Source organism: Undibacterium sp. RTI2.2 (genome assembly GCF_035018705.1).
GTDB lineage: Bacteria > Pseudomonadota > Gammaproteobacteria > Burkholderiales > Burkholderiaceae_D > Undibacterium.
The window spans coordinates 1-57671 of sequence record NZ_JASJXN010000018.1; the positions used below are offsets into that span (position 1 = coordinate 1).

A 57671-nucleotide genomic window follows, 5' to 3' on the forward strand; every position below is an offset into this window, starting at 1 on the left:
AAACAAGAAAACCAATCGCAACAGTGGCCACACCCATGCTCGACTTTACTGGTTTGGGTATTTTGCAAGAAGCTCTACTGTAAAAATAAAATGGAATAAGACCTAGAACTGCTACAAGTAAATAACTATTTGGAAATTTAAATTGAGGAAGAAGTAAACTAAATGTTGGCTCTATTTCTGTACTGTGAATAGTCTTTCGAGTAATCGTAATAGCAACTAAATTTTGAATTGACCAAACCACATCGTTTAATTCGATGATCTTGTCAGTGATCCTAAGTTTTGATTGTGGCCTAGATACAAAATGAGCTCTCGCCATATATTAGTCCTTATAAAATAATTGAAATCGGAACGCACGGATTAGAAATCCATTACAGAAGCGTTAATGATTACTACTAATCATAAAGTTACCTGCATATTTTTTCCGCGCACTTTTTGCTTAAATATGCTGACGATTTTCATCTTATGTTCAGACTGATTTTGATAGCCTAGGGCACGGAAAATAACTTTATTATCTTGGCATCAATTACCGTTCGATCGCCAGCGCAACGCCCATACCACCACCGATACACAAACTGGCAAGCCCTTTCTTGGCGTCGCGCCGTATCATTTCATGGATCAGGCTGACCAAAATACGGCAACCGGATGCGCCTATGGGATGGCCAATCGCAATCGCGCCGCCATTGACGTTGATTTTGCTGGTATCCCAGCCCATTTCTTTATTGACGCCAATCGCTTGTGCGGCGAAGGCTTCGTTGATTTCCATCAAATCCAGATCTTGATGATTCCAACCTGCTTTACGCAAACATAATTGGGCGGCGGGTACTGGTCCCATGCCCATGATGCTTGGGTCAATACCGGCAGAGGAATAGGCTTTAATGCGCGCCAATACCGGCAAACCCAGTTCTTCGGCCTTACGTGCCGACATCATGATGACGGCTGCTGCGCCGTCGTTCAGACCAGAGGCATTACCGGCGGTCACTGTGCCATCTTTGGCAAAAGCCGGGCGTAAGCTGGAGAGCGATTCCAGCGTAGTACCGTGCTTGATGAACTCATCGCTATCAAATACGGTCGTGCCTTTTTTGCTGTCGATTTCAAAGGGCAGAATCTCGTCCACAAACTTACCGGCTTTTTGTGCCGCTTCTGCTTTGTTTTGCGAAGCCAGTGCAAACTCATCTTGCTCCAGACGCGTTACACCGAATTTTTTAGCCACGTTTTCAGCAGTGATACCCATGTGATATTGGTTGTACACGTCCCACAAACCATCAACGATCATGGTGTCGACTAATTTGGCATCACCCATACGAAAACCGTCGCGCGAACCGTTGAGAACATGGGGCGAAGCACTCATGTTCTCTTGACCGCCAGCGATGATGATATCGGCATCCCCAGCTTTGATCGATTGCGCGGCAAGATGCGTCGCCTTGAGACCGCTACCGCAGACTTTGTTGATCGTAAATGCCGGTACCATATTTGGCAAACCCGCTTTGATCACTGCCTGACGCGCCGCATTTTGGCCTACGCCTGCGGTCAATACCTGACCTAAAATAACCTCATTGATCAGTTCCGCACTCAAACCAGTTTTGGCCAACAAACCTCGGATGACATGTGCACCAAGATCAGAAGCGGCAATTTTTGCTAATGAACCACCAAATTTACCTACTGCGGTGCGACCGGCAGCAACGATGACGACGTCTTGCATGTGAATCTCCTCGGTGAATGCTCATAGGTGAGCTTGGAATGATGGGCATTTTTTAAATCCCCTTGTTATTTTCCATTTTAATCCTTACCAATCAGGATCGCCTAATATCGTTTGATGCAGAAGCGGTATTAGCAAGCAGATAAAAACTGGGCGAAAAAAATGGGCTCATCGTTCCCGAGAGCCCATTTTTAAAACCGTGTTACCTGATGCGTTACAGCTGATGTTTCAGCTAAGCGCTGCAAGTACTCTCAAGTATTATTTCTTGCTTTTAGTCGTTTTTTCAGCAGCTTGTGTAAATTGCTGTGTGGCATTTGCCAGGTTTTCTTCCAAAGTCTGAACAGCTTGCTTGCTAGTTTTAGACAATTGCTCGTAACCTGCATTGATATTGCCGATGACGGATTTCAATGCTGTTACTGCTTGTTCGGAACCTGCTGGTGCATTTTTAGTGACTTCGTCGATCAACGCAACGACTTTAGTATTTGTTTCAGCGATATGCGCTTCTACTGCTTTAGTAAATTCAGCTTGAGTAGCAGAAGTGATGGATGCCAGATGACGGCCATATGCCAATGCTTTTTCTGCACTAGGTTGTGCTTGAGCAGCTGCCAGAGCCATAAATTCTTTTGGATCTTTCGTACCAACTAATTGCTTAGCCGTTGCTGTGCCTTCTTCCAAAGTCGCTTTAGCAGCGCTGACGTTCAAAGCAAAAATTTGCTCTAAGCCTTCAAATGCTTTTTTGTTCAAAGCGGTCAAAGAAGCGAATTGTGCTTCCATTGAAGTTTTAGTAGCAGCGATAAATTGTTCTGGTGTTGTAAACATAATGATCTCCTAGATAGTAAAAATGACGGTAATGCGGAATTTCACAGCGCCTTCCATCCTATTTATCCAAATGGTGCACCGCAACAATTCCTATTGTACCTACTTATTTTCGACGGTCAAGCATATTTTGTGCGTTGCAACAAAATATTTGTAAGGATGTGTTTCTTGCCAGTATAGGAGATAAGCAAAATTCTTCTAGCAGGGTTTTGTAGAATGGATCATTATTTTGCAAAACTATGCGCGACATTGATTGCGTAAAACCAACTTAGTGCATATCCTTAGTCATCTGTTTTGATGGCTTTATGTGTTGCGGTATGCCGATCTGCGTTTCCATTTCGATGGAATCTCAGTTTCAGTCTTAGTCATATTTTTAAAATAAGTCCGACAAATATTATTGCGTCAAAGTACTCGATAATTTGATCACCATTTCTCTAAGGTTTGTCCTGTCAACGAAAGAAATGTTATGGCTATCCAGCGGCGTCTCCTGTTGATCATTAGTTTTTTTGCAGTCGCTGTTAGTGCCTGCAATGATGCATCTAAGCAATCATCCTCTGCCATCAGCGCATCGGCCGATGCTCAAAAACTCCCGGCATCAAACAAAACAAAAAAAATCGCGCTGGTCTTAAAAACACTGACTAATCCTTACTTTATTGAAATGGAAACTGGTGCACGTGATGCTGCAAAAAATCTAGGTGTTGATTTAGTCGTCAAAATGGCATCGCAAGAGACTGCGGTAGAACAACAAATCCAGTTAGTAGATGAGTTAATTCAAACCAAAATCGATGCCTTAGTAATTGCGCCTAGTGATTCACAGCGCCTAGTGCCAATTCTGAAAAAAGCTCAGCTTGCAGGCATCCTCGTTATTAATATTGATAACCAACTTGATGCAGCGACGATGAAAAGTCAAAAAATGAGTCCAGTGACGTTTATTAGTGTTGACAATCAAACCTCAAGTTATCAATCCGCAAAATTTATTGCTGATCAAATAAAAGCGCCAGGCAAAGCAGCGATCATTGAGGGTATACGCACCTCAGAAAATGCCCGCATGAGGACGGTAGGAGCAGAACGTGCTTTTGCCGAAAATCACAATCTCAAACTGGTGGCAAAAGAGACTGGTAACTGGAAAATCGATGAGGCTTATCAAGTCACTAAAAAAATATTTACGGCTTATCCTGATATCACTGTTTTATTCTGCGCCAACGACATGATGGCCTTGGGGGCTATTAAGTATTTAAGCGAATCCAACAAAAAAATATTGATCGCCTCCTACGACGCTTTGGCTGACGCAAAAATCGCTGTAAAAGCAGGTTCACTGGCAGTGACCGTAGATCAGCAAGCGAAGAAGCAAGGCTACGAAGGCATCGCACTCGCGGTACGTGGTCTGAATGGAGAAAAGTTACCCGATGTGATGTTGGTTGATACCGCTTTAGTTACGGCCCAAACTCTACAATGAGGCGCGCCCATTTTGTCCGTCAAACATAATATTTCGGTCAAACTGATTGGCTACCTGTTCTTTGTCAGTGTATTGCCGTTGCTGTTATTTGCAATCATCTCCTACGGCACGACGCAAAAAACGATTTTTGATTTAGCCAGAAGTTATAGTACCCAACTACTCTTTAACCAGCGCGATTATCTGGAACTAGAAGCAGAACAAGTAGAAAGTCTGGCTTTTAACCTCGCGGGCGTTGAAGAGATCAGCAATGTGGTGGTGAAAGCTGACCAGGCGGCTACCTTAAGTCGCAATTCATACGATGATTTATTTACTCAGGCAGAAATTCGGCAACGACTTAATGCCAATAGCAGCCTCAAGGGTGTGATATCGATAGACTTGTTCACCACCAAAGGTCATAGGTTTTATGTAGGCGATACTTTAAACGTCGCGCCTGTTAACGACATGATCAGACAAACTATTTTTGATACGGGTATCGCCTCAGAAAAATCGATACTATGGCTGGGCGTAGAAAACAATTTAAACCCTGCGTCACCCAACCGCAAGGTACTTACTGCACTCAAAATTATTCGACATTTTTCTCCTGAAAGTATGTCCTCCACGCCAGTGGGAATGATTCTAATTAATTATTCTACCGATTATTTATATCAACATTTTAGTCACATCGACATGGGTGAGGGTGCCTATCTAATGGCCGTTGATAGCTATGATCGTATGATCTATCATCCCGATAAAGAAAAAATTGGCAAGGTCATTTCATCAGAATTTAACGCCGCTGCAATCCGCAAAACCGGTATCCATAACTTGCGCTTAAACGGGCAGGAATTGATGCTCAATTCCACTTGCCTAGCCAAATTAAACTGGTGCATCGTCGCGGTGATTCCAGAAAAAACTTTTATGCTGCCGATGGAAAGACAATCACAAACCGCTGCGTTTTTGATCCTACTTTGTCTCGGTCTGATTGCCTTTGGTGCGCGTCAATTTAATCGCGCGATGCTCATACCGATTAAGAATATTTCTGATGGATTCCGGAAAATTGAAGAGCAACCCTACGCGCAATTGCAACCCTTGAACATCCCCGATAGAAAGGATGAGATCAGCGAACTCGTCGGCTGGTTTAATGCCTTCCTAGAATCGCTTGAAGCACGTAAAAAATCAGATGAAGAATTGCGTGAGAACCAAGAAAAATTTTCAAATATTTTTCAAAAATCGCCACTACCGTTAAGTTTGGCAAATGCCAGCAGTGGTCGCTTCATCGATGTGAATGATGCCTGGTTAAATCAATTTGGATTTTCGCGTGAAGAAGTAATCGGGCGCTCGGCAATCGGTTTAGGTCTATGGGCTGATGACACAGAAAAAACACGTTTGTTAGCGCAGCTTAACGAAAAAATAACGATCAACCAGTTTGAGGTGCGTTACCGCTGCAAAGACGGGCGCGATATTATCTGCCTCTTGTCCGGTCGCGTGGTGGAACTGCACGGAGAGCAATTTTATATTTTCTCGCCAACAGACATTACCCGACAGCGAGAAATAGAAAGAGAAATCCAGGAGATTAACCAGGAGTTAGAGTCCCGGGTTCAGCGTCGCACACTCAATCTGGAGCAGACCAATACGGAGCTGGCCAATGCGATGGAGACTCTTAAACTGACCAAAGATGAGCTGGTGCGTTCAGAAAAAATGGCGGCACTGGGTTCTCTGGTTGCCGGTGTTGCGCATGAGTTAAATACACCGATCGGTAACAGCGTTACAGTCGCCAGCACCTTGCAGCACAAAACCCAAGAGTTAGCTCGGGAAATCAGTAGCGGCAAGATTCGCCGCAGCACGCTGGATGCTTATCTCGATAGTTCGTTCATGGGCACGGAATTATTAATGCGTAATCTTGCTTTGGCACGCGATCTGGTGATCAGTTTTAAACAGGTTGCGGTAGATCAGGCCAGCAACCAACGTCGCCGCTTTGATCTTAAAAATACGCTAGCTGATGTGGTCGTGATGCTTGACCCTATGTACAAAAACACGCCATTTGTCTTAGAAGTTGCCTTGCAAGACGGCATACAGATGGACAGTTATCCGGGTCCGCTAGGGCAATTGATTACCAACTTTGTGACAAACGCGTTAGCTCACGCATTTGAGGGCAGAAACCATGGCACGATGCGGTTGACCACCAAATTGCAACAGGAAGATATGGTCGAAATTACCTTTTCCGATAACGGTGTTGGCATACCGGCTGAACATCAGCCACGGGTCTTCGACCCCTTCTTTACCACCAAGCTAGGTCAGGGCGGTTCTGGCCTTGGTTTAAACATCGTATTTAACATCGTGACCAGCTTACTCGGCGGAAAAATAGAACTCCAGTCCTATGCCGGTGTTGGCACTAGCCTCATCATCACGCTGCCACTAAAAGCGCCGGATGTTGCAGATAAAAAAGTTCGTAATTAAGCTAATAATTAAGCTCATGGCTAAGTTAGCGAATGCCTTGTTGCATGCATTGCTTATTTATAAAAGAGGCCACGGGATGCAATAGGTTCTACAATTCGAAAACATTATATGAAAGTGACCGTTTTCGCACTATTACTTTCTTTTAAAATTTGCCCAATACGCATACTCATACACAGTATATGTAAGCTCTCCATATAATCATTGGACGATACGGCATATTTTGAAAAAATTATGGGGAGTATATTCTACGTGTCGTCAATATGCTGCCGACTTATACATTGCTACGCAGCCATATGCCTTGCTTGACGTTGTGGCAAAGATTTAGTTTCTGGCTTCTTCTCCACCGGATTATCCTGCGAATGATTCTGTAGTTTTGCCAGCTTTGCCGCCGATTTATCGCTGACGTTTTTACGATTAGCTTGCCCGGCGTAATCACTACCCAAAATCTCTGTGACCAGAGCGTCGTCCATCTGGCGTTCTGTGCGCAACCACTCGCCGACTAAGGCCGCTAAACGTTCCAGCGCAATCCTGTGGGTCGCATCGGTTTTTGCATACAGCCAATCTGATAACGCCATAAAGTTTTCAAACGGTGTCTCTGCCAGCAGGTGCGGCAGAGTATGACTAAACCGCCCGGAGTTGGCGACCAAATCCCAGTAACGAGCAAAGCGCACCAGGCGCTGCATGGTAGAAAAATCGATCGTACTATTGGCAAGAATGGTGTAAGGCGGATACGGATCAAACACCATGCTCCACTCTTCGGTATGCCGGATAATCGGCGTACCGCGCAGACGCTTTAAGATGCCAAACTGGATTTCGTGCGGCTGCAATGCGTACAACTTATTAAAACCTGCAGCAAAGCTCTCTACCGTTTCGCCCGGCAATCCAGCAATCAGATCAACGTGCAAATGAGCATGTGAGTTCTCACATAACCAGCGAATATTGTCGGCGGCTTTCTGGTTGTCTTGTTTGCGGCTGATACGTGCTTGTACTTCGGGGTTAAAACTTTGAATCCCGAGTTCAAACTGCAAAGTGCCTGGCGGGAATTTCTTGATACCTTCTTTGAGCGCGTCAGGCAAATGATCTGGCACTACTTCAAAATGGGCAAATACGGGATCATCAGGATTGGCCTCCAACTTATCCAGAAAGAATTGCATGATCTTCAGGCTGGTCTTAATGTTGAGGTTAAAGGTGCGGTCAACAAATTTAAACAGGCGCGCGCCGCGCGCATGCAGACTTTCCATCTCGGCTAAAAAGCGGTCGATCTCAAACGGCCACGCCGTCTTATCTAAGGCAGATAAACAGAATTCACACTTAAACGGACAACCGCGTGAGGCTTCGACATATAAAGTGCGATGTTTGATGTCTTCATCGCTGTACAAATCGTAGGGCAAGCTGATGTCAGCCATCGCTGCTTGCACACCGGCATGGATTTTCATTAGCGGCTTAGGGCCTTGCAAGACTTGGCGACACAGATCAGGGAAAGTGACATCGCCCCAACCCGTGATGACGTAATCCGATAATTTGACAATCTCTTGCTCGGAGGTTTCATACGATACTTCTGGCCCACCCAAGATTATGATCACTTCTGGAGCGACCCGTTTTAATAAGGCGACGACTTTGGTGATTTCTTCAATATTCCAGATATAGACGCCAAACCCGACGATCAATTTTTCTCCGGCGATCTTGTGCGACAGTAATTTTTCTACTATCTCGGTGGTTTTTGCACCCGTCACAAATTCTTGCAACTGAGTTTGTGCTTGCAGCGGCCCCATGTTGGCGAGCAGGTAGCGCAAACCCAGAGAAGCGTGGGCGTAACGGGCATTGAGGGTAGAGAGCAGAATGGTCATGGGGTGTATAGACGGCAAAGACAGCGAAAATAAAACAACAATAGAGCCGTATTGTACGACGCCACGCAGCAAGCTCTATTGGAACAGCGCTACAACACAACTAGGGCGAAGTTGAAACGAGCGGGATTACTCTGCCCATCAAGCTATTAGCAGCACCTTATAGTTACTAAAAGTGAGCATCAAGACATCGAAACCAAAACACTTTGGCGCTGGTTTAATGACGTTCATCCTCGCGTTTTTGCGTTTCATCGCATCCCGCTCGCGGTCGACAAATGCATGGCCTACAGTGCATACATCAACAAAGCAAAACGACTTGCAAGTTGAAACGAACCGAACTAAAACTTAACTAGCAAAAAGAGGAAAATCAAATGAAAACATCATTCAAAACACCAGCAATTTTCAGTGCTGCATTGATCGCTGGCGTGTTCGCAGTCGGTGCTGCATTCCAACCCGTTTCCAGCAACGCTAACGTGAATACACAAGTTGCCCAAGCCCAAATACAAACTGTCACTATCGTCGCAAAACGCATGAGCGCTGATGAAAAACTGGCCTTCGATACACAAGCTAATGGCATCCAGACTGTCGTCATCAGCGCAAAACGTTTAAGCCCAGAACAAAAATTGATTATGGCGCAAGAAGACCAAGCCTTGCAACATGGCGTTGCGATCAAAGCAGTTCGTTTAGCTCAGAACAATGGTTGATTTATGATAGATACTGGTAAGGAGTACAAGCTAAATTACGCTTTTTGTCCAGGTTTTAATTGGACGATTAAAAATACTCCCCTTATTTCTAACCTTCGTATCCAAATCAAAAGCATTTAATTCCACATCGTAGATGCCTTTGACTTGGACATGAGAATGTCCACCAAGTTTAATCCCGCTCAGGCGGGATTAGTCGCCACCGCTGCGTCATATAACTGCACATAATTCAGATTTTCAAAACAACTTGCTGCTTGTGGCGTTAAGCCCAGCAGCATTTTTTCGTCGTTCGACCGTAGTTGCGCATGGTTGACCATAACCCGCATTTTAGCGAGCAGATCAGCGGTGTGCAGCAAGTGCCCAAGTGGCGTCCAGACCGGCGCTTTACTGCCGCTGGCTTGTTGCTGCAAGGCCTGGATAACCGCTTGCGGAAACTCCCAGCGTTGTGCAATCCGGTAAGACAAGGTGACGGCGACTGAACTAAACGCATGATAAAAACTGGTGGAATATTTAAACTTGGTCTGATCCGCAATCTGGTCAATCAGACGGAACGCGATAATCAAACCCACGTTTTTCATCAAGCCCGTGAGGAAAGCCTGAAACGGGTCAATCGCGCTATCAACACTGCTGGCTAACTGGTGGCAAGCGACCGCGCATTTCTCTGATTGTGTCCAGATATGCGGTGCAGCGCGACGTGTGTAATTGCCTGCGTTGAGATTAATAATCGGACGGAACGCGACTTTGGCAATCAACAGGCGCAAACCGTCTTCACCCAAGATCATCACGGCTTTCTCCAGACTGTTAATCCGGTCGGCTGGGTTATACAGTGCGCTGTTGACTGCATTAATTACCTCGCCGACCAGCACTACGTCTTTAACGATGTGACGCGACAACTCACCTGCCGATACGGTTTTATTGCGCAAACTACCCAACAGTTGTGGAATCACGGTCGGCACCCGCGGCACGACCACGGCGTCGGTCAAATCCGAGGCGAGCAAAGCATAAAGCGCTTGCAACACTTTTTGCTCGGTTTCCATACTGATGCCTTCGCCGGGATGCCCCATCAACCAGTCAAAATACAAAGCATCAACCGGAATTTGCGGTCGCCATGCGGTAAAAGTGGGCGGCAACGGTGGCGCCTCTGCCGGCTGCGATGTTTGCTCAATTTTCGCCATGGATACATCCACTGGTGTAGCTGTAACAGGTGTAACAGTGCTGAGCGGCGTTGATGGTGTTACCGGGCTTTCAGGTAGGATGGTAGGGGGAGTGGCTTTTGGTATTGCCGCTACTACCGGTGTTTGCTGAGGAGATGCGGGGCGCTTGATTGCTGCTTGAATTGGCTTTTCATTCGTACCAAATAGCCGCTTCAGAAAGCTGGAGAGAGGATTCTGCACAATGTCCCTTTCGGTGTCGTTATCTGTATCGTTATTCTTAGCAATCTTGGTGTTGAAAACCTGCACAATGTGGTCAAACACAGTGTAGCCTTATTACCGCCAGCACCCGATACCGGACAAAGTAAAAATGTAAGAAAGCCTCAATTCATCAAGAAAATGTAGTTTTTTGAAAGGACATCGTATGATCGCTTTATTCAGAAACCGTACTATGGCTCAATGGCTGCTCGTCGTCATGGTGGGCAGCATCGCCAGCTTGCTATGCCAAACCAGCCCTGCAGGTACGCTGCGGGATAAATTAATTGAGCGGCGCATGCAACAGTCAGAGCTGGATCAGGACGATCCCAGCACGCTTAACCAGAATGGTTTACCCAAAGGCAACCGCATCATCAAAGATGTCGCCTACGGCAGCGACGCCAAGCAAAAGTTTGATGTCTATATCCCCGCAACCACGCCGGACAGCGCCAGCAATCCCAGCAGCCACGACAACAAAGCCATGCCCGTGATCTTTATGGTACACGGCGGTGCATGGGCGAATGGTGGCAAGGCAATGGGACGCGTGGTCGAAAACAAAGTCGCACGTTGGCTGCCTAAAGGTTTTATTTTTATCTCTACCGATTACCGCATGCTGCCAACCTTGCAAGCGCGTGAGCAGGCGGAAGACGTCGCCTTGGCGCTGGCAGTCGCGCAATCCAAAGCCAAAGAATGGGGCGGCGATCCCAGCCAGTTTATCGTCATGGGACATTCTGCCGGCGCGCATTTAGTTGCTTTGCTTGCGGCCTCGCCCGACGTGACATTGCAGTTTGGCGTGCGCCCCTGGCTGGGAACCATTGCCCTAGACAGCGCAGCCTACGATCTGAGCGCCATTATGTCCACCAAACACTATGGCTTTTACGACAAAGCCTTTGGCAAAGATCCCGGCTACTGGCGCGCCAGTTCACCATTGCATAAATTAGAAGTACCAGGCGTACCGTTTTTGGCAGTCTGCTCCAGCAAGCGACCTGACCACCCTTGCGATCAAGCCAGCAGCTTTGTGCAAAAAGCCAATGGCATGGGGATGCGGGCGAGTTTATTACCGCAAGCAAAAAGTCACGGCGAGATTAATTTCCAGCTAGGTTTAGATGGCGACTACACCATTGCAGTCGAAAAATTTATGGCGTCTTTATCACCGGTGGTGCAAGCGCATTTGCGTGGGGCAGAATAGCTTGATTGGCGATTGAACTTACTCTGTTAGCTAGTTTGTCAGCAGCCAGATTTGCCAACTTTGCTAAGCTTGGAATGGCGAGCCTGAACCGGATAATGTACACCGCCCATCAAATCTAGCTTAGCAGCGTTACATCCCTGATCGTGATTCAGACTGCGGTCTAATGTTTTCAGCAAACTACCCTGCTCATCATCTTGTGCCAGATGCCAGAACATCGCACCTGCTAAACCTTGCTGTTTGATGTAGGCAGTTTTGTAGGACAAGGATTGCTGGTCGTCATAGCTGACAAAAATATGCTGTTCTGGTTGCCATAACCAAGGTACTTTGGTCTGATCACTGAAGTAGCGGACATAGCCAAAATTCCCAACAAGCATGGCTTGAATTTCTGCATAACTTGCCATGCGTGGTTCTTTGCGCTGGGTGCAGGTATCGCAACCGATCAGCAGAGCAGGATCACCCTGATATATTTCTGCCGACTCCGTCACAAAGGCTTGATATAAGCCGTGATTTTTTGGCTCCACATTAAAAAATGCACGCCCATAAAAAGGTACACCCAATACCATTTTATTCGCCGGAATGCCTGCTTGCAGATGCAACTGAACCGCAGCATCTACGGTATTGGCAAGTGGCGACGGAAATCTCTCCGCCAGTTTTGCAGGCGATAAATCCGTTACAAATTTCTGTTCACGCAGTGGATTGGCCATCATCGGCTCACTGGTATCACCAAACAAATGCGCATTATGATTGGTCTGTTTTTGCCAAACGCCATTTAAATCATAAGTCATTAAATTGATGTAATCGAGCTGCGCGACAATGGCGGGGAGCTGTACATAATAGCGCGTCAAATTGCCAGCATCGCCAGCACCGGCAATAGTGAGTTGCGCTTTTTTTTGCACACGGGTTTTATTCTCTAGCGTTAGTTGATGACGGATTTCTGCTAGCAAGGCGGCGAAATTTTCAGCGTCTTGCTGCCGAGGATATTCCCAGTCAATATCAATACCATCAAAGTCATAGCGCTTCATTAAGGCGATACAAGAACGGGCTAGTTGTTGCCGACGTTCCGCAGTGGCAGCCGCATCACGATAGCGCCCGACGGTCGGACTGCTGTCATTGCTATACGCCCACCCGCCTAAAGAAAACAAGACGCGCAAATTGTGATTGTGACGCTTTAATGCCATGAGGTCGGCAAATACCTGAGCCGCTTTATCTCGGTCTATGCCCTCCCCCAGATCACATTCGCCTGTCGGATTAATATTCATGAAAGAGAAATTAATATGCGTCAGCATCGCCGCTTTTTGTGCTGTGATGCGCGACACCGGGAATTCCGCCGCCTCAGGGTAATGATTAATCTCCGTATTTTCCAGGAAATAGTAGCCGATCACCACATGTTTGCCGGAGGCCGCAAAAGCGAGATTCTGACTAAAGAATAGGCTAAAAAACCCGCTAAGTACTAGAGCAGAGAATCGAAATAGCATCATGGCGTTTAATAACATTGAGTAAGAGGCAAACTAGAAAGTATCGAAAGAGAATGCGGCGATTGAGTACGACGGTCAACAGATTTTTAGTCCCCATCAGGAGCGTCAATACCACTAAACCAGCGAGCTACGGATCTTTATCGGTAACGACCATACCAGTCCCTTCAATCGGAGCGCTGGTATGGAAAATTCAGAGCAGTCTGCTTTTATCTATATACTCGCAATTTTGAAACACCCCAGGAAACACCATGGACATGCAAGCAATAGAAAACCGTCTGGAAGACTTAGAAATCAAAATATCGCGTCAGGAAGATGTGGTCGATACGCTGAATCAACTGGTGTATCAGCAGCAAAAAAAGATTTCAGAACTGGAAAGCTTTTGCAATGCCTTGGTCGGACGCATCAAAGAAATGGCTGCAAATGCCAGTGAACAACGCATTGTTGATGAGCGTCCACCGCATTATTGATGTCAAGACTTAACCAAAAACCAAAATCTCTCACCACAGATACCCTGAGACACCGAGACACAGAGACACAGAGGAACATAGGAACAACAAATCAAGAGCAAGGCAGGTTTTCGCTGTTCTCCTGATGTTCTCTCTGCCTACGGGCTGAGAGGACTTTTGGATGCCCAATGATTCTGCGGCTTACAGACCAATATCATGCCAGCAGCCACAGAATCATTGGACATTCTGATCGGGAGCTCCCATTTAGAAGTTCCCGTTTTAAACAACGACTTAATCCGCCTCACCTTCCCAATATTCCATCGTCGCACCTTTGTTGTACGACTCGCCCGTGAGGCGCACGCCGACGCGGTTGGTGTCTGGGTACACAATCACGTCATGCGGACTGCGGTCACCAATCAATAAATACCGACAGACCGACTCTGTATGATTAAAAATGCTGTGGCCCTGCTTTTGTCCTGCGGGAAAAACTACATAACTGCCCGCCGACATTACGTAAGTTTTATCACCCAAACGTAAAGTCAGGCTACCTTCCAGCAGCATCAATTGTTCTTCTTCCAGATGATGATAATGATGAGGACAAGCTTGCTTGCCTGGTGCCAGTTCTTCGATACAAACCCCAATCCGCTGGCAACCACCATGCTCTGCAAGCTGCTGATAACGCGTGCCAAAACGGCTACCATGTGAGTATTCGTCCCACACCACATCTTTGATCAAAAACGGCTCGGTTACTCCGTCTGCATTGATTGCCTTGGCTTTGGTCTGATCCATTTTCTCTAACCTGTCTTTTTTAAACTACGTTTCGCGTCAATGCGGTTGATTACAAATTAAAAATAGTGGCCGGCCAAGCAAAGCGAAATAAAAGCTACTACCATCAGCTCGTTTTTTGGCTAATGCGTTGGCTTATTTGTTGGCTTATTAGTTCGCTACTCGTTAGCTTATTCGTTAAGTCATTGGCCGTCTGGTGACGTGGCATGGTGCTTGCTGCCAGGTTGACTTAATTCAAATGCAATGCAGAACAAGAACAAAGGAACAAGCATGTCCATGATTTCAGACGAACTGACCCAGCAAGCCTTGTGGCGCGACAAGTTAATGTTGATGCTGGAATCCACCGGTGACGGTATGTTTGGGATTGACCTGGCGGGTTGCTGTACCTTTATCAATCGCGCCGGGGCTGCCATGTTAGGCCGTTCTGTGAATGAGGTACTAGGACAAAATATGCATGGTCTGGTACATCATTCCCACAAAGATGGTCGTCATTATCCAGAAGAAGTTTGTCCGATTTTTTTAGCGTTCCGCACCGGACAACCATGCCGCAATGATCAGGAAGTGTTTTGGCGTAGTGATGGCAGTCCATTTGCCGTGGAATATTCGTCTCACCAAGTGATAGATCAAGGTCAGGTGCGCGGTGCAGTAATTACGTTTAGCGATATTTCTAAACGTCGTTATGCAGAAGAACAATTGCAACATGCCAAGCAAGAATTAGAAGTACGTGTGGCAGAGCGTACTGCCGAATTGTCTGCCGCACTAAACCAATTGCGGCAGCTATCGGCACATGCACATTCTGTCAGGGAAGAAGAACGCAAGCGTATCGCACGCGAAATTCATGACGAATTGGGTAGCTTATTGGTCGCGCTAAAGTTTGATGTGAACTGGATGGCAAGACGTGTGGCTGATCGAGAAGAGGTCTCGCGCAAATGCAGTGTAATGAATCGCCTGATCGAATCCGCAGTTGAGAATGTAGGTCGCATTATTACCGATCTGCGCCCCAGTATTTTAGATCACCAGGGTTTGATTGCAGCTCTGGAATGGCAAGTACAAGAATTTGCCGAGGCGACCGAGATGCAGTGTGATTCCAGTATCGAAGCCACGCCAGATGCAGCCACGCCAGAGCCAAATCTGGCAACAGCCGTGTTTAGAATTTTTCAGGAAATGTTGAGTAACATCGCGCGACACGCGCAAGCAAGCGCTGTCCATATCCGCATTCGCTTACGGCAAGATGCCTTGCTGATGGAAGTGGCTGATAACGGCGTCGGCGCGCAACAGGCAGCGCTATACCGTGCTGATTCTTACGGCGTCATGGGAATGCGTGAGCGGGCGCTGCATTTCGGTGGCGATCTGCAAATCAGTAGTCAGCATGGAGAAGGGACATTGGTGCGATTGACTGTGCCCGTGCCAAACGCTGCTCCCAACATAGTAGAACAAGCACTGCAACAAATCTCAGGTACACCATGATACGAATTTTATTATGTGATGATCATCGCATCGTGCGCGAAGGGGTAAAACAAATTCTGGCGGATGCGGGCGACATCGAAGTCGCCGGAGAATGCGCCGATGGACCAGAGGTGATAAAACAAGCCAGTATTTTAGCGATTGATCTGGTTTTGCTGGACATCGCATTACCAGTACAGGACGGCTTGGAAGTGCTGCGCCAGCTTAAGCAGCAAATGCCTCGGCTACCTGTCTTAATGCTTTCTACCTATCCAGAAAAACAATATGCCACCCGTTGTTACCGGCTAGGGGCATCTGGCTACTTGAATAAAAGTGCTGATACTGATCAACTTGTTTTAGCGATCCGCAAAGTCGCCGATGGTGGCTTGTATATCAATAGCAGCATGGCAGAAGCCTTGGCGGCAGACATGGGACGTCATATAGCACGCTTGCCGCACGAGACTTTGTCACATCGTGAATACCAAGTGTTCCAGGCAATTGCCAGTGGCATGAGTGTGAAAGAAATTGCCGACAAGCTTGATCTTAGTCCCAACACGATCAGTACCTACCGTACCCGCATCATGGAAAAGACCGGCACGACCAATGACGTCGGCATCGCCATGTACGCCGTAAAGCATCAGCTGATTACGGTATAGATTCCCATTCGCTCATAAGATTTTGTGTTTGTGTTTGTGGCTTACGCAAAAACCAAAACCTCTCACCACAGAGACACGGAGACACAGAGGAGCAACAAAAGAAGAGAAAGACATGTTTTCGCCCTTCTCCAGATTTTCTCGCTATTGAACCCAGATTTTCCATTAGACCGCTACCACTTCGCAGAAACGCAGACGGCATGCGGTCATCTGACGGATAGCACCACCGCGATTTGAGTGGGAACGCTACAGCGACAATTGCATCTTTGGCGAACTGCCTGGCGTTGTTGCTACTCCTAGCAAGATGCAGCTTGCGTCGTCGTCGCGTCTAGCCAGTCAGTTCGCCAAAGGCACACTTGTCGCTGTTCCAATGGAAAATCTGGGTTGATTCTTCCTCTTTGCCTCTGTGGTCTGTGGTGAAGGGTCTGGTCTTTTTGGTTTTTCGGTAAGTCCTATTTGTAGTTGTAGCACTACAAAGCATCGTCGCGACACGACATGATTTGGGATGATGGCAAGCTGCTTGCAAGCACTTCTGGCGTTCTTCAATTTTTTACTAACCCGCCAAGGAGTAGTCCATGTCCATCTTCCGTCCATACGATTCAGACCATAGCGCCGCTGGCTGTTCCTGCGGTCGTCATAGCGACGAAACCGAACACAATGCAGAGCAAGAACGTGCTCTGGCAGCACGCGCCACGAACGTAGAACACCTGACCAACGATGTAGTGGAGGAAGCCGTACTACGCGCAATGTTCCCGCAAGACCATCTGCGCCGGCACTTTTTGCGTGCAGTCGGTGCCAATACAGTGCGGGCTGCGATTGCTAGTGTGCTTCCTTTGGGTGCATTGCAAGCGATGGCACAAGAAAAGACCGGACCGATTGAAAAGAAAGATTTAAAAATTGGCTTCATCGCCATTACTTGCGCCGCACCGCTGATCATGGCTGACCCCTTAGGCTTTTACCGCAAACAGGGGCTGAATGTCACACTGAATAAAACTGCTGGCTGGGCGCTGATCCGCGACAAGATGGTCAACAAGGAGCACGACGCTTCCCATTTCCTGTCACCAATGCCACTGGCAATGTCGATGGGGCTTGGCTCCAACCCTTTACCAATGCGGGTAGCGACGATCCAAAACATCAATGGTCAGGCGATTACCTTGCATGTCAAACATAAAGACAAGCGCGACCCAAAACAATGGAAAGGCTTCAAGCTGGCGATTCCGTTTGAATACTCGATGCACAACTATTTGCTGCGTTATTACCTTGCGGAACACGGCTTAGACCCTGATCGTGACGTACAACTGCGCGTTACCCCACCACCAGAAATGGTTGCCAACCTTAGGGCTGGAAATATCGACGGTTTCCTTGGACCTGACCCGTTTAATCAGCGGGCGGTGTATGACGAGGTCGGTTTCATTCATATTTTGTCGAAAGAAATTTGGGATGGTCACCCTTGCTGCGCATTCGGAACCTCTGAAGAATTTATCAAACAAAATCCGAATACCTTCGCCGCTTTGTTCCGGTCGGTATTAACAGCGGCAGCGATGGCGCGTGATCCGGCGAACCGTGCGCTGGTCGCCAAAGTCATTTCACCAGCGGCCTATTTAAACCAGCCAGAAACCGTTGTACAACAAGTCTTAAGCGGCAAATTTGCCGATGGTCTTGGTAACGTCCGTAACGTACCGACACGTGCCGATTTTGATCCTGTTCCTTGGGATTCGATGGGCGTCTGGATTTTAAGTCAGATGAAGCGTTGGGGTTATATCAAAGGGGATGTCGACTATAAAGCCATTACTGAAAAAGTATTTTTGCTGACCGACGCTAAAAAATACATGGCGGAATTAGGACAAACCGTGCCTGTCGGTGCGTATAAAAAATACAAAATCATGGGCAAAGAATTTGATCCAGCTACGCCAGACGCCTATGTCAACAGCTTTGCTATCAAGCGATAACCAAGATGAACAGTTCAACCTCTGGAAAAAATCTCAGCATGCGTGCGGCAGTCGTGTCCTTGCTGATACTGCTGGTTTTTTTGTTGAGTTGGCATCTGGCAACCGCACCGACAACACATGCTACGCCAACCGCTGCAATGACCGCAGAGCAGGAGGAATATGCCAAGTTGATGGGCGGTGCCGGAACAAGCGCAGCCGCAGATGCCGCGCCGGCAAAGACGACCGGCTTCCCCACGCCAGCACAAATGGGACGGACTATCGTCAGACAATTGTCGCACCCATTTTATGACAACGGTCCCAATGATAAAGGCATTGGTATTCAGCTTGGCTATTCCTTAGGCCGGGTCGCCTTAGGATTTATCATCGCGGCAGTGGTGGCAATACCGGTAGGTTTTATGCTGGGCATGTCACCGCTGATGCAAAAAGCTTTGAATCCGTTTATTCAGATTCTTAAGCCTATCTCACCATTAGCCTGGATGCCGCTGGCATTGTATACGATTAAAGACTCCTCAGTCTCTGGCATCTTTGTGATTTTTATCTGCTCGGTCTGGCCCATGCTAATGAACACCGCATTCGGTGTGGCATCTGTAAGACGCGATTGGCTGAATGTCGCCAGAACCTTAGAAGTAAAACCGCTGCGCAAAGCGTTTCTGGTCATCCTACCCGCTGCTGCACCAACGATCTTGACCGGCATGCGAATCTCGATGGGGATTGCCTGGCTGGTCATCGTCGCGGCAGAAATGTTGGTGGGTGGCACGGGTATCGGCTATTTCGTCTGGAACGAGTGGAACAATTTATCGCTCACCAGCGTGATGTTTGCCATCTTGATCATCGGCGTGACCGGCATGCTGCTCGACTTGCTGTTTGCACGCTTACAAAAATATGTCACTTACGTGGAATGATCATGACAGCCAATTCTGCAACTAATTCTGCAACTAATTTTGCGACTAAGGTAGTAGCTAAGCTACTAGCTGATCATGTGGCAGACAGCAAACCGTTTCTTAGCGTAAAGGGCTTAAGCAAGTCCTATAACCCAAATAGCGCCCCCGTGTTTGACGAGGTATCGTTTGACATTACCCGCGGAGAGTTTGTCTGCATCATCGGTCACTCCGGCTGTGGCAAAACCACGATTCTGAATGTGTTAGCGGGTTTAGAAATAGCGACTTCTGGCTTAGTGCTAATGGATAACCGTGAGGTCGCAGGCCCCAGCCTGGATCGTGGTGTTGTCTTCCAAAGTCATGCGCTAATGCCGTGGTTCTCTGTCTTGGCGAATGTGAGCTTTGCGGTGCAATCCCGTCACCCCGAATGGCCACGTGCTCAGGCCGAGCAGCATGCTGCCAAGTTTATTGATATGGTGGGATTAAAGGGTTCAGAACACAAGAAACCATCCGAATTATCCGGCGGAATGAAACAACGGGTAGGGATCGCCAGAGCGTTCTCCATCGAGCCAAAAATGTTGCTTCTGGACGAGCCATTTGGTGCTTTAGACGCCCTGACAAGGGGGGTAGTGCAAGATGAGTTACTCAAGATTTGTGCAGCCACCAACCAAACCGTTTTTATGATTACGCATGACGTCGACGAGGCGATTTTGTTGTCCGACAAAATCATGCTGATGTCTAACGGCCCACGCGCTTGTCTGGCAGAAATCGTTGTTAACACCATGCCAAAAAACCGTACCCGAGAAACTATGCACCATGACCCACAGTTCTACAAAATCCGTAATCATCTAGTGGATTTTTTAGTTCACCGGTCTAAACAGATGCAAGCCGATGGTAATGCAAAAATCCATTCCACTGGTTCAACCAGTAATGTCCGCAAGGTGCCCATGGTGACGCCAGGTTTAGTCAATTCGGAAATAGATATACCTTGAATTACCACTTTAACTACCACTCAAATGTTAGCAACATCAATTTCCTCTTTTATTCCCTCAGGAGAATCACATGGACCGCAATGACGTCACAAAAAAAATCATCTCAGCCAAAGTCAAAAACAAAATGACTTGGGCCGATATCGCCAGCAAAATCGGTTGCAGTAAAGAATGGACAACCGCTGCCATGCTAGGGCAAATGACGCTCAATCTGACGCAAGCAACTATCGCCAAAGACTTGTTTGAATTGACCGATGAAGAAACTGCATGGCTGCAAATTGTTCCGTATAAAGGTTCATTACCAACCCCAGTTCCAACCGATCCACTGATCTACCGCTGGTACGAAATTGTCAGCGTCTATGGCACCACGATTAAAGAACTAATCCATGAAGAATTCGGTGACGGCATCATGAGCGCGATCGATTTTTCAATGGATATCCAGCGTGAGGCTGATCCTAAAGGTGATCGGGTGAATGTAGTTTTAAGCGGTAAATTTTTACCGTATAAATCGTATTGAAATTGATTAAAAACTAAAATTCTCGAAACTAGACGTCCAATGATTCTGCGGCTTACAGAGCAATATCATGCCAGAAGCCACAGAATCATTGGACATTCTTTCTTAGAAAATTAAGTAACAGCCCTCAAACGAAACAAGAATTTAATTACGGACTTCAAGTTGTTTAGTAAGAGCATAGCGAGCGCCGCCGGGTGGAAAATCCGCAAGCTGACTGAAAATTACATATCCAAGCTTTTCGTAAAACGGTAGCGCCTGAAAGCTAAGTGTCTCTAAGAATACACGTGGACATCCACGGCGGATTGCTTCGTCTTCTACCTCTTGCATGAGTTTCGTACCAAGACCAAGACCGCGCAGATCATCAGAAACCCACACCGCTTGCACTTGCATCCAACCAAGATAGGTGGCAGCAACGACGCCTCCCTCAATGCTTCCATCTTCACTACGCACACTGATAAAGAGATAATTTGGCGTCTCTCCGTTGGCTTTCGATGCGTTATAAGCGGTAAGTCCTTTGATGACTAAACCCATCTCAGCTGGTTTGGGTTCGGATTCAATGGTTATCTGGTAATGCCGTGACATTGATGCTCCATATTTGTAATTTGAACCGCATGTGATCGCCATAACGAACAAAAGCGAATAATATAAAAGTAAGGCCAGATAAAAATTAGTCGCTAAAAATAGCTCGCTGTTTAAAATTCACCCCAAGAAGGCAATTTGTACTTACGTTTACCATAGGCGTAATACCCACTCATGACCAAGCCAAAAAATAAACCTGCGCAAGCAGCTAGGAGTAATGCCTTTGCGGGTGACATTGTTTGGTGTGACCAAATAAACACCCACATAAAGAATCCCCATGTCGCTGCGAAAAATGTTCCCATGAGTATCGTGTTAACAAAAAAGTTAGCAAAATGTGGTGGACGCAGATCAAGTCCTAAACTCCAGAGCATCCGGAAAATCGGCGGGGCGTAGTTACTAGGCCACATGCCAGTGGATTTAAGGAGTTTTAATGCTGCTTCTCTTTTTGGATTGACACTCATTACTTATTCCTAAAGCCGGATTAAACATAGCAAAAATTTGATTCATCCTGCCATATAAAAATTGACTAAGCAATATCGTATAAAAATCTCTTTTACTGCATTGATGCTACTTCCTGTTAATTATTGAATGACGAAAAAAATGGACTGATTTCTCAGTCCATTTTCTAGCCATCTCCAGTTAACAAATGATTAGCCCAAGGCTAGTTAATTTTTCAAGCTAAGCCTTCTGCTTTTAGTGCAGCATGAACTGCCGGGCGGCTGACAACGCGACCGCGTAGGGCGGCGATATTCTCTAAGTGCGAAATATCCAGTTTGACGAACTTAGCCCAGTTCGTGACGGTAAATAAATAGCCATCGGCGACGCAAAATTGATCACCCAGCAAAAACTGTTTTCCTGCCAGCTGATCGTCGGCCCATTTCAGGTTAGTTAAGATGCGTGCTCTTGATGCGGCTTTCACTTCTTCAGCAGCGTCCGGGTTAAATAATGGTGCGAAATTTTTGTGTACTTCGGATGTGATAAAGCTTAACCATGATTGCATTTGATAGCGCGGTAAGCTGCCATTGGCGGGTGCTAAATTTTTCTCTGGTGCGAGATCCGCAATGTATTGGACGATTGCGGCGCCCTCTGTCAGACGTGTGCCGTCATCTAATTCTAGCAAGGGCACGTAGCCAAGAGGATTGATGGTGTAGTAGTCGGTGCCATCTTTTAGCTTGTGCGTTTTAGTGCTGGCAAATACAGGCTCGAAGTCGATTTCTGCTTCGCGCAAGGCTATGTGAGCAGACAGAGAGCAGGTGCCGGGAGAATAATATAGCTTCATGTTTTTCCTATCAAAAGTAGGTTGATATTTTTACTGAAACAACAGGTAGTAAATGGTGATGGTGGTGACGACGCTGAACTAAAAAAGTCGTACGCTGCTTTTCTGATGCTTTCGTCTTGCTCTAGCATTGTTAGTGACCACCCGACATTTAGTTTACTCATTTTTAAATGAATTTACTTGCCGTCTAAGATGGCTGACACGCTATTTTGAGCAAAGCAAATGCAACACTGCCGGCATAAGCCGGCAGTATTAATCACATAAATGCAAAATTAAATAGTCGCGTAAATCCTAGCGAACTTAGGTTTAGCGTATGGGTAGGCTAGTTGTATTTTTGACTTCTTCCATCACCGCGTAGGTGTGAGTTTCGCGCACACCGTTTAATTGCAGCAGGGATTTACCTAAAAAATCGCGATAGGCGTTCATGTCTTTGACACGGGCTTTGACCAGATAATCAAAACCGCCGGCGACCATGTGGCATTCCAACACTTCCGGGATTGCTTGTACACCGCGCTTAAAGGCGTCAAACACATCGGGTGTGGTTCTATCCAGCACGACTTCAATGAAGACCAGCAGGGCAACATCAAGCAAATGCGGATTCAGTTGTGCTGTGTATCCCAGGATGTAGCCGGACTCTTGTAACTTGCGTACGCGTTCCAGACAAGCGGCGGGGGATAGGTTGACTCTCGTCGCTAACTCTACATTACTGATACGGCCATCGTTTTGTAATTCGGCCAGAATTCTTTTACTGATTTTGTCGAGCATAAGAAGTCAAAGTGAAGTTAATAAAATTCGGTGTAATTTTCTCATAAAATAGAAAATTCCGATATAGATGCATATTTCCAGAATTAATCATCTGGCTTCATCTATACAATCAAATCAAATTCGCTTTACACCTCTTCCAATGCAAATCTGATAAAAACTATATGAACCCGACGCCTTTTTCCATGCCTTTTCTTCAACTTCAAGCCGAAATTGTCCCTCAACAAACCGCTTTAAGAACTGCGATTACAGAAGTATATCGTCGTGATGAAGCTGACGCTGTGCAATGGCTGCTCGCCAATATTAATCCACATTCTGGTTCGGAGCAGACTGTACATCAATTAGCCCATCAATTGGTGAGTTCTGTGCGTCAGCAGCGTACCCGTGCATCCGGTGTTGATGCGCTGATGCATGAGTTCTCTTTATCGTCGGAAGAAGGAGTCGCTTTAATGTGTCTGGCCGAGGCTTTGCTGCGCATTCCAGATCACCAGACCGCAGATCGCCTGATCGCTGACAAAATCAGTAAAGGTGACTGGGCAAAACATCTGGGCGAGTCACCATCACTGTTTGTCAATGCGGCGACCTGGGGCTTGCTGGTAACGGGTAAATTAGTGTCGACTAACAGCGAACAAGGTTTAGGTTCTGCGTTAACCCGATTAATTGCCAAAGGTGGTGAGCCTTTGATACGCAAAGGTGTGGATCTGGCGATGCGTATGTTGGGTAACCAGTTTGTTACTGGACAAACCATACAAGAGGCGATTAAAAATAGTCAGGATAATGAGAAGCGCGGCTATCGTTATTCCTACGATATGTTAGGTGAAGCGGCGCTGACTGCGCATGACGCTGCTTATTATTTGAAGTCTTATGAAACTGCGATCCACGCCATAGGCAAAGCATCTAACGGACGTGGTATCAAAGATGGACCAGGTATTTCAGTCAAATTATCGGCATTGCATCCACGCTATTCGCGTGCACAAAAAACCCGCACGATGACTGAGTTGCTACCAATTCTAAAAAATCTGCTGGTACTGGCAAAGCAATACAACATCGGTTTGAATATTGATGCAGAAGAGACTGATCGTTTAGAACTGTCTTTAGATTTGATGGAAGCATTAGCATTTGATCCTGACCTGGCAGGTTTTGATGGCCTGGGTTTTGTAGTACAAGCCTATCAAAAACGCTGCCCGTTTGTGATTGATTATCTGATTGATCTGGCGCGCCGCAGCGGCCGCAAGTTTATGGTTCGTCTGGTCAAAGGTGCGTATTGGGACGCAGAAATCAAGCGTGCGCAAGTCGATGGTATGAGCGGCTTTCCGGTCTATACACGCAAGGTATATACCGATGTCTCTTATCTGTTTTGTGCACAAAAATTGTTGTTGGCGACCGATGTAATTTATCCGCAATTTGCTACTCATAATGCGCTGACCTTGTCGGCTATTTATACCTGGGCGCAAAAAGCCAATATCACGGATTATGAGTTTCAATGTCTGCACGGTATGGGCGAAACTTTGTACGATCAAGTGGTCGGCAAAGATAAATTGAATAAACCTTGCCGCATCTATGCGCCAGTAGGTTCACATCAAACTTTGCTAGCTTACCTGGTGCGCCGTCTGTTGGAAAATGGCGCTAATTCTTCTTTCGTTAATCAGATTGTTGATGAAGCTGTATCGATTGAATCCTTGATTGCTGATCCAGTTAAGGTCGCAACAGAACTGGCTGGCACGCCACATCCGGGTATTGCCTTGCCTAAGGATTTATTTGGAACGGAGAGAAAAAATTCTGCTGGTCTGGATTTTAGTAATGAGATTGAGCTGCAAAAAATCAGTCAGTATTTTGCAGAAATCAGCCAGCAAGAATTAATAGCTCAACCCATTTTGCATGGTCAAGTTTCTGCCACTTTGGCAAAACCAATTAATAATCCTGCGGATCATAGCGATATAGTAGGTAAGGTGATTGAAGCGAATCAGCAAGATGTGCAAACAGCTTTGGAACAAGCAGAAGCCTATGCACTTGACTGGCAAACAGTAGCACCGTCAGAGCGCGCCGGCATACTGAAAAAAGCAGCCGATTTGTTAGAAGCACAAACTTTAGATTTTATGGCTCTGGCGATTCGTGAAGCAGGAAAATCTTTACCAAACGCCTTGGCTGAAGTGCGTGAAGCAGTGGATTTTTTACGTTACTACGCAGCGCAAGTTGAGTTTTTACCGAATACGCTGGCGCTTGGTCCCGTAGTTTGCATCAGTCCATGGAATTTCCCTCTCGCGATTTTTATTGGTGAATTCAGTGCTGCTTTAGCCGTAGGTAATGTGGTCCTGGCTAAGCCTGCAGAACAAACTCCTATCATCGCTTATCGTGCGATTCAGTTATTGCATGAGGCTGGTGTGCCACGCGCTGCCTTACAATTTTTACCTGGTACCGGTGAAATCGTTGGCGCGCAACTGGTTGCTGATCACCGTGTCAAAGGCGTGATTTTTACCGGTTCTACAGAGGTAGCGCAAATCATTAATCGTACTTTGACTCAGCGTGCGATTACAGAAAATATCGATCTTCCTTTAATTGCAGAAACCGGCGGTCAAAATGCCATGATTGTTGACAGCAGCGCCTTGCCGGAACAGGTTGTGAATGATGTGTTGTCGTCAGCTTTTGACAGTGCAGGTCAGCGTTGTTCTGCTTTACGCGTTTTATGCCTGCAAGAAGATATCGCTGACAAAACAATAGAGATGTTAAAAGGAGCCATGCAAGAATTGCGTATAGGCAAACCCGATCAGCTGGCGATTGATATTGGTCCTGTGATTGATGCGGATGCGCAAAAAGCTTTACAGACGCATATTGACCAGATCAAACAAAAGGCGACTACCAGTTATTCATTAGCCTTAAGTGAATCGTGCAAAAACGGTACCTTTATTGCACCTACTGTGATTGAAATCAAATCACTCTCAGAACTGACGAAAGAAGTCTTTGGTCCTGTCCTGCATATTTTGCGTTATCAACGCGATCAGCTAGCAAGCATTATCGATAATATCAATGCGTCTGGTTTTGGTTTAACCTTGGGCATCCACTCCCGGATTGATGAAACCATTGATTTCATTACCAGTCGTGCTCACGTCGGCAATATTTATGTCAATCGCAACATCGTTGGCGCAGTCGTTGGAGTGCAACCATTTGGTGGCGAAGGTAAATCTGGCACGGGTCCCAAAGCTGGCGGTCCTTTGTACTTAAAACGTCTACAGAAAAATCCTTCCAGTAGTTTGGGCGGACATACCGTGTATGAGCGCCAGTCGCCAGAAGCACTAGAAGCTTTACTGGTGTGGGCAAAAACACATGGTCATGAAAAAATTGCCGAACTGGCAGATCGTTACGCTCACAACAGTCCTTACAAAATGACTTTGGTATTGCCAGGCCCGACTGGTGAACGGAATACTTTGTCATTTGCGCCACGCGGTAAAGTATTTTGCGCAGCAAGCACCGTTAATTGTCTGTTAAATCAAATCGCAGCTTTGCTTGCAACAGGTAATACACCGGTTATGCCAGCACAAACAATTGCTTTATTGCCATCTGGCTTACCTGCGATCGTACAGGATTTGATTAAACCGTCAGAGGCGGGTCAGGATGAGCTTCAGTTCGCTTTGGTTGAAGGTAACCAGCTAGCTCACTACAAGTCTGTTTTTGCAGCTCTGGACGGTGCTATCGTCTCGGTAATCGAGATGCATGAAGAGACCGAGGCACCTTTATGGCGTTTGGTGGCTGAGCGTGCCTTATGTGTGAATACGACGGCAGCGGGTGGCAATGCCAGTTTGATGACTTTGCAAAGCTAAGTTGGTAAGTAAAAATTAGGTGTAAAAAAAGCGGCTAAGTGTTTTAGCCGCTTTTTTTATAGCTTTTTTTAAGTTTATTTTTTAGTTTTCTCTAAGTCTGTTGCTAATTCTTTAGAAGCTTCACTTATTTTTGCCATCATAGGTACTATCATTTTTTGCATGGCTGCCATCGTGTTTTGCATCATGACAGGCATTTTTTTAATGTAAGCCTGACCAGCATCTGATTTATAAAACGCAATAATTCCGTTGACGTCATCTTGCGTCAGGCTCTCGCTATATATGTTGATGAACATCGGTTCCAACTTTTCCCATTTCAGTTCTTCTGTCTGAATTGCAACGATTTTTGTTCTGAATTTCTCTAGCTGCTTTTGCTGCGCCTCTGTTGCTGGCTGACCTTTTAACGCCTCTGCCATTACATTTTTCATCATGCCGTCTAACTGCTGGGTCAAATTGTTCAGCATGGATGGAGTATTGGTTAACACAAATAACTGCCGGATTGACTCTGGGCTAGGTTTGTTGTCTTGAGCAGAAGCTGGATTAATCGTAGCAAAAACAGTAAATAAAGAAACCAGCAGTAGAGATTTAAATTTAATCATTTTAAGTTCCAGGCAAATTGAAAGTGGGTTACTGCAAAAACGAACTCGAATTTTACGGTTGGATTGTTTAACCAGCAATGTCTTTAAGCGATTTTTGATTTGACGTGCTTTCTTGGTTTATAACAATAAGTTTATATATATAAATAGTAGTAATAGTTAACGTCAGGTGTTTTCTGTGGATAACTAGGTTTTTATTTTCATAATCAATGCCTTACAGAAAAGATAAGCAGATTAAAAAGGCTTGTATTAAAACAGGACAGTTATTGGACAAGTTTTTTACTTGATTAACTAAAGTGATTTAGCCACATCCTGTTCACTGGATATCCCGTTAGTTATCCACAAAACTTACTAGGAATAAGTCTTATTGTTTTTTTGTTTGCTGATTTATGTAACAAGAGTTTTAGTTCTGCTTGATATCAACCACCGCAGAAGAGGTTACTAAACTCCTTGGCCTGGAAATACGGTATTGATCGCAACACTTTTTGGAGATTATTAGAATTTGGGCGTCCAATCAGAGTGCGGCTTATAGCCCGATTTGCTTCTAACAAGGCGATATCTATTGGACTTACAGTTTTTGGAATTTCGCCTTTAAAGTTTTATCAATATTGTTTCTATCTTCAAACGCATCACGGCATTAGCTGGTGCTCATCCCCTATAGATTGCCTCCCTCGGCATTGGTTTTACTCTATCGTGCCTTTAATGGTGCTGAATTCAGCTTGTTTCGCCAAAAAATTCCGTATTGCGTTCATCTTTCAGGTTTTTCTTATGCATTGATCAAAATCAGAGAAAAGCTTGTTTCTTCACATCATTTTAAGGGAGAGCCTTTTCTTCGTTTTTCAGGGGAAAAGGAAAGGGTTTGTTGTTTACATTAAGGTATATATATAAATAGTAGTAATAGTTAACGGGGTCGTTTTTTGTGGATAACTCTGTTTTTCTGAACAAAATCAATCTATTACAGAAAAGATAAATACCCTGATAAGCGGTGTACTTTACGAGAACAGTTTTGGGATAACAATTTGGCAGAACGTAAAAGTAGTGCTTCTGCACAGACTGTCCTGTAGATATGCAGAGGCTTATCCACAGCTAAAACCAGTATTCCTACGTCAAAGCTGATCTGCTTTTTTTAAAATCTGCGGGGCTAGGCGTTGTAGACTTGTTGCCAGTAATTTGATGGCAATTTTTTGATATGCCGGTAGGTGGCGGCTGTAAACGGCCGTATATTCCAGATTAGCCTCACCACCTCTGGCGCGTTTGAACTGGCTCGCACCGGAGCTGTAATGCAGTTTGAGTTTGCGTTCTTTGGCTTGCTGCAATAGCAAAGCCATTAAGCGTCGATACAACCCTAGCTCTTGCGGCAAGCTAGTGTCGTAGCCAATGAGTGGAGTAGTAATCCATCCGCTTTGGCTATTTTCGTAAAGACCTAAGACACCGACCAAACGATTTTGAAATCGTAAGCCATAAAGATCTAAAAATCGCATTTCTTGGCACAACTCGAAAAAAGCCGGCGTAAAGTCTGGGTTGAGTCTGGAGTATTTTTCTATGAATAATTGTCGAAACAAGCTGCGTAAATGAGGAAGATCGCTAGTTAGTATTTGTTCTGGCCTAACGATCTCAAGTTTTCCATCCGAAAATAACTTGGCATCTTGTCTGACATGATTGCGTTTCCACAGCGGTGCGAGTTGAGGATCGCAGGTGTAAATCATGCGTGCTGGAATTAAATCCCAAGACTGCGCTCGCAGACTGGAGGCCAGTTCTGGTGTGACCTCACTACAAACATTGCGCATCATTAATGGCCGGTCTGGATATTCACCGATTAATTCTTCCGTCATTTGCGCAATATCTTGTGCTTGCCAATCAGGATAGAGATTGGTGGACACCAAATGATTGCCGACAATTGCAGATTGATCTATGCCACTGGCGCTGATTAAGGCAGCGAGGGGACTAAAAATACAATTGATGCCTGTATTTGCGATAGCCCGCAGTTGACTTAGACTCGCAGGTAACTTCGCAGATATTTGTCCACAGGCTTCTTCTCTGGCGTAGCGTAACCAAGTTGATCGTGGACTGCTGACATAGCTGCTGTGGTTGCTATTGCTGTTCTTGCTGCCAATCTCGCTAGGTCTGAGTAAGCTGACTGGTTGCGTGCTACCGGCAATAGTGATGGCATTAATCTGGCAATCTGCGTTGCTTAACCAATGCGACCCGCCACGGGCTTTGGCATCGATTAGCCAGAGCGCATCAGCGCAAACGCGTGGCGGTAGGTTGGAAATCAATTTTCTGAGATGTAAATTGGCTGGTTGGTAGTTTGCGTTTTAGTGTCCTCATCTACCTAGTTAGACTTTTTGATACAGATGCATACCACCATAAATTGCGGATTTATCGCTTGCATACAAAGCCCGGTTATGCGCGCGGTCCGTATGCCAGGCGGAGATCAAATGCGCCGGCAACATCGCTTCTAATGGCGAGTCGCTGCCACCGGTACGGAACACCACTTTGGCGTCTGGTGCGGCGGTGCGGGTGACTTCTTCCCATAACTCAGTTAATTGCTGCTGATCCATCCAATCCTGAGCATCCAGGAACAAATAAGCATCCATAGATTGATTCGCTTGCTTGCGTAAAAACTCGGTCAGGCTAATGTGATGAGGATGCACGCGGTCTATGTTTTGGCGCAAATCTTTGAAATACGCTTTTTGTAAATACATAGGCAAAGCGGCTTGTTTGCTGGTGTCGTGCCGTCTACCAAAAGCTTGCTGTGCAAAACAGTTTTGCTCGATAGGGAAGTCACATGCCAGATGGCGCATTCTTTCTTTAAACAATAAATGCAGGCCATCTTTAGCATCATGTTTGAGCGCCGCAAACTGCGACGGCGGAATGCCTAGGCTATACAAAGCAATCGGCTGTTTAGAGATAAAGCGGAATAAAGCGGTATCAAATATCGGTGCTAAGTAATGATCGAACAAGCTCTTTTGCTCAGCCTGATTGCGTGCAGTGAGGATTTTTTTCATATCGCCGCCCATGATGCGGACGAAGAAATGTGCAAAACCAATAAAGTCACCCAACAGGCCATATTGGTAAGCGTTGTCGCTAAAGTAGTGGTAACGCGGTTTGCCTATTAGCTTGCCGGTGAGTGAACGGCTTTCCCAAAAATTGCTCGCGTCTTCTGACAAATGCGGCCGAATGTGGCGCTGATATCGTTTTAAATTATCACTCTGGTCGGCTTTGCCCAAAAAAGCCAGAACCGCATCGTAATCGGGTAAATGCTTGATGGCTTTTTTCTTCATGTCCAGCATCGCAAGATGCGCCGCGTTTAAATCAACCGCATGCACAGCATTAGGGTCGGCTGCCAGATAGGCCAAAGCGTTGCAGCCACCGGAGGAGATCGTCAAAATATTCGCGCCCGGCTTTAACTGCAATGCATCCAAGTCAGATTTAGGATCTTCCCAAATTTGGGCATACACCAGACGACTAAACCAATGCGCAAATAAGCGATCAGCAATCCCTTTACCGCCAGACGTCGTTGAGTTGATTACTGCCGCGTTGATGAGTGTCTTCGTATTCATGCCAGCCCCTGATTAGTGATGCGGTTTAATCTCGGTCTAACTGTAGAAACGCAAGGTGACAGGCTGGTGACCGTTTGATGAAGAATGTGTGAAATGTATACAAAATGACGACAGAGTGTTGTTTTGACAGCTCAATATCAAGGTGACAGTCACAATAACCAAGTGGAGAATTAAATAATACTGGTAATGGGTATATTTGAGTTGTCCATATAAAGTCTGGACAATAAGCCATTTTCACTAAAAATAATGGGGAGTATATAAAAACGATTGTTTTATATTGATCAATCGACGCGTATTTAAGCAAGGGATTGCTTACTACTTTATTTGTGACCGAGCATCGACGTTTGCCGACGTTTGCGCAGTTGTACTATGCTTTTACCTAAGCGATATCGCCACCAGGCGTTTTTCACAAATTGGTATTCAGCATAGTGAATGACTCTTGGTCCCCAACGGGTTTTAGACACATCTTCACCCACAGACAAATTAAGCCGTTGGATATTTTTGTCCAATGACCAGCGAATAATTTCGACCAGTAAAGTAGTCATCACGCTATATCTGGCGTATGCCAAATCGTAGCCTGAGTAATACAGATATAACTCCTCGCCCATTAAAAATCCCATGCGGATAGCGACGATTTTGCCGTCGATCTCCAGAGAAAAAAGTTGCATTTTGTCTGCAAAAGGTGTTTTTAAAAGACTGGTAATCAATGCCTTATGCAGAGGATTAGAAAAATAATCTGGATGCTCTACCGTCAATTGTGCGCTGGCTCTGCTGCTGTGCAAGTGATAAAAAACCGGCAAATTTTCTGTCAGAGCCTGATGTCCTGTGACGACTTTTAACACCGGCTGAAGTTTGTCTCTCGCTAATGAGTTATAGCAGTGGCGTATTGATTCTTTGATGTTGCGCTTCAACCCGCTGCGGAAACTGTCCCAGTCTTTGCCCAGATCCAAGACGTAGTTGCTGATCTTGCGCTTATCTATTTGCCGCATAGCGCAGCGGTGAGTAAATAGCTGCTCACTGTTCTCATCACTGACAATCATTTGCTGTTCTGTGAATCCAGATAATTGCGGCCGATAAGGTGCGGCTAAGTGCTGAAAAACATCTTTTTCATAGCTAGGCAAAATTAAGGGTGTACGGATTTCTGTCAGATTGGGGTCTGCACCAAACGGCCTTACATAGCGATAGATAGAGAACGCTTTACGTCCTAGATAGCTGATTGCGTATGGCGCAACGGCGACCAGTTGATCTTTATCATAAAAGGCGATGATCGATAATTCGTCGCGACGAAAAACAGTTTGAACAGAAAATATTTGCCACCAGCTGCGGTTCCAGTCATAAGTTTGAAACGGCAGCAAAAAGGGAACAAGTGCTTCTAATGCCCGCCACTCAACAGAGATGGCGTCGAATTCGCTGGTGGTACTTAAAACTTTTATGTGCATCTGATAGCTGGCTAAGTGGTGACAAGAACGACGGATAAATGAGCGTTTGGGTTTGTATATAGCCGCGTATCTGGCTGACTAAATATCTGGGGGTTATGGACGCTCTGCCAGTTTTTTTAAATTATTTAAGCCAGAGTCAAAATCGGGACCAACCATTTTGTCCATCAAAGGAGCGAAGAACTTCATCATCAGGTTGCCCTCGCTAGTGCCTTTCATAGTCCAGCTTACTTTGGTGGATACGACTTGATTACCTGAAGCAGCCGCTGTCACTATTGGCTCGAATAAAAAGTGACCGGTCGATGGTTTGCCCATACCTTCAAAATGTAATTCATAGTCAATCTGCTGGTTAGGTATTACCTGGGTAAATTTCATCCCGCCGTTACCCTGGCTTTTACTTTGCCAGTCCCAAGCAGCATCTTTACCTGCTGCCGGACCAGTAAACGTCATCTGCATGGCGGGATCGCGCTGGTTCCATACTGACCAGTTTTTCCATTCGCGGGTAATAACAACCAAAGGGTATATTTTCTCTATAGGTGCACCGATTACGATGCTGCGCGTTATAGAAAAGTCATTTGGAAGCACCATGACAACAATTAAAATGAGTACGACGATACCGACGATAGCGCCTAGTAAACGTTTTACCCATTTAACGATGTTCATTTTGTGCTTTCAAGCTTGTTATAAGAACGGGTTTTCATTCTGATGACAAAACTGAAAAATGACAAGGATAGTACAAGAAAGATATTTACAAAGGATTACATCTGACACATTTATTTCCTTTTCTTTTAAACTGATACATCTATACTGAAGTACATCTGGACGATACTTTTCTCCAGAAAATATTAAAAAAAGGTCAAAAAAATGGAAGCCAAACAATCTTCTAATCGCATTCATCCATTGCTTGCTACTGCGGCAGTTGCTGTGACGCTGGTATCACTGGTCGGTGTTGCCGCGATGACTGGCTTGTTTCCAAACTCGCAGGGAACGATTGCTCAGACAAATAACGCTGCCATGAGCGCCTCTGCGCCGATGACGGATAGCAATGGCAAACCAATTTATCCTGCCGATGTGTCAAGGCAAAATCAGAATTCTGGTTCTAACCAGGGTTCATATCAAAACCCGAATCAAAACTCCAATGTTGCACGTCAAAGCGAATCAAACGAGCGTAGTTCCAACGTCGCCGCTGTATGCGGACATTGCGGTCGGGTTGAATCCATTATCGCCATCCAGCAACAAGCAAAACCAAGCGGTCTGGGTGTAGCTGCTGGTGCCATTTTGGGCGGCGTGTTAGGTCATCAAGTTGGTAACGGTAATGGCCGTACATTGGCCACCGTAGCTGGTGCAGTCGGTGGCGGTTATGCCGGTAACGAAGTAGAAAAACGCAACAACACCAACACGGTCTATGAAGTGAAAGTCAGAATGGATGACGGTACTGTTCGTACTTTCCCGCAAAACGGTTGGCGTGTTGGTGATCGCGTTAAAGCGGTCAATGGTTCGCTGCAATCGATGGGTTAATTAGAGTTAATTAGATTTAACTTATTTTCAAATACGCTGAATCAGATGTAAAAAGAGGCGATATCGCTTAGTCGATATCGCCTCTTTTTTATTTGTTCCTGATACGTTTGCTACTCTTATTTACCGCACGCGACCAACCGCGACATCCCATTGCTGCATCAATTCACCCGCCTGATCTCTACTCATTTCCGGTAAAAAAGTACGCTCCATTTGCCATAAAGCAGCACACTCTTCCTGATTTTGGTACACCCCTACACCTAGTCCCGCCAAGTACGCTGCGCCTAAGGCCGTCGTTTCGGTCACCTTTGGCCGTACCACTGGAATGCCCAACAAATCTGCCTGAAATTGCAGCAACAAATTGTTCGCCGCTGCGCCGCCATCCACGCGTAACTCGTTGATCGGCGCTACCGCATCGCGGGTCATCGCTTGCAGCAAAACGGTACTTTGGAATGCGATCGATTCTAGCGCTGCGCGAGCAATGTGCGCGACCGTAGTGCCGCGACTCAGACCTAAAATTGCCCCCTTGGCCGAGGGTACCCAATAGGGCGCACCCAAGCCAGTGAACGAGGGTACAAACACCACGCCGCCAGAATCCGGCACGGTGGTCGCCAAATCTTCTACGTCCGTCGAGTGTTGAATCGCCTTTAAACCGTCACGCAACCACTGCACCACTGCGCCGCCGATAAAGACGCTGCCTTCTAATGCGTATTGTGCTCTTGCGTCGGTCTGACAGGCGGCTGTGCTGATCAAACCGTTGTGAGAAGTCGCACATACGGAGCCTGTATGCAGCAACATAAAACAACCGGTGCCGTAGGTGTTTTTTGCCATCCCTGCGCTAAAACACGCTTGTCCAAACAGCGCCGATTGCTGATCACCAGCGATACCAGCAATCGGAACTGGATGATCAAAAATCGTCGCGTCACCAAAACGATGGCTGGATGGATGCACGCTTGGCAGCATTGCCCGTGGAATAGTAAAACAGGCCAATAATTCTTCATCCCACTCGGCACTGTGAATATTCCACAGCATAGTGCGTGCCGCATTGCTGACATCGGTCACATGCAGTTGTTGGCCGCTCAGTTGCCATGCTAACCAGGTGTCGACGGTACCAAACGCCAGCTCTCCGCGTTCCGCTTGCTGACGGGCGTTTGGTACATGGTCCAGAATCCATTTCAGCTTAGTCGCAGAAAAATACGGATCCAGAATTAAGCCGGTTTTTTCCTGTATGCGCTCCGTCCAACCCTGACTACGCAGCTCGTCACAATAGGCCGCAGTGCGCCGGTCTTGCCAGACGATGGCATTAAAAATAGGCTCACCAGTCCGACGATTCCAGACGATGCTGGTCTCCCGCTGATTGGTAATCCCCAGCGCCGCAATTGCCTTACTTGTAATACCTGCCGCACTTGCCGTAGCCAATACTTGCTTACAAGTCGCTAACTGGCTGTGCCAAATCTCCATAGCATCATGTTCCACCCAACCAGGCTGAGGGAAAATCTGCCGGAACTCCTGCTGAGCCGACGCAACAATATTGCCACCTTCATCAAATAAAATACTACGGGAACTGGATGTGCCTTGGTCAAGTGCGAGCAGATAAGTCATGTTGGTATATGGATTTTTTGCTAAAAGATTGCAGTGTAATTCAGACGCGGGATGTAAGCGGAGTTGAGGATGTTGCAATGCGATAAATAAGATGATTTTTTGAAAGGTTATTAATATACTCATAGTGTGTATATTTAATTGTCCATATAATCACTGGACAATACGGCATATTTTATAAAAATTGGGGGGGAGTATATTAAATCACTTGCTCTACAATTGTTCATTGAGGGATCAACGTTGTGTCAGCCAAAGTAGTCATAAGTTGTCGCCAAATTACACTGATAGCTATATCGTTGAAAAAATTATTTGAAAAATTCGTTTCAACAAAACTATCCAGAACTAAACTAGCCGTACTAAAAATACGATACTAACCACCCAAAAAATGTCTCTATGTACACAGGCTGCCTACAACTAAAAATCAGGGACACCAAAGACGATACGCAGGAAATTTCTTTCCCGGCTTTGGTGATGTACCCGACAGAAGTTCCCGCAATTCCAACCAGTTTTGGCCCCTATTCGATTGATCTGAGTATGGATGCGCCCATCGCCAGTGGACGCTTTCCACTTGTCATCGTGTCGCATGGAAATGGCGGTTCGCATTTGTTATACCGCACGATTTGTACGCATCTGGCACAGCATGGTTATATCGTGGCGATGCTGGAACATTACGGCAATAATCGTAACAACAATTCGCTAGAAAACACCTACGAAAATCTGGTCAATCGACCACGCCATGTGCGCATGACGATTGATGAAGTCAGTACCCATTCTGTTTTTAAAGCTAGCGTAAGAGTAGACAATATCGCGGTCATCGGACATTCCATTGGCGCTTATACCGCCTTGGCGGTTGCCGGCGGCGAGCCGTGGTCAAAAGACCGGCGCAAGGTGGAGGTAGTCGTTGATACACGGGTCAAAGCATTGGTGTTACTGGCACCCGCAACGCCTTGGTATCTGATGCACGGATCGCTCAGCGCAGTGAATATACCTATCCTGATGCTGACCGGAGAACACGACCAGTACACACCGCCCTGGCATGCGGATCTGGTGTCAGACGGCGTCGCCGATCGCGCACTGGTAACCAGACGTGAGATCAAAAACGCGGGACACTTCTCTTTTTTAAGTCTGTTTCCGGCGCACATGAACAGCCCGACATTTCATCCATCCACAGACCCAGAAGGCTTTGATCGTGAGGCATTTCATCAGATATTACCGAGTGAAGTGCTGGCTTATCTTGATCGTCATTTAAAAGTGCGTTAAATCTACGCGCTACGTTAAAAGCTAAATCAATGTCAAAAAACGTCTTATTTATTTGCAGTCAAAATCGACTGCGCAGTCCGACTGCAGAACAAGTTTTTGCGAATCATCCTGGCATTGAAACCAGCTCTGCTGGATTGAATCACGATGCAGAAAATCCGGTTACCCCAGAGCTGGTCGAATGGGCTGACTTAATTTTTGTGATGGAAAAAGCGCATCGCAATAAGTTATCAGCAAAATTTAAAAAGCAGCTGTCGAAAGCCAAAGTGATTTGTCTGGATATACCTGACGATTATGAATTTATGGATCCAATGTTGATTCGCTTACTGCATGCCAAAGTGAGCCGTTTTTTGCCTGCGCTTTAAATGACTGATCAGGGCTTATAAACAATTACCCATTGTTGCCTTTAGCCGCATTCAAGCGCCTTACCAAAGACTGATGGATATCTCTGGTATGGCGATTCCAGCGCTTCATCGTTTGATCTATATCGGCTTGCAATTTTTTTGCAGTAGCTTGATCACCTGTGCTGTAGGCCCAAATTGCATATTCTGCCTGTATCTCAAAACTGCCGAAGCGGCTCATTGCCAGCTCAAATTCTGATGTCGCATCCGCGTTGCGGCCAGCTCCGGCGAATGCGCGGGCGAGTAGCAGGCTGACTTGGGCGGGGCGGAAATTATTATCTTTGTTGCGAATATCTTCCAGATGGCTGATCGCTGTAGCATGGCGGCCACTCTCGGTGAGTGCACGGGCGGCGCAGTATTTGATTTCCAGATCGGCAGCAAAAGGTCCTTTCAGGCAGGCTTCGTAATTGGTCGCAGCTTCTTCAGCATTGCCGGCCTCTAATAAGGCCAATGCCAGACGCATTTGGTTTTGTGCGGTTGGGGTGTACTCAAAGGCATTACGTGCTTCGCGCAGTTCTCGGGTCGGATCGAGTGTTTTTGCTGCTACTGCGACTGCTTTTTTTGCACCAAACTCGAGTCGTGAGTTTGGCATGTAGATCGCAAAAAAGTACACGATACTGCCAAGCAGTGGGAAAGAAAAGAGAATTAGCAGCCAGTAGATTTGTTGGCCAGAACGGATCGCATGCACAGCAAAAAACAGCGCGACTAAAACATGTAAACCAATACCAAGAAACGGCATGTTTGCTCCTGTGGGATGAAGAGAATGGGGTGCGTGAAGAAGAAAAATGAGGTAAAAAAATTAAACTTGGAATTGTACCAATGTTCAAATCAGTTCAATTCTTTTTCTAATGCAAGTTGCTCATATCCCGTAATCAAATTCCACTTTGCTAATCCGCGTCTTGTACGAGGAGTACCATTTTTCTTTGCCGATTTTTTGTGCTTGCAAATGATCCGCTTGGGCTTTCCATTGTTTGATCGATTGCAAATCCGCCCAGTATGAAACAGTAATCCCGACCTCTTCGCGGGCGGACTCGACACCTAAAAATCCGGGCTGTTGTGCTGCCAGCGCCAACATATTATCGGCCATGTCGCTATAACCGTCGTCGCCTTCCGTGCGGTTGGAGGTGAAGATCACGGCGTAGTAGGGTGGCTTGGGTGTGTTGGCGATATTGCTCATATTGCTTAGCTCCAGACCTCTCCACCGAAGGTATCGATCTGCGTCATGTATAAGCGCAAATCTAGTTCGTACTGGTGATATTGCGGTTCCATATGCATGCAGAGTTGATAGAAGGCTTTGTTATGGTCTTTTTCTTTGAGATGGGCAAGCTCGTGTACGACGATCATTTTGAGAAACTCTTCTGGCACTTGTTTAAACAGAGTAGCGATGCGAATCTCGTGTTTGGATCTGAGTTTGTTGCCTTGCACGCGTGAGATAAACGTGTGCTGTCCTAGCGCGTGCTGGATGACTTTGATTTTGCTGTCAAAGCAGACTTTACTGATTTGCTCGCCATTGCGCAGAAACGTACTTTTGACATCTTGCACATATTGGTACAAGGCCTTGTCGGTACGAATCTGATGCGCACGGGCGTATTTGTTTTGCAGAACTCCTGCCAATTGCTGGCGCTCGATTAATAGCTTAACTTGATCCTGTATCGGTTGAGGATAAGCTTGTAAATAGTTGAGTTCTTGCTTTTGCATTAGTCGATCACATCAATACAGGCGGTATGATTTATTGAACGTCTAGCAGTTCCACATCAAAAATTAGGTCGGCGAACGGGGGAATACGACCACCAGCACCGCGTGAGCCATAGCCCAAATCTTGCGGAATAATGATGGTGCGTTTGCCGCCGACTTTCATACCCGCCACGCCGAGATCCCAGCCTTTAATGACACGACCAGCGCCCAGAGGGAAACTGAAAGGACTGCTGCCAACCGAGCTGTCAAACATCTGACCGTGTTGCTTGACGGCTTTTGGGTCGTATAGCCAGCCACTGTAATGAACGGTGACAGTGCTGCCACCGAGCGCTTCTTTACCAGTACCGACCACGTTATCGATTTTTTGCAATGTTAAACGTGCTGCTGGCGCAGTCGCGGGTGTGCCCGTGCTGGACTGTGCGAATACCGCAGGTGCTGCTGCGCAGGTCAACGCGGCGCTGATGACGATGGCGAAGTTGATAGCAAATAAGCGAGATGTCATGTCGGAACTTTCTGTCTGGTTTAAATGAGGACGATTTAAAAAAAGGGACTATTTAGATGCAGATGTGGTGATGTCTGGTTTAGCTAGGTTCTGATGTTGATCCTAGTTTGTTACGTAGCTTTGCTTCAAACGCGATATCGAGTTTGCTGGCTTTTTTGGGCGCTTGCTTTTGAACGCTATTCACGAAGGCGACAAAGGCATCAAGCTCTAAAGGTTCGTTCAGTTTTTCTGGCGTGTTGCTTTCATTGGCGAGGGATAAATAGAACCGTCCGTTAGCGGTGCTGACCATGGAATAGGGCGCATTATTGCTGCGGTCTTTTAGTCGCATCACTGCTGTGGCAGCGCGCGTGGAACGTAAGCTTGCCATTATCTGGCTCCGTATTTACGTTGAAATTTGTCCATGGTTCCGTCGTTATCTATCTCTTTATTAATCGCATTAAATTTATCGATGCGACGTTGGTCTATTTTGGCATTGCAGAGCATGTAAAGTTCAATATTGCGCCATTTGATGGCACGTTCGATATCGTCCCAATAGCCTTGTTGCTGCGCGATACTCATACCGTGTTGTTCCGATACGATTCAGTAATCAATCCTGCCGTTGACCAACAGGCGAGGATTGTCTTCGTCTTGGGAGGCAAATTCAATTTTGTATCCTTGTTCTTTCAGTTCCAAGCCAGTGGCGGCATTTTTGTAAGTGCCGATGCTATAGGGTTTGGCGTCTTCAAAAGTTTTTAAATTACGCGATTCGGGCTTTTTGGCATATAAAACCCATGCATCGGAGGTCAGCGGACCCACCCATTTAAATAGCGGTTCGCGCTCTGCCGTCCGGCGAAAGCCAAACAGGCAGGTATTCTTTTCGGTCAGTGCTGCCTGATAACCGCGTGCCAACGAGGTACTGATGAGTATTGGTTTTTCGCCAGCACGGCGCATGATTTCGATGACTCTATCGGTCAACGAGCCTTTGACCTCGTTAGTTTTGGGATCGGTGTGGGTGAACGGTGCGTATTCTTGGATGTAAAGTCGTATGGTTTCTGCATGCGCTTGCTGGGGCAGGCTGATGCTGAAGCTGATCAGTAGGCATGAAACCAGGCTTATAAGCGGACTACATATGCGGGTGCAGTGAATCACATTCGATTTAAACACATGACTTCCTGATCGGGAGGCTGGAGTAGTAGCTGAAATAACAACGCATGTCGCAGCTAAATGACAACGCGGCACTATTAATGACCGCGTCGAACGAGTCTAAACGCTTGCAGGTTTGGGCGCAAGAAGCTCTGTAATACCAGCCCGCGTCAACACGCTAATTTGTGGCAAATTTGCTTCAGACCAACACAGTATGAATAAATATACTCACACTGTGTATATGTTGAGTGTCCATATAATCATTGGATGATAGATGTTTTTTTACAAAAAATTAGGGGAGTATATGATTTTTCCTCTTTGTACTGGTGTCATTTGGCGGCGTCTGATGGAGTGCGTTACAAAATTCTCCTGCCAATGCTGATGTTGACCCCTACTCCAGACCCCAGCACAATTTCAGCAGCGCGAACACAGCGGCGATGCTGGCTTCGTTTTGTCGCTTTTCCAGGCAGACAAAAGTCAGTTCGGTCGATAGGCTGACGGCATCGGCGATGACTAGTCCGTGGGCGTGGGCTTCCCGGATGGCGACGGAGTCACGCAGCAAGCTCAGGCCAACGCCGGACTTGACTAGGTCTAGCATCGAGGGTTCCTGATCGACCAATGCGACTTTGTTGGGCGTGATGTGGTGCTCGGCAAAAACTTTGGTGAGCAGACGGTTGTGGGCCGATTCCGGCGGTGTCCATATCCAGGGCAACTGCGCCAGCGCGGCCCAGTCTTTGCCTGCGACCCTTTTTTTCCAGCCGCTGGGGGCGACAACACGGTAGGTGAAGCTAGTCAGGCTGAGTGTGTGATAACGGGTTTTGCCGTCGTCCGGTGCTTGCCCCAGATAAAAGCCGACGTCCAGTGTGCCAGCGCGCAGTTGCTGCAACATGGAGCCGGACATGCCGTGTTGTAATTTGGTGGAAAGCTGGGGATACGTTTCGACCAACCGCTTGAGGAACACGCCGAGACGGGTGAATTCCGGATCGAGAATGGTGCCAATTGCCAGCTCACCGGACAGGGTGGAATGCAGACTGTCGGCAGCCTGTTTAAATTCTGCCATGCTCGCCAGCACCCGTTCGGCATGCGCCAGCAACTTTGCGCCGTCGTTACTTAACGTCATGCCATTGGCGCTACGGCTGAGTAATTGCAAGCCCAGACTTTGTTGCAAGGATTTGATCTGAAGGCTGACTGCTGGCTGTGTGACATGCAGCCGTTCTGCTGCTCGCGTCAGGTTGCCCTCTTTGGCGACGGTGACGAAGGCTTTGAGTTGAGTGATGTCCACAGTAGCTTCCTCATTATTAGTATTGCTTATATTGCGCTTGATAATAACTCATTGGATTCTCGCATTCCATAGAGTTAGTCTCTATGCACTTTACAGGACGTATGCAAAATCGCCCCAGCTGCGTTGCAGCGCCTAGCCGTACTAAAGTACTGTCGTCGTCGCTACGCCTTGCCGGGACAATTTTGCGTACGTCCTGATTTTCATCATTACCTCAAAGGTTTGCTTATGTCTGCTTTGAATTCTCCGGCCTCCGCTGCCGCTATTACTCCGGTCACGCATTTTATTCACGGCGGTCTGCATCACTCTAGCGGTGAGCGTTGGCAAGACGTGTTTAATCCGGCGACGGGCGCGGTGACTGCCAAGGTGGCACTGGCAACGATGGACGACGTGAACGCTGCCGTTGCTGCTGCCAAAGCGGCGGCACCGGGTTGGGCCGAGACCGCGCCTTTGAAGCGGGCAAGGGTGATGTTTAAGTTTAAGCAATTGCTGGATCAGTACCATACGCAACTTGCCACTTTAATCACGCAAGAGCACGGCAAGGTGCTGTCGGATGCGATGGGTGAAGTGACGCGTGGGATAGAGATCGTGGAATTTGCCTGCGGTATGCCACAACTCTTGAAGACGCAATTCTCCGACAACATCGGCGGCGGTATCGACAACTACAACTTGCGTCAGCCTCTGGGCGTGACTGCCGGGATTACGCCGTTTAACTTCCCTTTCATGGTACCAATGTGGATGGCGCCGCTGGCGATTGCGACTGGCAATACCTTTATTTTAAAGCCGTCGGAACGCGACCCGTCCTGTTCTTTGTTGATCGCCGATTTACTCAAGCAAGCGGGTTTGCCGGATGGTGTTTTCAACGTACTGCAGGGAGACAAACTGGCGGTTGATGGCTTGTTGCAGCATCCCGATGTGTCGGCCATTTCCTTCGTCGGATCGACCCCGATTGCAGAATATATTTATAGCGAAGGCACGCGTATGGGTAAGCGGGTGCAAGCGCTGGGCGGGGCAAAAAATCATTTGGTTGTCATGCCGGACGCGAACCTCGATCAGGCGGTAGACGCCTTGATGGGCGCGGCTTATGGCTCGGCCGGTGAACGCTGCATGGCGATTTCTGTCGCGGTCGCCGTGGGTGACGTGGCGGACAAACTGGTTGATGCTTTAGTCCCGCGTGTGAAGGCACTGATCGTCAAAAACGGCATGGAAGCCGATGCGGAAATGGGACCGGTCGTGACGGCAATCCATAAGGCAAAAATTGAAGGCTATATTGCTGATGGTATCGCCGAAGGGGCAACGATGTTGGTCGACGGTCGCGGCCTGACGGTGCCGGGACATGAAGGTGGTTTCTTCCTCGGCGGCACGCTGTTTGATCATGTCAAAGAGGGCATGAAAATTCATCGTGAAGAGATTTTTGGACCCGTGTTGTGCGTGGTGCGGGTACCGGATTTTGCCAGCGCTGTTGAGCTGATTAACCGTCACGAGTTTGGCAACGGCGTGTCGCTGTTCACTTCGGACGGCAACACGGCGCGTGAATTTTCACGCAGGATTCAGGTGGGGATGGTGGGCATTAACGTACCGATTCCAGTGCCGATGGCGTGGCATTCTTTTGGTGGCTGGAAGCGCTCGTTGTTTGGCGATCAGCATGCCTATGGCGAAGAAGGTATCCGCTTCTATACTCGCTACAAATCGATCATGCAGCGCTGGGCTGACAGCATAGCCAAAGGGGCAGAATTTACTATGCCGGTAGCAAAATAAAAGGGAAGTTCAATAAACCACATAATCGGGCGCATCGCGTTGTTGCAAAGCCTCGCATTACAGAAGTATTGCTACGTTTTGCGCCTAGCGCTGCATCCCGATTAAATGGTTTTCGAACTTCTTAGATTGATTTTTTAGGGAGTATCACTATTAAAATCCTAATCGTCTAGAGAATCATTGGACAATAGGCTATGTGATATTGATACTCTTCACCAGTATATAAAAATAAGAGTGACGCAAGGAGACTGGCGTGAGTTTTAAACTACAAGCGATTTTCCCCCATCCAATCATTCAGGGGCCGATGGCGGGCGGTGCTTCTACTCCTGATCTGGTAGCAGCCGTATCCAATGCTGGGGGCTTGGGTTCGTTGGCGGGCGGCATGTTGTCACCCGTGGCGATTATCGAGCATGCCGAGCTGATACGGCAACGAACCGACCGACCTTTCGCCATCAATTTGTTTGTGCAAGACACGCCGACGCCATCGGAGCAAGAGATCGCCTGCGCCAGCGAGTTGTTAAAGCCGATCTGGTCTGAATTTGGCTGGGACAAACTGCCCCTGCCGGCGCGTTGGTGCGAAGATTTTGAAGCGCAATTGCAAGCCTTGATTATTGCGCGTCCTGCGGTGGCTAGTTTTACTTTTGATATTTTGCAGCCCTCGCATCTGCTTCGTTTGCATGAAGCGGGGATTGCCGTGATTGGTACCGCAACCAATGTGCAAGAAGCGCTGGCCTGGCAAAGCTTGGGTGCCGATGCGGTTTGCTTGTCTGGAACAGAGGCCGGCGGCCATCGCGGTACTTTCATCGGCGCGCAGGAAGATGCCACGCTGACCACCATGGAATTACTTGTGCAAGCGAAGCCGCACTTGCAAATACCTATCATCGTGGCCGGAAATGTAATGGCCGGTGCTGATATCGCTGCTGCCTTAACCACTGGGGCAAATGCAGTACAGATGGGAACTGCTTTTTTGGTTACGCATGAGTCTGGGATTCATCCTGCGTATAAACAGAAACTGCTGGAGGTTGGCAAAAGTACGACTGTAAGCACGAGCGTAAACACTAGCTCAAACAAAAAGGCAGATGCCACCCGCCAGACCCGCGCTTTTACAGGGCGGATGGCACGCGGTCTGGATAACCGTTTTATGCAAATCATGCAGGATGTCGCCGCGCAAGTACCTGCATATCCTGTACAAAATGCACTGACTGCCAGCATCCGAGCGCATGCGGGCAAGACCAACGATACCGGCCTGATGTCGCTATGGGCGGGCCAAGGCGTTCACCGGGCGCGCGGTATGCCTGCGGCGGAGTTAATGCGTGTCTTGTTGGAAGAACTGCATGCGGAAATGAATACAAAAATGCTTGCCGCAATGCCTGCGCGAGTAATGGGTGGAACCGGCTGATCTCCACCAGCGCCATCTACAAAATAAACCACTTTAAGCCAGATCACCTTACATCAGAAAACACCACTTACTTTATGGACTCAGCAGGCACATACGACTACATCATTATCGGCGCAGGTTCGGCAGGTTGCGTGCTGGCCAATCGTTTATCACGTGATCAAAACAAAGAAGTGCTGCTGTTGGAGGCCGGTGGTAAAGACGATTACATCTGGATTCATATTCCGGTCGGCTACCTTTACTGCATCAACAATCCACGCACTGACTGGATGTTTCGCACCGAGGCCGAGCCTGGCTTGAATGGTCGCAGCTTGATTTATCCCCGCGGTAAAGTGTTGGGTGGTTGCTCATCGATTAACGGCATGATTTATATGCGCGGGCAAGAGCAGGATTATCAGCGCTGGTCGGAGCTTAGCGGCGATGCGAGTTGGCGCTGGGAACATGTCTTGCCCCTATTTAAACAAAGCGAAGACCATTACGGTGGTGCGACTGCGATGCACGGAGCCGGTGGCGAGTGGCGGGTAGAAAAGCAAAGGTTGTCCTGGGAAATTCTGGATGCCTTCCGCGAGGCGGCGTCGCAAGTCGGGATTCCTAAGTCAGACGATTTTAATCGTGGCGACAACGACGGCTGCGGTTACTTTGATGTGAATCAAAAGCGCGGCGTGCGCTGGAATGCGTCTAAGGCGTTTTTGAAGCCTGCATCTGGACGCGGTAATCTGACCATCATGACTGGTTGCCAGGTAAAGCGCTTGAAGATCACCACAACCGAAAATGGTAAGGTTTGTACTGGCGTCGAATTCGTCGGTGGCGGTAAAGAGTGGTCGGCAGAATCCACCCGTGAGACGATTTTATCGGCGGGCGCAATTGGTTCGCCCGCAATCTTGCAGCAGTCCGGCATCGGCAATGCGGCGCATTTACAACAAGTCGGCGTGACGGTCGTGCATGACTTGCCGGGTGTGGGAGAAAACTTGCAGGATCATTTACAGATTCGGTCCGCCTTTAAAATCAGCGGCGCAAAAACCCTGAATATGATGGCCAATAGTTGGCTAGGTAAGACGAGCATAGGATTGGAATATCTGTTGAAGCAAAGCGGACCGATGTCGATGGCGCCATCGCAGCTGGGCGCTTTTACCCGCTCAGATGACACTCAGCTCAGCCCGAATCTGCAATATCATGTGCAACCATTGACGCTGGAAAAATTTGGCGATCCTCTGCATTCATTTCCAGCTTTTACCGCCAGCGTCTGTAACTTGCGCCCTACTTCGCGCGGCCATGTGCGGATAGCCAGTGCTGATCCGCTGGTTGCACCTAAAATTACACCCAATTATTTGAGTACGCCGGAAGACAGAAAGATTGCGGCTGACTCACTCACGTTGACCCGCAAAATTGTCGCTGCGCCTGCATTGCAAAAATACCTGCCAGAAGAAATGAAGCCGGGTGCTCAGTTCCGTACTGAGGAAGAACTCGCCAGTGCAGCGGGTGACATCGGCACCACGATTTTTCATCCTGTGGGGACTTGTAAAATGGGACGCGAGGACGATAATAATGCGGTAGTAGATAGTGAGCTACGAGTGTTCGGCGTGCGCGGTCTGCGGGTAGTGGATGCGTCTATTATGCCGACGATTACTTCTGGCAATACCAACTCGCCGACTATGATGATTGCGGAAAAAGCGGCGGCGATGATCGTTGCGGAGCATGCTAAAAAGAGTTCGTAGTTAGCATTAAATAGCGTCGTGTTTTAGACACTTTTTTAACCAGTTTATGTGTTTTAATGTTTGGCGCTGTTGTTAAAATTCACCGCGGTTACTACGTATAGTAGTTATACCGTATTGTTGAAATCTTACAGCGATGTGTACTATCCAAAAACAATAAAAATGCCCTCTGGAACCAATTCATATAATAGCCGGAAGGGATGTCACGCAAAAGTTCGTAACGAAACTACGCAGGCAACAAGGAGACCAGATGACTAATGTCATCCTAGAGACAAAGCACTTGACCAAAGAGTTCAAGGGATTTACCGCCGTGAGTGATGTAAACCTGCAAGTGCAGCGTGGACACATTCATGCATTGATCGGCCCCAACGGTGCTGGCAAGACAACCTGTTTTAACTTATTGACCAAATTTCTGGTGCCGACATCGGGTCAGATCTTGTTCAACGGTCGTGACATCACCTCCGCTAGACCGGCGCAAATTGCGCGTCAGGGCATTATTCGCTCATTCCAGATTTCTGCTGTCTTCCCGCACTTAAGCGTGATGGAAAACGTGCGCATTGGTTTGCAGCGCAATCTTGGGACGTCCTTTCATTTTTGGAAAAGCGGCGGCAGTTTGTCACGTTTGAACGATAAGGCAATGGAGTTGCTGGCGCAGGTCGATCTGACCGAATTTGCCGATACGATTACGGTGGATTTGCCATACGGTCGTAAGCGCGCGCTGGAGATCGCGACTACCTTGGCGATGGAACCGGAAATGATGCTGCTGGACGAGCCGACTCAAGGTATGGGACATGAAGACGTGCATCGTGTCACCGAGCTCATCAAAAAAGTTTCTGCCGGTCGCACCATTCTGATGGTGGAACACAACATGAGTGTCGTATCCGGTATCTGTGACAAAATTTCTGTTCTTCAGCGCGGTGCGATGTTGGCAGAAGGTAGTTACGACGAAGTATCAAAAAATCCAAAAGTGATGGAAGCGTATATGGGTAGTAGTGCGGGTAGCACCGCGGGCAGCACTGCTGGCGAACTGGAAGGAGCGCACGCATGACGACCGCTACTGCAACTACTGCTGCGTCTTCCAAGACAAGCAATCCCGCAATCACACCGGCACTGCAAATCAGCAATTTACAAGCTTGGTATGGCGAGTCACATATTCTGCATGATGTGAACTTGGTCGTAAATCCGGGTGAGGTCGTTACCTTGTTAGGTCGCAATGGCGCAGGCCGTACGACGACAATGCGCGCAATCATGGGCCTGACCGGCGCACGCAAAGGCTCGATCAAAATCAATGGCGTTGAAGCGATTCATTTACCAATTTATAAAGTAGCGCATCTGGGCGTTGGTTATTGTCCGGAAGAGCGGGGGATTTTTTCTTCGTTATCCACTGAAGAGAACCTGATGCTGCCGCCTTCCGTGTCGAGCAAAGACCAGGGGATGTCGATTGCCGAGATTTATGAGATGTTCCCTAATCTGGCGGAGCGTAAAACCAGTCAGGGTACGCGCTTGTCTGGTGGTGAACAACAGATGCTGGCAGTTGCACGTATCTTGCGCACGGGCGCACGCCTGCTGTTGCTGGATGAGATTTCTGAAGGTTTGGCACCTGTGATTGTGCAAGCCTTGGCTCGTATGATTACAACGCTGAAGGCGAAGGGTTATACGATTGTCATGGTTGAACAGAACTTCCGCTTTGCCGCGCCGCTCGCAGATCGTTTTTATGTGATGGAGCATGGACAGATTGTCGAGACATTTGCCGCCTCAGAGCTGAAAGAGAAGATGTCAGTCTTAAACGAATTGCTGGGTGTGTAAATTTTAATCTGTGTTTTAAGTTGTATTTTTGGTGATGTGGTAGTGATTTTGCTGGTAGTTGTTAGTGCTCGAAAATGGATACTGTCGGATTCAAATATTCGGGTATAAATTTAAAAAAAATGATTGGTGAAGACACATGAAAACAAAATTCAAAATAGCAGCACTGGCAGTTTCTGCGGCAATGGCAAGTCTGTCAGGTACCGCGTCTGCCCAGATTTCTGGTGATACAGTCAAGATTGGTTTTATTACGGACTTATCGGGTTTGTATTCTGATATCGACGGCCCAGGCGGTGTAGAAGCGATCAAGATGGCGATTGCTGATTTCGGCGGTACCGTATTAGGTAAAAAGATTGAGCTGGTCACCGCTGATCACCAAAACAAAGCCGATATCGCAGCGAGCAAAGCACGTGAATGGTTTGACCGTGATGGCGTCGACATGCTGATCGCAGGTACTAACTCTGGCACTAATTTGGCGATGTCGAAAGTCGCACTGGAAAAGAAAAAACCTTTGATCTCCATCGGCGGCGGCACAGCTCGTCTGACCAATGAAGAATGCACGCCGTACACGATTCACTATGCGTATGACACCGTCGCGCTGGCCAAAGGTACGGGCTCTGCGGTGGTTAAACAGGGTGGTAAAAGCTGGTTCTTCCTGACCGCTGATTACGCCTTCGGTGCATCGCTGGAAGGTGATACCACTGCCGTGGTCAAAGCCAGCGGCGGCACTGTGGTTGGTGCGGTTCGTCATCCTTTGTCGGCATCGGATTTCTCTTCTTTTTTATTGCAAGCACAGGCGTCTAAAGCCCAAATTCTGGGCTTAGCAAATGCCGGTGGCGATACGATCAATGCGATTAAAGCTGCGAACGAGTTTGGTATTACTAAAACGATGAAATTGGCTGGTCTGCTGATGTTTATCAATGATGTCCATTCGCTGACATTGAAGGCAACGCAAGGCATGTATCTGACGGATAGCTGGTACTGGGATTCAAACGAAGAGACTCGTACTTGGGCGCGTCGTTATTTTGGCAAAATGAAAAAAATGCCTTCCAGTCTACAAGCAGCTGATTATTCCGCCACGATCCAATATCTGAACGCGGTAAAAGCGGCGGGCTCGGACGATACTGACAAAGTATTGGCCAAAATGCGTGCGACTAAGATTAACGATATGTACGCTAAAAACGGATCGATCCGCGGTGATGGCAGCATGATTCATGACATGTATCTGATGCAGGTAAAAGCGCAGGCTGATTCCAAGTATCCATGGGATTACTACAAAGTGGTGCAGACAATCCCTGGTGACCAGGCATTTACGACCAAAGCAGAAAGTAAGTGCACTGCCTGGAAATAAGTTTGAAATAAACAATAATCAGCTTCAATCGTGAGGCGCTGACTGACTAGTCAGCGCTTCTTACCGATTTCACTCTTGCCCTTTTGGGCATCTTTTTCTGAATGCCATGGAAATATTTGGTATACCGCTGCAAGCGATGCTGAGCCAACTGTTGCTGGGATTGGTGAATGGTTCTTTTTACGCCATGTTGTCACTCGGTCTGGCCGTGATTTTTGGTCTGTTAAACGTGATCAATTTTGCTCACGGGGCTTTGTACATGATGGGTGCTTTTCTGGCCTGGATGGGCATGAATTACTTCGGGATTAATTACTGGGTCATGCTGATTGTCGCCCCTTTGTTAGTTGGCCTGTTTGGTGTCGTGATCGAAAAAACGATGTTGCGCTGGTTATACAAGTTAGATCATCTGTATGGCCTGCTGTTGACCTTTGGCCTGACCCTGTTGCTGGAAGGTTTGTTCCGCTCGTTTTATGGCGTGTCTGGTCAGCCGTATTCTGTTCCTGATGCGCTGGCAGGAGCGACTGATCTGGGTTTTATGATTTTGCCGAATTATCGCGCCTGGGTGGTGTTGGCGTCGCTAGTCGTCTGTTTCGCTACCTGGTTTGTGATTGAAAAAACCAAGTTAGGTGCTTACCTGCGTGCTGGTACCGAGAACCCGAAACTGGTTGAGGCCTTTGGCGTAAATGTACCGTTGATGGTCACTTTGACTTACGGCTTCGGCGTAGCACTGGCTGCCTTTGCTGGCGTACTGGCAGCACCTGTGATTCAGGTTTCACCCTTGATGGGATCGAATCTGATTATCACTGTGTTTGCCGTTGTCGTGATTGGTGGCATGGGCTCGATCCTGGGTTCTATTCTCACTGGTCTGGGCTTGGGTGTGATCGAAGGTTTGACCCGCGTGTTTTATCCCGAACTGTCTGCCACCGTGGTGTTTATCGTGATGGCGATTGTGCTGATGATCCGGCCTGCCGGTTTGTTCGGCAAAGAGAAATGATTGAGGAGCTAAACGCATAATGAATAAAAAAATTGGCTACAGTTTGGCTTTTGTACTTTTGCTGGCCGCACCCTTTGTCGTCTACCCCGTGTTCTTGATGAAGTTATTGTGCTTCGCCTTGTTTGCCTGTGCGTTCAATTTATTGATCGGATTCACGGGTTTGCTCTCGTTCGGTCACGCGGCCTTTTTCGGTGGCGCAGGGTATATGGCGGGCTGGCTGTTAAAGATTGCTGGATTGCCGGTCGAGGCGGGTTTGCTATTGGCGACAGCGGGTGCGGCTCTGATCGGTTTGGTGATGGGCAGTCTGGCGATTCGCCGGCAGGGTATTTACTTCACGATGATTACATTGGCGCTGGCGCAGATGTTGTACTTCGTCTTCTTACAAGCCAAGTTCACCGGTGGCGAGGATGGCTTGCAAGGCGTACCGCGCGGACAGCTATTAGGCTTTATTGATTTGAGTTCTGACCTCAGACTGTATTACCTCGTACTGGCGATTGCTATTGGCGGCTTTGTCATCATCGTGCGCACGATCAGCTCGCCGTTTGGGCAGGTGTTGAAAGCCGTAAAAGAGAACGAGCCACGCGCGGTGTCGCTGGGTTTCGACGTCGATAAATACAAGTTGCTGGCATTTGTCCTCTCCGCCGCATTGTCTGGACTGGCAGGCGCGACAAATACGCTGGTACAGGGTTTTGAGACGCTGACGGACGTACATTGGACTATGTCGGGCTTGGTCGTATTAATGACGCTGGTGGGCGGTTTAGGCACCTTGGTGGGCCCTATCGTCGGCGCAGTGATCATCATCGCTTTAGAAAACAAGTTAGGCGACCTCGGTGAGTGGCTGGCAAATGCGACTACGATAGAATGGTTTCGCTCTATCGGCGATTCGGTCACGATTGTCACTGGCTTGATCTTCATCATTTGCGTGCTAGCATTCCGGCGCGGTATCGTCGGAGAACTGGGAGCATGGCTGGCGCGCTCGGGTAAGGCGAAAGTCAGTTAAATTAAGTTGAGTTGAGTGCGGAATAGCCGAAAGAAAAAGCCCCGATGATATACGGGGCTTTTTTTGTGCCGATCCTAAGCTGATATTCACATACTCCCCCGTTATTTTTTATAATATGCCGTACTGTCTAGGATATATATGGACACTTAATATATACATAGTGAGAGTATGTATTAAGTGTGTAGCTACGATATGACTAGTCCGGGGTTCAGATACTCGGACAAATGGGGATTTGAAATTCAAGCTTTGCTAAAGTAGCAGCGCGCTTTGTCTGATAAGTTTAAGATGCCAAGTCTCTAAAAAAGAAATTCCTTATGCCACATCCCACCCCCTTAGCCAGTTTTACCGCAGGCGCACGCGACACCATTCCAATGCTGTTGGGCGCTGCGCCATTTGGTATGATTTTTGGTGCGTTGGTCGCTACTGCGCAGATGCATGCATGGCAAGGGCAGTTGATGTCGCTTGCTGTGTTTGCAGGGTCGAGTCAGTTTATTGCGGTCGGTTTGATCGCCAGCCATACTGGTTTTCTGGTGATCTGGCTCGCGACTTTTATCGTCAACTTGCGGCATATGTTGTACGCTGCAACTTTGTTGCCGCATGTACGTCATCTGTCGAAAGGCTGGCGCTGGTTATTGGGATGTTTGCTGACGGATGAAACCTTCGCCGTGGTGGATCGCTATTACCGGGAACATCCGAATACGCAATTGGGGCATTGGTACTTTCTGGGTTCGGGTTTGGCGATGTATGGTAATTGGCAGTGCTGGACTTTGGTGGGCTTGTTGTTTGGAGCGATTTTCCCGCAATTGCAAACCTTGGGTCTGGACTTTGCGATGGTGGCGACTTTTATTGCGATTATTGTTCCGCAGCTAGTTCGCTTGCCGCATTTTGTTGCGGCGCTTGCTGCTGGTACTGCGGCTTATCTGCTGCAAGATTTGCCGTACAAGTTGGGCCTGCTGGTGGCCATTGCGGTGGGCGTTAGCATTGGTTTGCTAGCGTCCCACTGGTCGGCTAACAAGACCGGCAATAAAAATACCAGCGCGGAGAAGGTATGAATATCACCTTGATTATTATCGGTATGGCGGTGATTACTTGCCTGATTAAAGCGATTATTTTTGTGATGGGGGACAGGGTGGTATTTTCTCCATTGCTAAAAAAAGCCTTGGGCTTTGTCCCCGTCACTGTTCTCACAGCGATTATTGTCCCGATGGTTTTGTCGCCACATGGGCAGGGTTTGGAATTAAATTGGCGTAATCCACAACTGATCGGCGCGCTTGCTGCCATCGTCGTTTGTGTAGCAACGCGCCGCCAGTTACCGACGATTTTTATCGGTTTGCTGGTGTTTTTTGGCTGGCAGTTGGCTGGTAGTTTCTAGGGAATTTCTAACACTCTGTTCAGTAATAATATGGTCAGCGGTTTCAAAACGATGTCCCAATGAGTACATCGTTTTGCACCGTCTTAAGTTCCTATAAAGCGGCGGCGTAAATTGCCCGCGCATCTTCCCGTGATACTTCTCTTGGATTATTCCCCAATAGCCGCGTCTGCAACATCGCGTCGCTGGCCAGTTGATCCAGATCCTTCTCAGTGACGCCGACTTGTCTGAGTTGGGTTTCGATCCCGACCCGGTTGGCGAGTGCCTCCATGGCGGCGATCAAGGCATTGCTGCGGGCTTCTTCACTACCTTGTGCAGTTGGTGCGATGATGCTGGCGAGTTCTGCATATTGCCCTGCAGCGGTCGGTGCATTAAAGCGTAAGACGTGCGGCAGTACCAGCGAATTGGATAATCCATGCGGTACATGAAAGATGCCGCCAATCGGGTAGGCCAGTGCATGTACTGCTGCGCACGGCGCGTTCGCAAAGCATTGTCCCGCCAGCATCGCGCCTAGCAACATGGCTTGTCTGGCCGCGAGATTGCTGCCATTGGTGCAGGCTTCGTCAATATTCGTCCAGAGCAAACTTAAAGCCTGGCGCGCTAGCATATCGGACAAGGCATTTTTCTTGTGCTTGGTGGTATAGGCTTCGATCGCGTGCACCATCGCGTCAATTCCGGTGGCCGCTGTGATTTTTGGTGGTAGGCCAACGGTGAGCTCAGCGTCAAGGATAGCGATGTCGGCATATAACTGTGGCGACACCACACCCATTTTGGTCGTTGCGCCTGTGGTGACGATAGAGATTGGCGTGACTTCGGATCCTGTCCCTGCAGTGGTTGGTATCAATATTAGAGGCAGGCGTTTGCCTCTGACATTGCCGATGCCGTACATGCTGCTTAGCGGTTGATCACTGCCTGATAAAACCGCGATCAGTTTTGCGACATCCATTGAACTACCGCCACCAAAACCGACCACCAGCTCTATCTCTTGTTGTTTTGCATTGGCTACCGCCTGGTGCACTATGGCTTCTGGCGGATCGGCAATGACATCCGAGAAAACGCTGACATGGCATTGGTGCTGTTCTAGGTTCGCTATTGCCGGAGCAATCAGACCCGTCTTAAGAAAACCAGCATCTGTGACAATGAGCACTCGTTTTATCTCTGGATAATGCTGTTTGACGATATCGCCTAATTGTTTAGCCGCACCAATCTGGCTGATGATGTAGGGTACGGTACGAAAATCAAAATTATTCATGTTCTGGCTCTCCTTGTAATCCTTATTGTAGCAAGTCTTGCTATGCTGTCAGGCTGAATAGATTTCAACGTTATAAGCTCTGCGTCGGGATTTGCCGGGCGCTAAATCTAAGTGTAACAGTTTGATTTTCGCTTTTATGAGCGATTGTTGTCCTTGCTGATTTGCTTCACTTTTCCCATAAAATTAATAACATGACAGACATATTCATACTTGCTTGCGCCGCTTATTTTGCTGGTTTAGTTGATGCGGTAGTAGGCGGTGGTGGTTTGATACAAGTACCAGCCTTATTTTCAGTGATGCCAAATGTTGCGCCGGCAACCTTGTTGGGGACCAATAAATTAGCAGGTATTTGGGGAACGACAGTCGCGGCGAGAAATTATGCGAAAGCGGTGAAGGTGCGTTGGGCTATGGTTTTACCTGCGGCGTTCACAGCTTTTTTTCTGGCATTTTTGGGCGCTTTTACTGTTACTCACATACCGCCCACTTATTTACGTAAAGCCTTACCGTTTATTTTGATCGCCGTCGCGGTTTACACATTTAAGAAAAAAGACTTCGGCAGCAACCATGCTCCCACTTTTGCGCATAACAAAGAACTTTGGATGGCAATGTTAGTCGGTGGCGGTATCGGGTTTTATGATGGTTTTTTCGGTCCTGGTACCGGTAGCTTTTTAATGTTTTTATTCGTCCGTTTTTTTGGATACGACTTCTTGAGCGCATCTGCAGTCGCCAAAATTATTAATGTTGCGTGCAATGCGGCAGCTCTGTTGTGGTTTGGTTACAGCGGACACGTTATTTGGCAGACAGGGTTAGCCATGGCGGTTTGCGGAGTGTTAGGATCATTGTCGGGTAGCCGGATGGCAATCAAATATGGCAGTGGTTTCGTCCGGAAAGTGTTTTTGGTCGTAGTTTTGGTGCTGATTTGCAAAACCACTTACGACGGCTTTATCAAGTAGCGGTAATTTTGAGGTTCAGCATATGTTTTGATGCATATGTCCGAAAGTAACGTAGCCAATTAAATAATACTAAATTTGTTTCACGTGAAACAGAACAAAAAAAGGGACGGACGTGGCATATCAAGTTATAGCGATATTTCAGCGAACAGATTTAGGTAGAGCAGAAATTCGTGACAAAAGACATGGATTGACGCAGAGCGAACGCCTGGTGTTAATCATTGTCGACGGCGTTAGTTCGTATGCGCAGCTGCGTGTAAAGCTAAAGAGTCTTGTAAAGGAGCGTTTTGACCGTGCCTTGCGTAGCCTGTCTGATAAGGGCTTGCTGTATGAAGTAATGTTTCCGTTGGATAATCAGGTTCCTGATTTTGTCGAAGCTGATGCAATGGATCGTTTCTTGCGCCAGGAGGATTCTGATCCTGTCTCCTTATTGGCATTTCAGCCTGAAGAGGAGTTGAGTGATAGCGTATTGCGTGCGAATGGTTTGATTAATGGTGATGTGGTCGATGATGTTGAGGAGGCTGAGCCTGTTATTCCTGTGGATCCTTATCCTAGTTTGATTCTCAATACGATCGATCGCTTGGAAGAACCTGTTATTTATACTAAAGATAAAGTAGTTAAGATAATTGATGTACCTGTGATAAAAGAAAACATGCAGGTTGATTTCTATTTGCCTTTATTGCCACCTGAAGGGATGAGTCCAGTGCTCGCTACGAACCAAGTAGTGAAATCTGTTGATTTGGTTACTCCATCAGCGACGCCAGTAACTTTGACTGCGGTTGCATCATCAAATAAGCCAGTTTTGAAATTTGAATCTGAGCTAGGCATAAAGCCTAATATTTTATTAAAGAATTTAGATGCGTCACAGTCTGAAGTGAAAAATCGGACGAAAGTAATCCAAAAGTTCCCTGAGCCAAAGCCGACCAAGACGTCTAGGATAAAGAAGAAAAAGTCCTTGGCGGACTATCTGGATTCTCGATATTCTTTAGCTTTGCTGATTTTAGGGGTTATTTTGGCTATTGTTCCCGTATTGATTAAATTTCTTAGTTAAGCTTTCGGTGTTTTGCGCGTATAAGTTTCACGCGTGAGACGACGTGTTTCACGTGAAACATCCTAATATTGGCTATTGAAATTATCCTGTAGCACAGTTTTTCATCAAAAACCCTCTATAATCGTGCCTCTCCAAGAAATCCAAAAGTAGAAATATCCTATGTTTTATCCTAAAGAATTCGATGTGATCGTAGTTGGCGGCGGCCATGCTGGTACTGAGGCCGCACTTGCCTCCGCGCGCATGGGGCAGAAAACGCTTTTGCTTTCGCATAATATTGAAACGCTCGGCCAGATGTCGTGTAATCCTTCAATAGGTGGCATAGGAAAAGGACACTTGGTCAAGGAAGTGGATGCCATGGGCGGCGCGATGGCGATTGCCACCGATGAGGCTGGTATCCAATTCCGCATTCTAAATTCGTCCAAAGGTCCGGCAGTACGCGCGACCAGAGCGCAAGCTGACCGTATTTTGTACAAGCAAGCGATCCGCAGCCGCCTGGAAAATCAGCCTAACCTCTGGCTGTTTCAGCAAGCAGTAGATGACTTAATGGTAGAGGGCGACCGTGTCGTTGGTGCCGTAACACAGGTTGGTATTCAGTTTCGTAGCCGGTCTGTTGTGTTGACCGCAGGTACTTTCCTTGATGGGAAGATCCACGTTGGCCTGAATAATTATTCGGCAGGACGTGCCGGTGATCCTCCTGCGATCTCTTTATCGACCCGCTTAAAAGAACTCGCCTTGCCGCAAGGTCGTTTGAAAACTGGTACGCCGCCGCGTATCGATGGTCGCAGTATTAATTTCTCAGTGATGCAAGAACAGCCAGGTGATCTTAATCCTATTCCCGTTTTTTCCGTAATGGGAAATGGCGGCATGCATCCACGTCAAATGCCGTGCTGGATTACCCATACCAACGAACGCACTCACGATATTATTCGTGCCGGACTTGATCGTAGTCCTATGTATACCGGCGTGATTGAAG

The 57671-nt window shown here is 47.3% G+C and carries 54 protein-coding genes (1 of these 54 running past the window's edge); 28 read left to right on the plus strand and 26 right to left on the minus strand.

Translation table 11 applies throughout. The features are described 5' to 3' along the window. The 3 genes from QN395_RS11395 to QN395_RS11405 all read right to left on the minus strand — a co-directional run. On the minus strand, positions 1-316 hold a 316-nt coding region (locus QN395_RS11395), incomplete at its 3' end, for a hypothetical protein (RefSeq protein ID WP_323492083.1). A gap of 207 nt (positions 317-523) precedes the next feature. Continuing rightward, a complete protein-coding gene (locus QN395_RS11400; RefSeq protein WP_322120679.1) occupies positions 524-1699 on the minus strand; it encodes an acetyl-CoA C-acetyltransferase in 1176 nt (391 codons plus the stop codon). 255 nt (positions 1700-1954) lie between these two features. Beyond that, positions 1955-2515 (minus strand): phasin family protein, encoded by a 561-nt coding sequence (locus tag QN395_RS11405; protein ID WP_322120678.1) that lies wholly within the window; start codon positions 2513-2515, stop codon positions 1955-1957. A gap of 463 nt (positions 2516-2978) precedes the next feature. Between QN395_RS11405 and QN395_RS11410 the strand changes: the two genes are divergently transcribed. After that, on the plus strand, positions 2979-3968 hold the full coding sequence (locus QN395_RS11410) for a substrate-binding domain-containing protein (protein WP_322120677.1): 990 nt from the start codon (positions 2979-2981) through the stop codon (positions 3966-3968). A 12-nt stretch (positions 3969-3980) separates the two neighbouring features. Further along, positions 3981-6401: an ATP-binding protein gene (locus tag QN395_RS11415; RefSeq protein WP_322120676.1), complete on the plus strand. Its 2421-nt coding sequence runs from the start codon at positions 3981-3983 to the stop codon at positions 6399-6401. A gap of 281 nt (positions 6402-6682) precedes the next feature. Here QN395_RS11415 and QN395_RS11420 read toward each other — a convergent pair whose 3' ends face one another. Further along, a complete protein-coding gene (locus QN395_RS11420; protein WP_322120675.1) occupies positions 6683-8248 on the minus strand; it encodes a B12-binding domain-containing radical SAM protein in 1566 nt (521 codons plus the stop codon). Positions 8249-8616: 368 nt separating this feature from the next. On the opposite strand from QN395_RS11420, the gene QN395_RS11425 reads away from it, so the two are divergent. Beyond that, positions 8617-8949: a hypothetical protein gene (locus tag QN395_RS11425; protein ID WP_322120674.1), complete on the plus strand. Its 333-nt coding sequence runs from the start codon at positions 8617-8619 to the stop codon at positions 8947-8949. A gap of 179 nt (positions 8950-9128) precedes the next feature. Here the strand turns inward: QN395_RS11425 and QN395_RS11430 are convergent, their stop codons facing one another. Beyond that, a complete protein-coding gene (locus QN395_RS11430) occupies positions 9129-10421 on the minus strand; it encodes an HDOD domain-containing protein (RefSeq protein ID WP_322120673.1) in 1293 nt (430 codons plus the stop codon). Between the two features lie 100 nt (positions 10422-10521). On the opposite strand from QN395_RS11430, the gene QN395_RS11435 reads away from it, so the two are divergent. Beyond that, on the plus strand, positions 10522-11541 hold the full coding sequence (locus QN395_RS11435) for an alpha/beta hydrolase (protein ID WP_322120672.1): 1020 nt from the start codon (positions 10522-10524) through the stop codon (positions 11539-11541). A 38-nt stretch (positions 11542-11579) separates the two neighbouring features. Here QN395_RS11435 and QN395_RS11440 read toward each other — a convergent pair whose 3' ends face one another. After that, positions 11580-13019 carry a glycoside hydrolase family 18 protein gene (locus tag QN395_RS11440; protein WP_323492082.1) on the minus strand — a complete coding sequence of 480 codons (1440 nt, stop codon included), beginning with the start codon at positions 13017-13019 and terminating at the stop codon, positions 11580-11582. Positions 13020-13264: 245 nt separating this feature from the next. Here QN395_RS11440 and QN395_RS11445 point away from each other — a divergent pair, with 245 nt between their 5' ends. Further along, positions 13265-13483, plus strand: a complete 219-nt coding sequence (locus tag QN395_RS11445) for a SlyX family protein (RefSeq protein WP_322120670.1) — start codon at positions 13265-13267, stop codon at positions 13481-13483. Between the two features lie 270 nt (positions 13484-13753). Here the strand turns inward: QN395_RS11445 and QN395_RS11450 are convergent, their stop codons facing one another. After that, positions 13754-14251: a cupin domain-containing protein gene (locus QN395_RS11450; RefSeq protein WP_322120669.1), complete on the minus strand. Its 498-nt coding sequence runs from the start codon at positions 14249-14251 to the stop codon at positions 13754-13756. Positions 14252-14518: 267 nt separating this feature from the next. On the opposite strand from QN395_RS11450, the gene QN395_RS11455 reads away from it, so the two are divergent. The 6 genes from QN395_RS11455 (at position 14519) to cynS (ending at position 20677) form a co-directional block, all read left to right on the plus strand. Then, positions 14519-15715 (plus strand): PAS domain-containing protein, encoded by a 1197-nt coding sequence (locus tag QN395_RS11455; RefSeq protein WP_322120668.1) that lies wholly within the window; start codon positions 14519-14521, stop codon positions 15713-15715. Further along, a complete protein-coding gene (locus tag QN395_RS11460; protein WP_322120667.1) occupies positions 15712-16347 on the plus strand; it encodes a response regulator transcription factor in 636 nt (211 codons plus the stop codon). The genes QN395_RS11455 and QN395_RS11460 overlap by 4 nt, the downstream gene beginning before the upstream one ends. Before the next feature lie 572 nt (positions 16348-16919). Beyond that, entirely contained in the window at positions 16920-18293 is a 1374-nt protein-coding gene (locus tag QN395_RS11465; RefSeq protein WP_322120666.1) for a CmpA/NrtA family ABC transporter substrate-binding protein, read from the plus strand. Between the two features lie 5 nt (positions 18294-18298). After that, positions 18299-19195: a nitrate ABC transporter permease gene (ntrB, locus tag QN395_RS11470; protein WP_322120665.1), complete on the plus strand. Its 897-nt coding sequence runs from the start codon at positions 18299-18301 to the stop codon at positions 19193-19195. 2 nt (positions 19196-19197) lie between these two features. Next, on the plus strand, positions 19198-20163 hold the full coding sequence (locus tag QN395_RS11475) for an ABC transporter ATP-binding protein (RefSeq protein ID WP_323492081.1): 966 nt from the start codon (positions 19198-19200) through the stop codon (positions 20161-20163). Between the two features lie 70 nt (positions 20164-20233). Then, on the plus strand, positions 20234-20677 hold the full coding sequence (gene cynS / locus QN395_RS11480) for a cyanase (protein WP_322120663.1): 444 nt from the start codon (positions 20234-20236) through the stop codon (positions 20675-20677). 141 nt (positions 20678-20818) lie between these two features. Here cynS and QN395_RS11485 read toward each other — a convergent pair whose 3' ends face one another. The 4 genes from QN395_RS11485 to QN395_RS11500 form a co-directional block, all read right to left on the minus strand. Next, positions 20819-21256 carry a GNAT family N-acetyltransferase gene (locus QN395_RS11485; protein WP_322120662.1) on the minus strand — a complete coding sequence of 146 codons (438 nt, stop codon included), beginning with the start codon at positions 21254-21256 and terminating at the stop codon, positions 20819-20821. Between the two features lie 110 nt (positions 21257-21366). Further along, positions 21367-21714: a DUF6404 family protein gene (locus tag QN395_RS11490; RefSeq protein WP_322120661.1), complete on the minus strand. Its 348-nt coding sequence runs from the start codon at positions 21712-21714 to the stop codon at positions 21367-21369. A gap of 212 nt (positions 21715-21926) precedes the next feature. Further along, positions 21927-22532 (minus strand): glutathione transferase GstA, encoded by a 606-nt coding sequence (gstA, locus tag QN395_RS11495; RefSeq protein WP_322120660.1) that lies wholly within the window; start codon positions 22530-22532, stop codon positions 21927-21929. Between the two features lie 303 nt (positions 22533-22835). After that, positions 22836-23294, minus strand: a complete 459-nt coding sequence (locus QN395_RS11500) for an Lrp/AsnC ligand binding domain-containing protein (RefSeq protein WP_322120659.1) — start codon at positions 23292-23294, stop codon at positions 22836-22838. 161 nt (positions 23295-23455) lie between these two features. Between QN395_RS11500 and putA the strand changes: the two genes are divergently transcribed. Beyond that, entirely contained in the window at positions 23456-27106 is a 3651-nt protein-coding gene (gene putA, locus QN395_RS11505; protein ID WP_323492080.1) for a trifunctional transcriptional regulator/proline dehydrogenase/L-glutamate gamma-semialdehyde dehydrogenase, read from the plus strand. A 74-nt stretch (positions 27107-27180) separates the two neighbouring features. Here the strand turns inward: putA and QN395_RS11510 are convergent, their stop codons facing one another. From QN395_RS11510 to QN395_RS11530, 5 genes are all read right to left on the minus strand, one after another. After that, positions 27181-27702: a DUF2059 domain-containing protein gene (locus QN395_RS11510; protein ID WP_323492079.1), complete on the minus strand. Its 522-nt coding sequence runs from the start codon at positions 27700-27702 to the stop codon at positions 27181-27183. Positions 27703-28805: 1103 nt separating this feature from the next. Continuing rightward, positions 28806-29975 carry a hypothetical protein gene (locus QN395_RS11515; RefSeq protein ID WP_323492078.1) on the minus strand — a complete coding sequence of 390 codons (1170 nt, stop codon included), beginning with the start codon at positions 29973-29975 and terminating at the stop codon, positions 28806-28808. 60 nt (positions 29976-30035) lie between these two features. Further along, the gene (locus QN395_RS11520) at positions 30036-31262 is read right to left on the minus strand and encodes a DUF3419 family protein (RefSeq protein ID WP_323492077.1); all 1227 of its coding nucleotides are present in this window, start codon (positions 31260-31262) and stop codon (positions 30036-30038) included. Between the two features lie 320 nt (positions 31263-31582). Further along, positions 31583-32701, minus strand: a complete 1119-nt coding sequence (locus tag QN395_RS11525) for a GNAT family N-acetyltransferase (RefSeq protein WP_323492076.1) — start codon at positions 32699-32701, stop codon at positions 31583-31585. Between the two features lie 93 nt (positions 32702-32794). After that, positions 32795-33361 (minus strand): SRPBCC family protein, encoded by a 567-nt coding sequence (locus tag QN395_RS11530; protein WP_323492075.1) that lies wholly within the window; start codon positions 33359-33361, stop codon positions 32795-32797. 201 nt (positions 33362-33562) lie between these two features. Here QN395_RS11530 and QN395_RS11535 point away from each other — a divergent pair, with 201 nt between their 5' ends. Then, positions 33563-34216: a glycine zipper 2TM domain-containing protein gene (locus QN395_RS11535; RefSeq protein WP_322120652.1), complete on the plus strand. Its 654-nt coding sequence runs from the start codon at positions 33563-33565 to the stop codon at positions 34214-34216. Between the two features lie 120 nt (positions 34217-34336). On the opposite strand, the gene glpK is transcribed toward QN395_RS11535, so the two are convergent. Further along, positions 34337-35815: a glycerol kinase GlpK gene (gene glpK / locus QN395_RS11540; protein WP_323492074.1), complete on the minus strand. Its 1479-nt coding sequence runs from the start codon at positions 35813-35815 to the stop codon at positions 34337-34339. A gap of 390 nt (positions 35816-36205) precedes the next feature. Between glpK and QN395_RS11545 the strand changes: the two genes are divergently transcribed. Further along, a complete protein-coding gene (locus QN395_RS11545) occupies positions 36206-37072 on the plus strand; it encodes an alpha/beta hydrolase family protein (protein ID WP_323492073.1) in 867 nt (288 codons plus the stop codon). A gap of 29 nt (positions 37073-37101) precedes the next feature. Beyond that, positions 37102-37434 carry a low molecular weight protein tyrosine phosphatase family protein gene (locus tag QN395_RS11550; protein ID WP_322120650.1) on the plus strand — a complete coding sequence of 111 codons (333 nt, stop codon included), beginning with the start codon at positions 37102-37104 and terminating at the stop codon, positions 37432-37434. 25 nt (positions 37435-37459) lie between these two features. On the opposite strand, the gene QN395_RS11555 is transcribed toward QN395_RS11550, so the two are convergent. The 8 genes from QN395_RS11555 to QN395_RS11590 all read right to left on the minus strand — a co-directional run bounded on the left by QN395_RS11555 (position 37460) and on the right by QN395_RS11590 (position 42071). After that, positions 37460-38209 (minus strand): hypothetical protein, encoded by a 750-nt coding sequence (locus QN395_RS11555; protein ID WP_323492072.1) that lies wholly within the window; start codon positions 38207-38209, stop codon positions 37460-37462. A gap of 120 nt (positions 38210-38329) precedes the next feature. After that, complete coding sequence (locus tag QN395_RS11560) at positions 38330-38647, minus strand: antibiotic biosynthesis monooxygenase (protein ID WP_323492071.1); 318 nt, start codon at positions 38645-38647, stop codon at positions 38330-38332. 5 nt (positions 38648-38652) lie between these two features. Further along, positions 38653-39168 carry a M48 family metallopeptidase gene (locus QN395_RS11565; protein WP_323492070.1) on the minus strand — a complete coding sequence of 172 codons (516 nt, stop codon included), beginning with the start codon at positions 39166-39168 and terminating at the stop codon, positions 38653-38655. Between the two features lie 31 nt (positions 39169-39199). Then, positions 39200-39667: an FKBP-type peptidyl-prolyl cis-trans isomerase gene (locus QN395_RS11570; RefSeq protein ID WP_323492069.1), complete on the minus strand. Its 468-nt coding sequence runs from the start codon at positions 39665-39667 to the stop codon at positions 39200-39202. A gap of 79 nt (positions 39668-39746) precedes the next feature. Continuing rightward, on the minus strand, positions 39747-40034 hold the full coding sequence (locus tag QN395_RS11575; protein ID WP_323492068.1) for a hypothetical protein: 288 nt from the start codon (positions 40032-40034) through the stop codon (positions 39747-39749). Further along, positions 40034-40225, minus strand: coding sequence for a hypothetical protein (locus QN395_RS11580; RefSeq protein ID WP_323492067.1), 192 nt, complete (start codon positions 40223-40225; stop codon positions 40034-40036). The genes QN395_RS11575 and QN395_RS11580 overlap by 1 nt, the downstream gene beginning before the upstream one ends. A 21-nt stretch (positions 40226-40246) precedes the next feature. Continuing rightward, the gene (locus tag QN395_RS11585) at positions 40247-40810 is read right to left on the minus strand and encodes a hypothetical protein (protein ID WP_323492066.1); all 564 of its coding nucleotides are present in this window, start codon (positions 40808-40810) and stop codon (positions 40247-40249) included. A gap of 370 nt (positions 40811-41180) precedes the next feature. After that, a complete protein-coding gene (locus tag QN395_RS11590; protein ID WP_323492065.1) occupies positions 41181-42071 on the minus strand; it encodes a LysR family transcriptional regulator in 891 nt (296 codons plus the stop codon). Between the two features lie 225 nt (positions 42072-42296). Here QN395_RS11590 and QN395_RS11595 point away from each other — a divergent pair, with 225 nt between their 5' ends. The 10 genes from QN395_RS11595 (at position 42297) to QN395_RS11640 (ending at position 53448) form a co-directional block, all read left to right on the plus strand. Next, positions 42297-43826 (plus strand): CoA-acylating methylmalonate-semialdehyde dehydrogenase, encoded by a 1530-nt coding sequence (locus QN395_RS11595; RefSeq protein WP_323492064.1) that lies wholly within the window; start codon positions 42297-42299, stop codon positions 43824-43826. A 250-nt stretch (positions 43827-44076) separates the two neighbouring features. Further along, a complete protein-coding gene (locus QN395_RS11600) occupies positions 44077-45222 on the plus strand; it encodes an NAD(P)H-dependent flavin oxidoreductase (protein ID WP_323492063.1) in 1146 nt (381 codons plus the stop codon). A gap of 74 nt (positions 45223-45296) precedes the next feature. After that, the gene (locus QN395_RS11605; protein ID WP_323492062.1) at positions 45297-46934 is read left to right on the plus strand and encodes a GMC family oxidoreductase; all 1638 of its coding nucleotides are present in this window, start codon (positions 45297-45299) and stop codon (positions 46932-46934) included. A 247-nt stretch (positions 46935-47181) separates the two neighbouring features. Further along, positions 47182-47979: an ABC transporter ATP-binding protein gene (locus QN395_RS11610; protein ID WP_322120641.1), complete on the plus strand. Its 798-nt coding sequence runs from the start codon at positions 47182-47184 to the stop codon at positions 47977-47979. Next, positions 47976-48737: an ABC transporter ATP-binding protein gene (locus QN395_RS11615; RefSeq protein ID WP_322120640.1), complete on the plus strand. Its 762-nt coding sequence runs from the start codon at positions 47976-47978 to the stop codon at positions 48735-48737. The genes QN395_RS11610 and QN395_RS11615 overlap by 4 nt, the downstream gene beginning before the upstream one ends. A 136-nt stretch (positions 48738-48873) precedes the next feature. Next, positions 48874-50085: an ABC transporter substrate-binding protein gene (locus tag QN395_RS11620; RefSeq protein WP_322120639.1), complete on the plus strand. Its 1212-nt coding sequence runs from the start codon at positions 48874-48876 to the stop codon at positions 50083-50085. A 106-nt stretch (positions 50086-50191) separates the two neighbouring features. Continuing rightward, the gene (locus tag QN395_RS11625; protein ID WP_323492061.1) at positions 50192-51076 is read left to right on the plus strand and encodes a branched-chain amino acid ABC transporter permease; all 885 of its coding nucleotides are present in this window, start codon (positions 50192-50194) and stop codon (positions 51074-51076) included. A gap of 19 nt (positions 51077-51095) precedes the next feature. Next, entirely contained in the window at positions 51096-52076 is a 981-nt protein-coding gene (locus QN395_RS11630) for a branched-chain amino acid ABC transporter permease (protein WP_323492060.1), read from the plus strand. A gap of 314 nt (positions 52077-52390) precedes the next feature. Beyond that, positions 52391-53128, plus strand: coding sequence for an AzlC family ABC transporter permease (locus QN395_RS11635; protein WP_322120636.1), 738 nt, complete (start codon positions 52391-52393; stop codon positions 53126-53128). Continuing rightward, entirely contained in the window at positions 53125-53448 is a 324-nt protein-coding gene (locus QN395_RS11640) for an AzlD domain-containing protein (protein WP_322120635.1), read from the plus strand. The genes QN395_RS11635 and QN395_RS11640 overlap by 4 nt, the downstream gene beginning before the upstream one ends. Positions 53449-53539: 91 nt before the next feature. Here QN395_RS11640 and QN395_RS11645 read toward each other — a convergent pair whose 3' ends face one another. After that, on the minus strand, positions 53540-54697 hold the full coding sequence (locus tag QN395_RS11645; protein ID WP_322120634.1) for an iron-containing alcohol dehydrogenase: 1158 nt from the start codon (positions 54695-54697) through the stop codon (positions 53540-53542). Between the two features lie 191 nt (positions 54698-54888). Here QN395_RS11645 and QN395_RS11650 point away from each other — a divergent pair, with 191 nt between their 5' ends. From QN395_RS11650 to mnmG, 3 genes are all read left to right on the plus strand, one after another. Continuing rightward, positions 54889-55650 (plus strand): sulfite exporter TauE/SafE family protein, encoded by a 762-nt coding sequence (locus QN395_RS11650; protein WP_322120633.1) that lies wholly within the window; start codon positions 54889-54891, stop codon positions 55648-55650. A 112-nt stretch (positions 55651-55762) separates the two neighbouring features. Next, on the plus strand, positions 55763-56698 hold the full coding sequence (locus tag QN395_RS11655) for a hypothetical protein (RefSeq protein WP_323492059.1): 936 nt from the start codon (positions 55763-55765) through the stop codon (positions 56696-56698). A 159-nt stretch (positions 56699-56857) separates the two neighbouring features. After that, positions 56858-57671, plus strand: the 5' end (the start) of a protein-coding gene (mnmG, locus tag QN395_RS11660) for a tRNA uridine-5-carboxymethylaminomethyl(34) synthesis enzyme MnmG (RefSeq protein ID WP_322120631.1). Its footprint extends 1139 nt past the window's final position; the window shows 814 of its 1953 coding nt (coding positions 1-814); its start codon is at positions 56858-56860; its stop codon lies off the right edge, out of view.

Coding starts and splice junctions, on each gene's coding strand:
- putA (WP_323492080.1), top strand. CDS start 23,456: ATGAACCCGACGCCTTTTTCCATGCCTTTTCTTCAACTTCAAGCCGAA.
- QN395_RS11545 (WP_323492073.1), top strand. CDS start 36,206: ATGTACACAGGCTGCCTACAACTAAAAATCAGGGACACCAAAGACGAT.
- QN395_RS11440 (WP_323492082.1), bottom strand. CDS start 13,019: ATGATGCTATTTCGATTCTCTGCTCTAGTACTTAGCGGGTTTTTTAGC.
- QN395_RS11550 (WP_322120650.1), top strand. CDS start 37,102: ATGTCAAAAAACGTCTTATTTATTTGCAGTCAAAATCGACTGCGCAGT.
- QN395_RS11455 (WP_322120668.1), top strand. CDS start 14,519: ATGTCCATGATTTCAGACGAACTGACCCAGCAAGCCTTGTGGCGCGAC.
- QN395_RS11435 (WP_322120672.1), top strand. CDS start 10,522: ATGATCGCTTTATTCAGAAACCGTACTATGGCTCAATGGCTGCTCGTC.
- QN395_RS11525 (WP_323492076.1), bottom strand. CDS start 32,701: ATGCACATAAAAGTTTTAAGTACCACCAGCGAATTCGACGCCATCTCT.
- QN395_RS11420 (WP_322120675.1), bottom strand. CDS start 8,248: ATGACCATTCTGCTCTCTACCCTCAATGCCCGTTACGCCCACGCTTCT.
- QN395_RS11635 (WP_322120636.1), top strand. CDS start 52,391: ATGCCACATCCCACCCCCTTAGCCAGTTTTACCGCAGGCGCACGCGAC.
- QN395_RS11405 (WP_322120678.1), bottom strand. CDS start 2,515: ATGTTTACAACACCAGAACAATTTATCGCTGCTACTAAAACTTCAATG.
- QN395_RS11615 (WP_322120640.1), top strand. CDS start 47,976: ATGACGACCGCTACTGCAACTACTGCTGCGTCTTCCAAGACAAGCAAT.
- QN395_RS11500 (WP_322120659.1), bottom strand. CDS start 23,294: ATGCTCGACAAAATCAGTAAAAGAATTCTGGCCGAATTACAAAACGAT.
- QN395_RS11575 (WP_323492068.1), bottom strand. CDS start 40,034: ATGGCAAGCTTACGTTCCACGCGCGCTGCCACAGCAGTGATGCGACTA.
- QN395_RS11595 (WP_323492064.1), top strand. CDS start 42,297: ATGTCTGCTTTGAATTCTCCGGCCTCCGCTGCCGCTATTACTCCGGTC.
- QN395_RS11555 (WP_323492072.1), bottom strand. CDS start 38,209: ATGCCGTTTCTTGGTATTGGTTTACATGTTTTAGTCGCGCTGTTTTTT.
- QN395_RS11570 (WP_323492069.1), bottom strand. CDS start 39,667: ATGACATCTCGCTTATTTGCTATCAACTTCGCCATCGTCATCAGCGCC.
- QN395_RS11640 (WP_322120635.1), top strand. CDS start 53,125: ATGAATATCACCTTGATTATTATCGGTATGGCGGTGATTACTTGCCTG.
- QN395_RS11560 (WP_323492071.1), bottom strand. CDS start 38,647: ATGAGCAATATCGCCAACACACCCAAGCCACCCTACTACGCCGTGATC.
- QN395_RS11610 (WP_322120641.1), top strand. CDS start 47,182: ATGACTAATGTCATCCTAGAGACAAAGCACTTGACCAAAGAGTTCAAG.
- ntrB (WP_322120665.1), top strand. CDS start 18,299: ATGAACAGTTCAACCTCTGGAAAAAATCTCAGCATGCGTGCGGCAGTC.
- QN395_RS11620 (WP_322120639.1), top strand. CDS start 48,874: ATGAAAACAAAATTCAAAATAGCAGCACTGGCAGTTTCTGCGGCAATG.
- QN395_RS11630 (WP_323492060.1), top strand. CDS start 51,096: ATGAATAAAAAAATTGGCTACAGTTTGGCTTTTGTACTTTTGCTGGCC.
- QN395_RS11460 (WP_322120667.1), top strand. CDS start 15,712: ATGATACGAATTTTATTATGTGATGATCATCGCATCGTGCGCGAAGGG.
- gstA (WP_322120660.1), bottom strand. CDS start 22,532: ATGAAGCTATATTATTCTCCCGGCACCTGCTCTCTGTCTGCTCACATA.
- glpK (WP_323492074.1), bottom strand. CDS start 35,815: ATGACTTATCTGCTCGCACTTGACCAAGGCACATCCAGTTCCCGTAGT.
- QN395_RS11410 (WP_322120677.1), top strand. CDS start 2,979: ATGGCTATCCAGCGGCGTCTCCTGTTGATCATTAGTTTTTTTGCAGTC.
- QN395_RS11645 (WP_322120634.1), bottom strand. CDS start 54,697: ATGAATAATTTTGATTTTCGTACCGTACCCTACATCATCAGCCAGATT.
- QN395_RS11580 (WP_323492067.1), bottom strand. CDS start 40,225: ATGAGTATCGCGCAGCAACAAGGCTATTGGGACGATATCGAACGTGCC.
- cynS (WP_322120663.1), top strand. CDS start 20,234: ATGGACCGCAATGACGTCACAAAAAAAATCATCTCAGCCAAAGTCAAA.
- QN395_RS11650 (WP_322120633.1), top strand. CDS start 54,889: ATGACAGACATATTCATACTTGCTTGCGCCGCTTATTTTGCTGGTTTA.
- QN395_RS11445 (WP_322120670.1), top strand. CDS start 13,265: ATGGACATGCAAGCAATAGAAAACCGTCTGGAAGACTTAGAAATCAAA.
- QN395_RS11450 (WP_322120669.1), bottom strand. CDS start 14,251: ATGGATCAGACCAAAGCCAAGGCAATCAATGCAGACGGAGTAACCGAG.
- QN395_RS11625 (WP_323492061.1), top strand. CDS start 50,192: ATGGAAATATTTGGTATACCGCTGCAAGCGATGCTGAGCCAACTGTTG.
- QN395_RS11605 (WP_323492062.1), top strand. CDS start 45,297: ATGGACTCAGCAGGCACATACGACTACATCATTATCGGCGCAGGTTCG.
- QN395_RS11400 (WP_322120679.1), bottom strand. CDS start 1,699: ATGCAAGACGTCGTCATCGTTGCTGCCGGTCGCACCGCAGTAGGTAAA.
- QN395_RS11520 (WP_323492077.1), bottom strand. CDS start 31,262: ATGAATACGAAGACACTCATCAACGCGGCAGTAATCAACTCAACGACG.
- QN395_RS11490 (WP_322120661.1), bottom strand. CDS start 21,714: ATGAGTGTCAATCCAAAAAGAGAAGCAGCATTAAAACTCCTTAAATCC.
- QN395_RS11535 (WP_322120652.1), top strand. CDS start 33,563: ATGGAAGCCAAACAATCTTCTAATCGCATTCATCCATTGCTTGCTACT.
- QN395_RS11475 (WP_323492081.1), top strand. CDS start 19,198: ATGACAGCCAATTCTGCAACTAATTCTGCAACTAATTTTGCGACTAAG.
- QN395_RS11465 (WP_322120666.1), top strand. CDS start 16,920: ATGTCCATCTTCCGTCCATACGATTCAGACCATAGCGCCGCTGGCTGT.
- QN395_RS11565 (WP_323492070.1), bottom strand. CDS start 39,168: ATGCAAAAGCAAGAACTCAACTATTTACAAGCTTATCCTCAACCGATA.
- QN395_RS11425 (WP_322120674.1), top strand. CDS start 8,617: ATGAAAACATCATTCAAAACACCAGCAATTTTCAGTGCTGCATTGATC.
- QN395_RS11530 (WP_323492075.1), bottom strand. CDS start 33,361: ATGAACATCGTTAAATGGGTAAAACGTTTACTAGGCGCTATCGTCGGT.
- QN395_RS11485 (WP_322120662.1), bottom strand. CDS start 21,256: ATGTCACGGCATTACCAGATAACCATTGAATCCGAACCCAAACCAGCT.
- QN395_RS11510 (WP_323492079.1), bottom strand. CDS start 27,702: ATGATTAAATTTAAATCTCTACTGCTGGTTTCTTTATTTACTGTTTTT.